The 57452-nt window shown below is 51.5% G+C and carries 57 protein-coding genes; 26 read left to right on the plus strand and 31 right to left on the minus strand.

Translation table 11 applies throughout. The annotated features are described in order from the left end of the window. Positions 1 to 205, plus strand: a 205-nt coding sequence (locus ACT3R4_RS13260) for a hypothetical protein (protein WP_496201223.1), incomplete at its 5' end; no start/stop codon positions are given. A gap of 298 nt (positions 206 to 503) precedes the next feature. Here the strand turns inward: ACT3R4_RS13260 and ACT3R4_RS13265 are convergent. The 8 genes from ACT3R4_RS13265 to ACT3R4_RS13300 form a co-directional block, all read right to left on the minus strand. Next, a complete protein-coding gene (locus ACT3R4_RS13265) occupies positions 504 to 1676 on the minus strand; it encodes a tyrosine-type recombinase/integrase (protein ID WP_193057180.1) in 1173 nt (390 codons plus the stop codon). A gap of 370 nt (positions 1677 to 2046) precedes the next feature. After that, positions 2047 to 2829 carry a 3-hydroxybutyrate dehydrogenase gene (locus ACT3R4_RS13270; RefSeq protein WP_193057179.1) on the minus strand — a complete coding sequence of 261 codons (783 nt, stop codon included), beginning with the start codon at positions 2827 to 2829 and terminating at the stop codon, positions 2047 to 2049. 141 nt (positions 2830 to 2970) lie between these two features. Continuing rightward, positions 2971 to 4133 (minus strand): IS3 family transposase gene (locus ACT3R4_RS13275; protein WP_193057450.1). Its coding sequence is split into 2 segments (ribosomal slippage): positions 2971 to 3878 and positions 3878 to 4133, totalling 1164 coding nucleotides; the frame shifts between segments, so codons are not numbered across the junction. A 176-nt stretch (positions 4134 to 4309) separates the two neighbouring features. Next, positions 4310 to 5557, minus strand: coding sequence for an MFS transporter (locus ACT3R4_RS13280; protein ID WP_193056422.1), 1248 nt, complete (start codon positions 5555 to 5557; stop codon positions 4310 to 4312). A 77-nt stretch (positions 5558 to 5634) separates the two neighbouring features. Beyond that, complete coding sequence (locus ACT3R4_RS13285) at positions 5635 to 7230, minus strand: MFS transporter (protein ID WP_441679325.1); 1596 nt, start codon at positions 7228 to 7230, stop codon at positions 5635 to 5637. A 242-nt stretch (positions 7231 to 7472) separates the two neighbouring features. Then, entirely contained in the window at positions 7473 to 8138 is a 666-nt protein-coding gene (narL, locus tag ACT3R4_RS13290) for a two-component system response regulator NarL (RefSeq protein ID WP_172116672.1), read from the minus strand. A 2-nt stretch (positions 8139 to 8140) separates the two neighbouring features. Further along, positions 8141 to 9988: a histidine kinase gene (locus ACT3R4_RS13295; RefSeq protein ID WP_441679323.1), complete on the minus strand. Its 1848-nt coding sequence runs from the start codon at positions 9986 to 9988 to the stop codon at positions 8141 to 8143. Positions 9989 to 10317: 329 nt separating this feature from the next. Further along, positions 10318 to 10929: a Yip1 family protein gene (locus ACT3R4_RS13300; protein ID WP_353744594.1), complete on the minus strand. Its 612-nt coding sequence runs from the start codon at positions 10927 to 10929 to the stop codon at positions 10318 to 10320. An 81-nt stretch (positions 10930 to 11010) separates the two neighbouring features. Between ACT3R4_RS13300 and ACT3R4_RS13305 the strand changes: the two genes are divergently transcribed. After that, complete coding sequence (locus ACT3R4_RS13305; RefSeq protein WP_441679322.1) at positions 11011 to 11433, plus strand: MarR family transcriptional regulator; 423 nt, start codon at positions 11011 to 11013, stop codon at positions 11431 to 11433. Positions 11434 to 11470: 37 nt separating this feature from the next. On the opposite strand, the gene ACT3R4_RS13310 is transcribed toward ACT3R4_RS13305, so the two are convergent. After that, positions 11471 to 11857, minus strand: a complete 387-nt coding sequence (locus ACT3R4_RS13310) for a SirB2 family protein (protein ID WP_441679321.1) — start codon at positions 11855 to 11857, stop codon at positions 11471 to 11473. 269 nt (positions 11858 to 12126) lie between these two features. Here ACT3R4_RS13310 and ACT3R4_RS13315 point away from each other — a divergent pair, with 269 nt between their 5' ends. The 6 genes from ACT3R4_RS13315 (at position 12127) to ACT3R4_RS13340 (ending at position 20089) form a co-directional block, all read left to right on the plus strand. Then, positions 12127 to 15897, plus strand: coding sequence for a nitrate reductase subunit alpha (locus ACT3R4_RS13315; RefSeq protein ID WP_441679320.1), 3771 nt, complete (start codon positions 12127 to 12129; stop codon positions 15895 to 15897). Next, positions 15894 to 17456, plus strand: a complete 1563-nt coding sequence (narH, locus tag ACT3R4_RS13320; RefSeq protein WP_193056418.1) for a nitrate reductase subunit beta — start codon at positions 15894 to 15896, stop codon at positions 17454 to 17456. The genes ACT3R4_RS13315 and narH overlap by 4 nt, the downstream gene beginning before the upstream one ends. After that, complete coding sequence (gene narJ / locus ACT3R4_RS13325; RefSeq protein ID WP_441679319.1) at positions 17449 to 18231, plus strand: nitrate reductase molybdenum cofactor assembly chaperone; 783 nt, start codon at positions 17449 to 17451, stop codon at positions 18229 to 18231. The genes narH and narJ overlap by 8 nt, the downstream gene beginning before the upstream one ends. 13 nt (positions 18232 to 18244) lie before the next feature. After that, positions 18245 to 18934, plus strand: a complete 690-nt coding sequence (narI, locus tag ACT3R4_RS13330; protein ID WP_441679318.1) for a respiratory nitrate reductase subunit gamma — start codon at positions 18245 to 18247, stop codon at positions 18932 to 18934. Positions 18935 to 18959: 25 nt separating this feature from the next. Continuing rightward, positions 18960 to 19772, plus strand: coding sequence for a peptidylprolyl isomerase (locus ACT3R4_RS13335; protein WP_193056416.1), 813 nt, complete (start codon positions 18960 to 18962; stop codon positions 19770 to 19772). A 92-nt stretch (positions 19773 to 19864) separates the two neighbouring features. Beyond that, the gene (locus ACT3R4_RS13340; RefSeq protein WP_172116663.1) at positions 19865 to 20089 is read left to right on the plus strand and encodes a hypothetical protein; all 225 of its coding nucleotides are present in this window, start codon (positions 19865 to 19867) and stop codon (positions 20087 to 20089) included. A 90-nt stretch (positions 20090 to 20179) separates the two neighbouring features. Here the strand turns inward: ACT3R4_RS13340 and ACT3R4_RS13345 are convergent, their stop codons facing one another. After that, complete coding sequence (locus ACT3R4_RS13345; RefSeq protein ID WP_441679317.1) at positions 20180 to 20374, minus strand: hypothetical protein; 195 nt, start codon at positions 20372 to 20374, stop codon at positions 20180 to 20182. An 810-nt stretch (positions 20375 to 21184) separates the two neighbouring features. Between ACT3R4_RS13345 and ACT3R4_RS13350 the strand changes: the two genes are divergently transcribed. The 4 genes from ACT3R4_RS13350 (at position 21185) to ACT3R4_RS13365 (ending at position 23924) form a co-directional block, all read left to right on the plus strand. Then, the gene (locus tag ACT3R4_RS13350) at positions 21185 to 21805 is read left to right on the plus strand and encodes a thiamine pyrophosphate-binding protein (RefSeq protein ID WP_441679316.1); all 621 of its coding nucleotides are present in this window, start codon (positions 21185 to 21187) and stop codon (positions 21803 to 21805) included. A 20-nt stretch (positions 21806 to 21825) separates the two neighbouring features. Beyond that, complete coding sequence (locus ACT3R4_RS13355) at positions 21826 to 22983, plus strand: thiamine pyrophosphate-dependent enzyme (RefSeq protein WP_441679324.1); 1158 nt, start codon at positions 21826 to 21828, stop codon at positions 22981 to 22983. A gap of 29 nt (positions 22984 to 23012) precedes the next feature. After that, positions 23013 to 23624: a flavodoxin family protein gene (locus ACT3R4_RS13360; protein ID WP_193056414.1), complete on the plus strand. Its 612-nt coding sequence runs from the start codon at positions 23013 to 23015 to the stop codon at positions 23622 to 23624. Between the two features lie 93 nt (positions 23625 to 23717). Next, positions 23718 to 23924 carry a hypothetical protein gene (locus ACT3R4_RS13365; protein ID WP_193056413.1) on the plus strand — a complete coding sequence of 69 codons (207 nt, stop codon included), beginning with the start codon at positions 23718 to 23720 and terminating at the stop codon, positions 23922 to 23924. A gap of 93 nt (positions 23925 to 24017) precedes the next feature. Here the strand turns inward: ACT3R4_RS13365 and ACT3R4_RS13370 are convergent, their stop codons facing one another. Further along, positions 24018 to 24383 carry a hypothetical protein gene (locus ACT3R4_RS13370; RefSeq protein ID WP_226912001.1) on the minus strand — a complete coding sequence of 122 codons (366 nt, stop codon included), beginning with the start codon at positions 24381 to 24383 and terminating at the stop codon, positions 24018 to 24020. 28 nt (positions 24384 to 24411) lie between these two features. On the opposite strand from ACT3R4_RS13370, the gene ACT3R4_RS13375 reads away from it, so the two are divergent. The 8 genes from ACT3R4_RS13375 (at position 24412) to ACT3R4_RS13410 (ending at position 28796) form a co-directional block, all read left to right on the plus strand. After that, positions 24412 to 24993 (plus strand): hemerythrin domain-containing protein, encoded by a 582-nt coding sequence (locus ACT3R4_RS13375; protein ID WP_441679315.1) that lies wholly within the window; start codon positions 24412 to 24414, stop codon positions 24991 to 24993. Positions 24994 to 25134: 141 nt separating this feature from the next. Then, complete coding sequence (locus ACT3R4_RS13380; RefSeq protein WP_193056411.1) at positions 25135 to 26139, plus strand: aldo/keto reductase; 1005 nt, start codon at positions 25135 to 25137, stop codon at positions 26137 to 26139. 124 nt (positions 26140 to 26263) lie between these two features. After that, positions 26264 to 26419, plus strand: coding sequence for a hypothetical protein (locus tag ACT3R4_RS13385; RefSeq protein WP_172116656.1), 156 nt, complete (start codon positions 26264 to 26266; stop codon positions 26417 to 26419). 193 nt (positions 26420 to 26612) lie between these two features. Continuing rightward, positions 26613 to 27293: a Bax inhibitor-1/YccA family protein gene (locus tag ACT3R4_RS13390; protein WP_441679314.1), complete on the plus strand. Its 681-nt coding sequence runs from the start codon at positions 26613 to 26615 to the stop codon at positions 27291 to 27293. A gap of 83 nt (positions 27294 to 27376) precedes the next feature. Next, a complete protein-coding gene (gene tusD, locus ACT3R4_RS13395) occupies positions 27377 to 27766 on the plus strand; it encodes a sulfurtransferase complex subunit TusD (protein ID WP_172116654.1) in 390 nt (129 codons plus the stop codon). Between the two features lie 11 nt (positions 27767 to 27777). Continuing rightward, positions 27778 to 28143: a sulfurtransferase complex subunit TusC gene (tusC, locus tag ACT3R4_RS13400; RefSeq protein WP_172116653.1), complete on the plus strand. Its 366-nt coding sequence runs from the start codon at positions 27778 to 27780 to the stop codon at positions 28141 to 28143. A 13-nt stretch (positions 28144 to 28156) separates the two neighbouring features. Then, positions 28157 to 28444, plus strand: coding sequence for a sulfurtransferase complex subunit TusB (tusB, locus tag ACT3R4_RS13405; protein ID WP_172116652.1), 288 nt, complete (start codon positions 28157 to 28159; stop codon positions 28442 to 28444). A gap of 1 nt (position 28445) precedes the next feature. Continuing rightward, entirely contained in the window at positions 28446 to 28796 is a 351-nt protein-coding gene (locus ACT3R4_RS13410) for a TusE/DsrC/DsvC family sulfur relay protein (RefSeq protein WP_441679313.1), read from the plus strand. Between the two features lie 28 nt (positions 28797 to 28824). Here the strand turns inward: ACT3R4_RS13410 and ACT3R4_RS13415 are convergent, their stop codons facing one another. Beyond that, entirely contained in the window at positions 28825 to 29457 is a 633-nt protein-coding gene (locus tag ACT3R4_RS13415; RefSeq protein WP_172116650.1) for a helix-turn-helix domain-containing protein, read from the minus strand. Positions 29458 to 29538: 81 nt separating this feature from the next. After that, positions 29539 to 30480: a histone deacetylase family protein gene (locus ACT3R4_RS13420; protein ID WP_172116649.1), complete on the minus strand. Its 942-nt coding sequence runs from the start codon at positions 30478 to 30480 to the stop codon at positions 29539 to 29541. A gap of 105 nt (positions 30481 to 30585) precedes the next feature. On the opposite strand from ACT3R4_RS13420, the gene ACT3R4_RS13425 reads away from it, so the two are divergent. Continuing rightward, on the plus strand, positions 30586 to 33333 hold the full coding sequence (locus ACT3R4_RS13425; RefSeq protein WP_172116648.1) for a bifunctional acetate--CoA ligase family protein/GNAT family N-acetyltransferase: 2748 nt from the start codon (positions 30586 to 30588) through the stop codon (positions 33331 to 33333). Positions 33334 to 33439: 106 nt separating this feature from the next. On the opposite strand, the gene pdxH is transcribed toward ACT3R4_RS13425, so the two are convergent. From pdxH to ACT3R4_RS13445, 4 genes are all read right to left on the minus strand, one after another. Beyond that, complete coding sequence (gene pdxH / locus ACT3R4_RS13430; protein WP_172116647.1) at positions 33440 to 34084, minus strand: pyridoxamine 5'-phosphate oxidase; 645 nt, start codon at positions 34082 to 34084, stop codon at positions 33440 to 33442. 77 nt (positions 34085 to 34161) lie between these two features. Then, positions 34162 to 34560, minus strand: coding sequence for a DUF2069 domain-containing protein (locus ACT3R4_RS13435; protein ID WP_172116646.1), 399 nt, complete (start codon positions 34558 to 34560; stop codon positions 34162 to 34164). Then, positions 34557 to 35180, minus strand: coding sequence for an NAD(P)H:quinone oxidoreductase (wrbA, locus tag ACT3R4_RS13440; RefSeq protein ID WP_172116645.1), 624 nt, complete (start codon positions 35178 to 35180; stop codon positions 34557 to 34559). Before wrbA ends, ACT3R4_RS13435 begins: the two co-directional genes overlap by 4 nt. A gap of 50 nt (positions 35181 to 35230) precedes the next feature. Beyond that, positions 35231 to 35704 (minus strand): gamma-glutamylcyclotransferase family protein, encoded by a 474-nt coding sequence (locus ACT3R4_RS13445; RefSeq protein WP_441679312.1) that lies wholly within the window; start codon positions 35702 to 35704, stop codon positions 35231 to 35233. Between the two features lie 133 nt (positions 35705 to 35837). Here ACT3R4_RS13445 and smrA point away from each other — a divergent pair, with 133 nt between their 5' ends. Continuing rightward, complete coding sequence (smrA, locus tag ACT3R4_RS13450) at positions 35838 to 36428, plus strand: DNA endonuclease SmrA (protein ID WP_172116643.1); 591 nt, start codon at positions 35838 to 35840, stop codon at positions 36426 to 36428. A 48-nt stretch (positions 36429 to 36476) separates the two neighbouring features. Here the strand turns inward: smrA and ACT3R4_RS13455 are convergent, their stop codons facing one another. The 4 genes from ACT3R4_RS13455 to metH all read right to left on the minus strand — a co-directional run bounded on the left by ACT3R4_RS13455 (position 36477) and on the right by metH (position 43846). Beyond that, positions 36477 to 37052, minus strand: coding sequence for a DUF934 domain-containing protein (locus ACT3R4_RS13455; RefSeq protein ID WP_441679311.1), 576 nt, complete (start codon positions 37050 to 37052; stop codon positions 36477 to 36479). Continuing rightward, positions 37045 to 38697, minus strand: a complete 1653-nt coding sequence (locus ACT3R4_RS13460; protein WP_172116641.1) for a nitrite/sulfite reductase — start codon at positions 38695 to 38697, stop codon at positions 37045 to 37047. Before ACT3R4_RS13460 ends, ACT3R4_RS13455 begins: the two co-directional genes overlap by 8 nt. 114 nt (positions 38698 to 38811) lie before the next feature. Continuing rightward, a complete protein-coding gene (locus ACT3R4_RS13465) occupies positions 38812 to 40149 on the minus strand; it encodes an MATE family efflux transporter (RefSeq protein ID WP_441679310.1) in 1338 nt (445 codons plus the stop codon). Between the two features lies 1 nt (position 40150). Next, on the minus strand, positions 40151 to 43846 hold the full coding sequence (metH, locus tag ACT3R4_RS13470) for a methionine synthase (RefSeq protein WP_441679309.1): 3696 nt from the start codon (positions 43844 to 43846) through the stop codon (positions 40151 to 40153). A 295-nt stretch (positions 43847 to 44141) separates the two neighbouring features. Here metH and nfuA point away from each other — a divergent pair, with 295 nt between their 5' ends. Then, a complete protein-coding gene (gene nfuA / locus ACT3R4_RS13475) occupies positions 44142 to 44747 on the plus strand; it encodes a Fe-S biogenesis protein NfuA (RefSeq protein ID WP_172116638.1) in 606 nt (201 codons plus the stop codon). Positions 44748 to 44855: 108 nt separating this feature from the next. Here nfuA and msrQ read toward each other — a convergent pair whose 3' ends face one another. The 3 genes from msrQ to ACT3R4_RS13490 form a co-directional block, all read right to left on the minus strand. Further along, a complete protein-coding gene (gene msrQ, locus ACT3R4_RS13480) occupies positions 44856 to 45476 on the minus strand; it encodes a protein-methionine-sulfoxide reductase heme-binding subunit MsrQ (RefSeq protein WP_193056409.1) in 621 nt (206 codons plus the stop codon). After that, on the minus strand, positions 45476 to 46501 hold the full coding sequence (msrP, locus tag ACT3R4_RS13485) for a protein-methionine-sulfoxide reductase catalytic subunit MsrP (RefSeq protein WP_441679308.1): 1026 nt from the start codon (positions 46499 to 46501) through the stop codon (positions 45476 to 45478). Before msrP ends, msrQ begins: the two co-directional genes overlap by 1 nt. A 73-nt stretch (positions 46502 to 46574) precedes the next feature. Beyond that, complete coding sequence (locus ACT3R4_RS13490; protein WP_193056407.1) at positions 46575 to 47606, minus strand: DNA-binding protein; 1032 nt, start codon at positions 47604 to 47606, stop codon at positions 46575 to 46577. A gap of 284 nt (positions 47607 to 47890) precedes the next feature. Between ACT3R4_RS13490 and ACT3R4_RS13495 the strand changes: the two genes are divergently transcribed. Both ACT3R4_RS13495 and ACT3R4_RS13500 read left to right on the plus strand, forming a co-directional pair. Beyond that, positions 47891 to 48991, plus strand: a complete 1101-nt coding sequence (locus ACT3R4_RS13495; RefSeq protein ID WP_226912028.1) for a tyrosine-type recombinase/integrase — start codon at positions 47891 to 47893, stop codon at positions 48989 to 48991. 91 nt (positions 48992 to 49082) lie between these two features. Then, a complete protein-coding gene (locus tag ACT3R4_RS13500) occupies positions 49083 to 49499 on the plus strand; it encodes a SufE family protein (protein ID WP_193053557.1) in 417 nt (138 codons plus the stop codon). A 5-nt stretch (positions 49500 to 49504) separates the two neighbouring features. Here ACT3R4_RS13500 and yidD read toward each other — a convergent pair whose 3' ends face one another. The 7 genes from yidD to ACT3R4_RS13535 form a co-directional block, all read right to left on the minus strand. Beyond that, a complete protein-coding gene (gene yidD / locus ACT3R4_RS13505; RefSeq protein WP_193056405.1) occupies positions 49505 to 49834 on the minus strand; it encodes a membrane protein insertion efficiency factor YidD in 330 nt (109 codons plus the stop codon). Positions 49835 to 49836: 2 nt separating this feature from the next. Continuing rightward, positions 49837 to 50304: a phosphoribosyl-AMP cyclohydrolase gene (gene hisI / locus ACT3R4_RS13510; RefSeq protein ID WP_193056404.1), complete on the minus strand. Its 468-nt coding sequence runs from the start codon at positions 50302 to 50304 to the stop codon at positions 49837 to 49839. Positions 50305 to 50309: 5 nt separating this feature from the next. Beyond that, positions 50310 to 50756, minus strand: a complete 447-nt coding sequence (locus tag ACT3R4_RS13515; protein ID WP_172116630.1) for a Fur family transcriptional regulator — start codon at positions 50754 to 50756, stop codon at positions 50310 to 50312. A 31-nt stretch (positions 50757 to 50787) separates the two neighbouring features. Next, positions 50788 to 51786 (minus strand): alpha-L-glutamate ligase-like protein, encoded by a 999-nt coding sequence (locus ACT3R4_RS13520; protein WP_193056403.1) that lies wholly within the window; start codon positions 51784 to 51786, stop codon positions 50788 to 50790. After that, positions 51783 to 53306 carry an inactive transglutaminase family protein gene (locus ACT3R4_RS13525; RefSeq protein ID WP_172116628.1) on the minus strand — a complete coding sequence of 508 codons (1524 nt, stop codon included), beginning with the start codon at positions 53304 to 53306 and terminating at the stop codon, positions 51783 to 51785. Before ACT3R4_RS13525 ends, ACT3R4_RS13520 begins: the two co-directional genes overlap by 4 nt. A 36-nt stretch (positions 53307 to 53342) precedes the next feature. Continuing rightward, entirely contained in the window at positions 53343 to 54179 is an 837-nt protein-coding gene (locus ACT3R4_RS13530; RefSeq protein WP_192526973.1) for an ATP-dependent zinc protease family protein, read from the minus strand. 310 nt (positions 54180 to 54489) lie between these two features. Continuing rightward, positions 54490 to 55194, minus strand: coding sequence for a TetR/AcrR family transcriptional regulator (locus ACT3R4_RS13535; protein WP_193056402.1), 705 nt, complete (start codon positions 55192 to 55194; stop codon positions 54490 to 54492). 143 nt (positions 55195 to 55337) lie between these two features. On the opposite strand from ACT3R4_RS13535, the gene ACT3R4_RS13540 reads away from it, so the two are divergent. Beyond that, a complete protein-coding gene (locus ACT3R4_RS13540; protein WP_441679307.1) occupies positions 55338 to 57368 on the plus strand; it encodes an oxidoreductase in 2031 nt (676 codons plus the stop codon). Positions 57369 to 57452: the final 84 nt, after the last annotated feature.

Consider the following 57452-nt stretch of genomic DNA (forward strand, 5'->3'; position numbering starts at 1 on the left):
AGCCAGAGTTGTGTCAGAAACTGAGGCTACTGTTTCAGCTTTTAACCTAGCCAATATAAGACTTAATTCTAGAAATGAAGATACTGGTCAGATTTCTTGTGGGGCATCTCTGCAAGGGCGAAACAATGAAAGCGTGAATATCGATTATACTGCTCAGCATACGGAGGATGGACAAGTTTACGTAGAAGTGTTTGGGCTAAGGTAAAATATTTTGATAGAGCGATAATCCACTGATGAAAGGTGGGGTTTCTTTCAAATAAAGCTAGAGATATTCAATCTTTGGCATAAAAGTTGACCATATACTCAAAGAGTTGAGCTTATGGTCAACTATAGTTGAGCAAATACTCAACCATGATTTTTTTTATAAAGCAAAAGTGCTTTATATATGACATAAAATCTTTGCTTCTTTCTGCTGGTCTACTCAATAGCTCAATTTTTTGTTGAAAACGACGTTAAGCCTTCGGCATTATTTTGTTTTTAATCCTATGCGGTGGCTTCGCCACCTAGGTATTGAAGGGTGGAATGTTTAACTTTTTTAGAGATTTAAACATCTGTTCAGCACTTGCTCCTTCACTGTAAATATCAAACGTCACGGTTCCGGTTTCATGACCGACTATGGAGGCTATGATAAGCGGTGGGGTATCAATGTGCTGTAAAGCTGTTATGACCGTCTTCCTGATGCTATGGAAGACATAGCGGGCATCATAGCCCATTCCCGTTTTAAGCCTCCCAAAAGCCTTACTGTGGGAGTCTGAGCGAATGCCATACTTATTACCGCCAGAACTCTTTATTAAGTAGCCGTCGCTGGATTTGGTCGCCAGCTCATCAATCAACCTTTTGATTTTAGGATGAATTGGTATTTTTCTGATGCTGGAATCATTTTTGCCTTCTTCAATGAAAAGGCACTTTATACCTTTTTCTTCGATGATATGCTCATTTTTAAGCTTGCATATTTCTTCAATACGGCATCCAGTATAGCTTGCTATCTTTATCATATCGGCAAGTGCTAGCTTTCCTTTTGCTACTGCTTCGCTGTGAAGCTTGGGCAGATCTTCAATAGGAAAGGGGAGTCGCTTTTCTTCTTTCTTCTTGCCTTTCTTGATAGATGGCAGGTCGTGACCTTCAAAGGGCGGGGACTTCTGCTTGTATTTCGTGCGATACTCACGACTATACTTATACATCCATTTGTGGAAACTATTTCCAGCATAGAGATATTGCTTCTTTGTTTTCGGGGTGACTTCCAGGGTTTCTAAGAACCTATGGACTGCTCCAAACGTCAGGTCGTCGCCATTCTCTTTAAAATAAGCATCCATTTGTTTAATTTTGGATATTTGAGTATCGATGGTCTTTGTTGATATTTCCTTGATTTCCTTCTGATATTTCTCAAACTTTTCAAGTTGTTTAGGAGTGAAAGGTAGCTTTGTGCTGTACTTCTGCTGAGCTTTCGGCCACTGGCTCCGCTCGGCTTCGGCCAAGGGCTGACCTTGGCGGGCATTTCGAATCTGCTTCCGCCATGCATGGAGAATTGGCAACTTTCTCTCGTTGGCTTCTCTCTTGCTCCCAGTTTTTAAGGTCTTCGTCAATGCTTTGCGACCACCGAAGGCTTTCCTTACATCTTCGGGTATGTCAAGCCTTACGTGATACATTCCGTTTTTCTGAACTAGATGGTCAGCCATTTCATGATTCCCTGATTGAGTCAGGATATTTTAGCTCAAAAAATAGTCAATTTCTAACCAATAGTTCTAACCAAAAGGTTAAATACCTTCTTATATTATATATAAAACAATTAGTTATGTGATTTATCAGAAAGCCCCTGTCCCTCCGCCACTTATCTCGAAAAGCCCCTGATTCTTCAGAGGCTTTTTTCGATTCTAAGCTCTGCATTTTTGTCCCAATACCTCCTCTATAGAATGCACCGGTCTTTCATTGTGTCCAGAATGTGCAAGCGCGGTGGCTTTGGCGCATTCTTGTAGCATGATTGGCACAGCTTTTTACTCTCTTACCCACCTGGCCTCAGCCACCAAGCCGCTTTCAGCAGACTAGCAGTTACTGCATAAACCAGCCGTGGCTTACTACCAACGACTGACCGGTCATCACATTGCTCTCGGCGCCCGCAAAGAACAGTACGGCATCGGCCACATCGTCAGTGGTAGTGAATTGCCCATCCACGGTGTCTTTAAGCATGACGTTCTTGATCACTTCCTCTTCAGTGATACCCAGCTCTTTTGCTTGCTCAGGGATCTGTTTGTCTACCAAGGGTGTGCGCACAAAACCTGGACATACCACGTTGGACGTCACGTTGTACTCTGCTCCTTCCTTGGCCAGCACCTTGCTAAGGCCGATCAGGCCATGCTTGGCGGTGACATAGGGCGCCTTGAGCTTAGAGGCCTCTTTGGAGTGGACCGAGCCCATATAAATTACACGGCCATAATTGGCGGCGTACATGTGCTTTAAACAGGCTCGCGTAGTAAGGAATGCGCCGTCAAGATGAATGGACAGCAGCTTTTTCCAGTCCTCAAACGGAAAGTCGACCAGCGGATGCACGGTCTGGATACCTGCGTTACTGACCAGGACGTCAATCTTGCCGTACTTGGCAATGACCTCATTGACCGCCTTTTCGACTTGCGCTTCGTCGGTGACGTTCATTGCCACCGCAAACGCATCGGCGCCCGAGGCCTTGATCTCTTCGGCAGTGGCCTTGGCGGCATCCAGGTTGAGATCAGCGATGATAGGAGTACCACCCTCGGCAGCAAAACGAATGGCAATTTCCTTGCCGATGCCGCTGGCAGACCCAGTAATAAGACCAATTCTGTTGTCAAAACGCGCCATGGTATACTCCTTTTAAGTGTTGGAAGTGCCATCAAGATAATCAAAAACAACCTGACCCAAGCCAAGGACCAGGTTGGCGATGCAGTGAGTGGCTGAAACCACGCCAAGAACCGGCAGATAAGCAGCATATAATTGTAGTGGTCAACTAATACCGGACAGTAATTTAAGATTTTCCTCAGCCACAACGGGAGGCATACCATCGTTAAATGAGTGAGGGCGCTGCTGGTTGTAGTAACCCATCAGGTAGCCACTAACGTCTTTCTTGGCCTCAGGTAGATTTCGATATCCCAAAGCCGGTATCCACTCCGATTTCAGGCTCCGGAACAACCTTTCCATCGGCGAGTTGTCCCAGCAGTTGCCACGTCGGCTCATGCTTTGTTTCATTCGATAGCGCCAAAGTCTTTGGCGGAACTTGCGGCTGGCATACTGACTACCCTGATCGGAATGGAACATGACGCTCTTTGGCTGACCACGTTGTTCCCAGGCATGATCCAGCGCTTTCACAACAAGACCTGCATCCGGACTGGACGACATGGCCCAGCCAACAACACGACGAGCATAAAGATCCAACACAACGGCCAGGTAGCTCCAACGCTGGCCACTCCAGATATAGGTGATGTCACCACACCAGACCTGATTGGGCTGGTCTGGTGTAAATTTGCGGTCAAGATGGTTCGCAATATCAGGTCGCTCAACGGGCGCCTGCTTGTAAGCATGAGGGCCCGGCTGCTTACAGATTAACCCCATTTCGCTCATCAAACGCCGAACCTTGAAACGACCAATGGTGACGCCTTCTTCGTTGAGCAAACCCTTGATCGAGCGGCTGCCAGCTGAGCTGCGACTCTTTTTGAAAAGGCGGTTTACCTGAGCCTTTAAGGCCAAACGCTCAACATTCACGCGGTCCCGCCGCTGGCGGTACTCGTAGTAACTGGAGCGGCTAATATCAAACGCGTTACAGACCATTTCAACAGGCATTTGCTCACTCAACTGGTCTATCAGCGCGTACGATTCATGTCGTCCGACATCAAGAGAGCAGTAGCCTTTTTTAGGATGGTTTTTTCCATCTCAAGGCGTTTGCAGCGAGCCTCAAGCTCCTGAATACGCTGCTGTTCTGGGGTTAACGCTTTACCCTTAGGCGTTACCCCTTGACGCTCGTCCGCAAGCTGGTGAACCCAGCGTCGCAGGGCGCTTTCTCCGACACCCAACGAGGTACAAGCTTGGGGATAGCTGTACCCTTGATCTAGTACCAGGCTGGCAGCTTCCTGCTTAAATTCAGGCGAAAAAGTACGTCGTTTCCTGGTCATCAGACACCTCGCTTATGGTGGCAATATTACCACCTACGTTGGTGTCCGGTTTTATTGAACCACTACAATTCTCGCTGATCACTGTGGTAGACAACACTCCATCATGGCAAATTACTAAAGACCGCTACTTCAAACGGTAAGCAACGGCTTTCAGAAGAGGGGGAAATATGATTTGCTTAATCTTCCGTCTCTTTTGTAAACGTTTTTACACGTCTTTCTGTCCACCACATCCAGATAATCGAAATAAGTGTTACCGCGAAGCACAGCATCCATACGGTGGTGGCGATGCCTGTCAGGTCGACGAGGGCGCCAAACATGATAGGCAGTAGAAAACCTCCCAGGCCGCCTGCAAGGCCGACAATGCCGGACACCAAACCAAGGTTTTCCTGGTAGTCATTGGCAAGATACTTAAAGACGGAGGCTTTACCAATTCCCCACGCAATGCCCACTACAAATAGCGCGGTAGTGAAAAGCCACACGGGAATGCCAAACCCAAACTCCACGCGAGCCCCATTGGCAGCGCCTTGAACGCTATAGTAGGTCTCTGGATAGGACATGATAAAGAGCGCAATTAAACTCGCCCATAAGCATGTCCAGGTTACAGTGTGGGCGCCGAAACGATCCGATAACCAACCGCCGAATGCGCGAATAATGCCGGAAGGCAACACGAAAATAGTGGCAATCACGGCAGCTAATTGAATGCCAAAGCCATATTCATTCATGTAGTAACGGGTAAGCCATAGTGAGACGCCGACATAGCCGCCGAACACTACCGAGTAGTATTGACAATACTTCCAGACTTTTGGGTCGTTGATAACGTTGAGCTGCTCACGCAAGGAGCTACGTTGTGTATTGCGATGGCTCGGGTCAGTAAACGAGAAGAACCAAAAGAAAGCGGCAGTTGCGAGCATGATAATCGCATACAGATTGGGTACCGCTTGCCAGCCAAGCATAACGATAACGGTAGGGGCTATGTATTTGGTAACCGCGGCACCCGCATTGCCCGCTCCAAATACCCCCATTGCCAAGCCTTGGCGATCTTTTTCAAACCACTTTGCCGTATAAGTGATACCAACCGAAAAAGCCCCCCCGGATAGGCCAATAAAAGCGCCTAGTATTAATAACTGCCAATAAGCGGTGGCGAACTGCACCAGCCAGATAGCGGGCACAATAACCAAAAGCACAATAAAGAAAACCGGACGCCCGCCGTAACGGTCTGTCATTGAGCCCAAGGGCAAGCGGGCGAGAGCACCGGTAAGAATGGGAATGGCCGTTAAAATGCCAAACTGCGTTCCGTTAAGTGCTAACTCCTCGGCAATAGGAACGCCAATTTCACCAAACATGGTCCAGACCATAAAGCACATGGTGAACGCAAAGGTGTTGGCAATGAGTACCGCATTCTGCTTAAAACGATGGGTAGCCATGGCGCCCCCTGAGTTTTCGCGTCAATAGGATAGATAGCATTGATATCCAGGTCCTCAATTTAATTGGCATCAAATCACTATGGATTACGCACATAGGCATTTTTGCGCAGGTAGAACCACCAGTTGATCAGTAGGCAAACCAGGTAAAAAACGGCAAAACCATACATGGCTACTTCAGGCGAGCCTGCACGAATTTGATCCCCCAGCACAACGGGAGCAATAAACGAGCCGTAACCAGCAATAGCCGCTGTCCAACCCAGTACCGGACCTTTTTTCTGCGCGTCAAAAATAAAGCCAATACTGCGAAATGTAGAGCCGTTGCCGATGCCGCTGGCGGTGAAAAGCACCATAAACAGCAGCATGAATAACCAGAAGTATTGGTTAGGATCGGTGGCGTTGTACGCCAGCATCATGACGTAACCTGCCCCGGCTGATGCAAAGACCATTACCACCGTGATGATTTGTGTGACCAGTGAGCCACCGAATTTATCGGCTACCCAGCCACCGATAGGGCGTACCAGCGCACCTATAAAAGGGCCTATCCATGACCACGTAAGCGCGCTGGGCGCATCCGGGTTGGCGATTCGATTAATGCTTCCATCGGCAGCTATTTCGGCCATATTGCCGAATATAATCGTGATTGAAAGGGGAAGAGCCGCTGAAAAGCCAATAAATGAGCCAAAGGTGACGATGTAAAGTAGCGTCATTGCCCACGTGTGTTTATCACGGAAAATCGTAAACTGCTTTTGGATATTAGGTTTAATTTGTTCGCCAGGTATAAGGCGCAGCATGATCAGAGTGACAATGACGGTGCAGGGCAGAGCCAGCCACATATTTAGCCAAGACAGCGCCACAAGGCCAAGGAACGTCGCAATAATACCTACACCATAAAGCCCCAGTATTTTGCCAAATGCCTGTAGCGGTGTGCCTGGGTCGGGGCTAATAGGGCGCAAGTTATTCATACCAAACCAGCCAGCAAAGGCCAAAGGGATGAGAAAGAGCACCCAGATAAACGCCGCATTCTGTATCCAGGTAAGGGTGCCCGCCTCAATGCGGCCAATCAAGGTTCCGCTTGTGTTTTGAAGCTCCATGGGGCCGCCCGCAAGAACACCAAAAAGGCCGACAGTCATCACCAGGGGAACAAGGATTTGCATGGTGGTGACACCAAAATTGCCAAGCCCTGCGTTCATTCCCAGTGCGTAGCCTTGCTGTTTTTTGGGATAGAAGCTCGAAATATTACTCATGGAACAGGCAAAGTTTCCTCCGCCAATACCTGATAACAGGGCCAGTGCCTGAAAAATCCAGAAAGGCGTGTTCGGATTCATAAGCGCGAACCCAGTGCCTGCTGCGGGTATGATCAGCAATGCTGTGGTGAGAAAAACCGTATTACGTCCCCCCGCTAAACTAAGCATAAATGCCGCAGGGATACGTAATGTTGCGCCCGCCAGCCCCGCAGTAGCGGTAAGGGTAAAGAGCTGGTCAGTAGTGAAAGGAAAGCCCAGGTTTTGCATCTGGGTGGCGATCATGCCCCACATCATCCATACCGCAAAGCCTACCAGAAGGCTCGGAATAGAAATCCATAAATTGCGGTTTGCAATGTGCTTTCCTTCGTTTTCCCAGAAGCCGGAGTCTTCGACATCCCAGCGTTCAATGTCAGCATTTTTTCTGGCCATCATGTACCCCCTTGTAGAAAAGTGCCGCATAGCACTGCTTATACGAAAGATACGCGCTAGCAAGCAGAGGGGGAATGAGGCAGGTCAATGGATGGGAACTCTCAAGTACCTCTTACGAGGTATGTATGCTGAGTATCTAATGTACTGTTTTTAAAAGTTTTAATGGTGCGCTAGGTGGTGTAATAAATGGCAATAAGTGGAAGTTGGATTTTAAGGGGTATCCACTCATGGCAGGCTTTCAGCTACTTATTGAGGCCTTCTTGTACGGCCCAAACAGCCGCTTCAACGCGGGAGCGCAGGCTTAGCTTTTTGAGCAGGTGCTTAACATGTACCTTGACGGTGCCTTCGGTAATATCAAGCTTGCGAGCAATGAGCTTGTTCGACATGCCTGCGGCTAATTCGGCAAGAATCTCTTTTTCGCGCTGAGTAAGCGCATTAATAGACGGTTTCGCAGGGAGTGAACGCTGGTTGCGCAATGCTTGGGCAAGTAGCGCTGTTAAATTTTCGCTAATGGCCATGCGGCCTTTGGCAGCCTGGCGCAGTTGATGAATCATATCCTCTGGCTCCATGTCCTTTAACAAGTAGCCATCGGCCCCGCCACGCAGCGCATCGACAACGTCGTCTTCCTGATCTGACACGGTATACATAATGACGCGGCCTGCATAACCTTCTTCGCGCAAATGTTTAAGTGTTTCCAAGCCATCCATCTCGGGCATATTGAGATCCAGCAGCACCATGTCTGGATCAAGCGTGATGGCTTGATGGATGCCTTCACGGGGGCTTCCTGTTTCAAATACCAATGCCAGATCATCTTCCATTTCCAGTAATTGACGTACGCCTCGTCGTAGCAATGGATGATCATCAATTACGATAAGTGTGGCGGGCTCGTCGTAAATTTCGCTAGCCATATTCAAGTACTTCCTTCCTTGATAAGACGTTCGGTCAACGGGGTAAAGCACAGATAAACGCCTGTGCCTCCTTCTGGTCGATTATTGAAATGAAGGTCGGCATTAATGTTATTGGCTCGGTCACGCATGATCACTAATCCGTAGTGCATGGGGGGGGACTGATCATCCTGTAGTCCTATACCGTCATCTTCAATCGCCAAGTGCAGTGCTGCCTGATCAAATACCAGGCTAACGTGTGCCCAGTGAGCTTTGGCATGCTTATGTGTATTGGCGAGTGCTTCACGAGTGATTTGCAGCAGGTGTATTTCTTCACTTGCGCTAAGTAAGTGAGGCGGCAGGCGGTAGGTTAGCTCGACCGGGAACCCAAGCCGCTGGCTAAACTCTTTGATGGTTTGCTGTAGTGCGGGCTGAAGGCCTGGCGTATCCAAACTAAGCCGGAACGTGCTTAATAGCTCACGGAGCTGGCGATAGGCACTATTCAGCCCTTCACGTAAATCGCTGGTTACGCCACGTTGTTGCTCAGCAGAAAACTGTTTCTCCTGCATGCGCTCCAGGCGTGTTACCTGCATTTTTAAATAAGACAGCGACTGCGCGAGTGAATCGTGAAGCTCACGGGCAATAATCGTGCGCTCGTTGACAAGAGAAAGTTGTTGCTCTTCTTCAATACGCTTCTGCAAAAAGATAGCCGTGGCCAGGTTGTCGGTAAGCGTATTGAGTAGCTGCTGCTTCGATGCGTTGATGGGCGCAGAGTAGCCCACGGTAAGGGAGCCAAGAATCTCCTCGCCAACCGCAACGGGCAGCACGATCGCTTCGGCATTGCGAGCAACTGCATTGCCTCGTTGCGGCTCCAGGCAGGCAAGGCAGTTTAAGTCTCGACAATAGAGAGGCCGCTCGGATGAGTGGGTTGCCAAAATTGCCATATCTGTATCGTCATGCTCGCTACGCAGCGAAAGCACGATAGGGCCGATATCCAGTAGGTCCTCAAGCTCGCGTAAGATAGGTGCCGTGCTGGCGCAAAGGTCATTGCCGCCCCCATAAAGCGTACGGCTTCCATTGTGAATGATCTGGAGGGCGCGATTGTGGCGTTTAAGCTCTGCCTGCTTGTGAGATACACGCGCTTCCAACGCCTGGTAACGCGTATCCAGCCTTGCTGCCATCTGATCAAAAGCGCGCCCAAGCTGGCCTAGCTCATCGTGGCTGGAAAAATTAGAGCGATATTGAAAGTTGCCATGGCCCGCTTCGCGGCTCAGAACTCTAAGCTGGCGAAGCGGCGTCACCAGATTATGCCGAATATCGTAGAGCGCAATGAAAAGCAGCACACCAATCAAAAGGAAAAAAAGCAGCTGCAGAGAACCCAGTAAATGCATCTTGGATTTAGTGCTGCTTTCAAGTGTCGAGACATACTGGTCAATATGATGAATAAGATTATTCAGCGCTACTCTGGCTTGTGCTATATCGTTGCTACTACCGTGAATAGCATCATCAAGCAGGGGGATTAAGGTGTTATGCCACAGCGCTTTTAGCCCAGCAAGCTGCTCTTGAAGCACCTCATCATGGGTGTAGTGATACCCAACGGCGAGTACTGGGCCTTCCAGTTTCCCGGTAAGCTGATCAGTCAGTCGGTTAACGTTTTGTTGAGACCCGTTTTGCGTTTGGGTCAATGGGCCTAAGGCTTCAGAAAGCTGCGCGCTGTTCAAGCGTAATGAGCCCGCGACATTAATCGCCGCTGCATCGCCTTGGCTATTTTGGGCAATCATCATGGTGAAGCCGATGCTGAGAACGGTCATCCCCGTGATGGCCAAGAGGTAAGCAGTAATACGAGCTACAAGAGAGTGGCGTAAGAGATTCATGCGACTCCCATGGATTTAAAAAAGGAGAGGTCTTAAAAGGATAAGTAAAAGCTGCTGAAGCCGACGGCATGGCTAACGATAAATGACTATATTACTTATCGAAAGATATGAGAAGCAGATACACCGTATCTTGGTGAATCATGTAATCTTCTTTGTCTCTCGTCAATATAATGGCTGGTTAAGAGGCCTATCACGTAAAACCTAAACAAATGTGAGGCCGTGTGATTTTTTAGATTCGAGTATTTCTGATGAGCGTTATTTTTAGTGCTCACAAGCGACGTCTTCGCACATTGAAAATGCGCTAGAACTACCATGGTGTTCAACGGCGTTTAGTAAGCCCAAACAACCGCGAGCAAAACACCCCATCCAAGAATACCGGCTGACATAATAGTATAAGTGGCTGATATAGTGGCAACATCCAGCTCGTTACGAGTGCAGAGCGCTTGCAAGCCGTGATAAATCAGACTGCATGAAACGCCTAGAGCCGCCAATCCGACGATCACATTGAAAAATAACGAGGGCACCCATAGCGCAAGGGCTGATATCCATAAGGGAAGAGGAGCGAGTGTGGCAAGTAAATAGGCATTTTTATAGCTAATTGAAAGCTGCTCGACACCATTGACGACTGCGTGAATAACCCAGCCCATTATAAAAAAAGTCAGTAGCTCGGCCAAAAAAAGAATTGTCGTAATAAATCGCCACTCCCTTTCAGCAAAACCGGTCATAAAGGTATCGCCATAATGCGTTCCTGCATAATAGAGCATTAAAGGGGGCAATAACGACATGGGAAGAACCACACACCACGCTAACGTCGGAATGGAAGGCGAGTTCGATTTAAGCGCTTGCCAACCAGCGCGATGACTAAAGGGCATTTTGAAAAATGTAAGTACATTCATCTCAACTACCTCTTGGTGTCTTAAAATTAAACGGCTATATATCATATAATGATATTTTGTTTTTAGAGGACGTCTTCGGTATTGTCAAGCGGGGGAAAGTCGTCACGAGCACGTTAAGGAGCATCCATGGCAGAAAAAACAGCAGTGCAAAAAGGTGAGCTTGATAAGGAAGATTTCGAGCGTCTATCTCAGTTTCGCTATCAGTTACGCTGTTTTTTACGTCGCAGCGAAGATATCTGCCGCAAGCATGGGCTCACCGCGTTGCAATACCAGCTGTTGCTGCACTTACGCGGTTTTGCTGAGCGTGATTGGGCAACGGTAGGTGAGCTTGCCGAGCGGCTGCAAGCCAAGCATCACGGCACTGTGGCATTGGTCGATCGCTGTGAGCAGCTATCACTCGTTGAGCGCCGTCAAGGACGTGAAGACCGCCGCCAAATAGAGGTGCACTTGTTGGAGGAGGGAATCGAACGCGTCACCCGAATTGCTGAAGCGCATCAGCCAGACCTCTACCAACTTCACGCCGGTATGTTATTCCCGCCTAGTGAGTAATGCGCGCTAATGGCGTCACTTCTTATAGGTAACCTCATCAGCTTAGCCATGAAAGCGGAGTCCGATGCATCGCAACGCCCAGTATATAGATAAATACAAGCACCGCTGCCACGGCGGTACCGGCCCGAATGGCTGGCGTTTTACCGCGTTTAATCGCCATTGTGCCGAGCAGAATATAAACAATCAGCGCGGTGATTTTGGCGCTGAGCCATGGCGGAAGTGGCCAGAAGCTCAGCATGATGGCCAATAGCACGCCGAAGGTCAGGAGCGCCGTATCGATGATATGAGGGAGTATCTTGACCCAGCGCGCTTTAAGAATCGGTCGCTCAGTCACTGACCAATAAGCACGTACTATAAAGAAGACGAGGCTCGCATAGGCGGCCGTCATATGAAGATGCTTAACCGCAAAATAGTGCTCAATCATAAGTTTATCTCTGGATTAAAACAGCTTCTTGTGAACAAAAATACACCTGTTTCGCTGGGGGATTATACGGAGTTTCATCGCTATCTTGTCTGATTTACTGCCATGAATGAAACGTCGTCGCCTGTGGTCTTTAGCCGCGTATCCCTTAAGAGGTAGGGTGGGGTTATATGGAGGTAACCTGGCAGATATTGCCGTTTTAATCGCTCAGAATCGATTTCCAAGACGCCTGTTTAGGCATTGCTTTCTTTTTGGCGCCAGGGAGATCGACCATGAGTCATTTCATTGACCGGCTAAATTTTTTCCGCAAAACGCGCGAGCCTTTTGCCAATGACCACGGCGAAGTTCGCCAGGAAGACCGCCAGTGGGAAGACAGTTACCGCCGCCGATGGCAACACGACAAGGTCGTCCGCTCTACCCACGGAGTTAACTGTACCGGCTCGTGTAGCTGGAAAATTTACGTCAAAAACGGCCTGGTGACATGGGAAACTCAGCAGACCGATTACCCGCGTACACGCCCCGACCTGCCTAATCATGAGCCTCGCGGCTGCCCTCGAGGGGCGAGCTACTCGTGGTACCTTTACAGTGCTAACCGTCTCAAGTATCCCCTTGTCCGTAAACCGCTGTTGGCGCTTTGGCGTGCAGCGTTAAGTGAAAAAGGCGACCCGGTAGAGGCCTGGGCCTCGATTGTTGAAGATCCGGCCAAAACCAAAGAGTACAAACGCGCCCGCGGCATGGGCGGCTTTGTTCGTGGCAACTGGGATGAGCTTAATGAGTTAATCGCGGCTTCCAACGTTTATACCGCCAAACAGTACGGGCCTGACCGCATCATTGGCTTTTCACCTATCCCTGCCATGTCGATGGTCAGTTACGCCGCCGGTAGCCGCTACCTGTCGTTAATCGGCGGCGTATGCATGAGCTTTTACGACTGGTACTGCGATTTGCCACCCGCCTCGCCGATGACGTGGGGCGAACAAACCGATGTTCCCGAATCTGCCGACTGGTACAACTCAGGCTATATCATTGCCTGGGGGTCGAATGTGCCTCAGACCCGCACGCCAGACGCCCACTTCTTCACCGAGGTTCGCTATAAGGGCACCAAAACCGTTTCCATTACCCCCGATTACGCCGAGGTTTCCAAACTCACAGATGAGTGGCTCTCTGCCAAACAGGGCACCGACGCAGCGCTCGCCATGGCCATGGGCCACGTCATTCTCAAAGAGTTTCACCTTGAAAATCCCAGCGCCTACTTTACCGATTACGTGCGCCGGTATACCGATATGCCCTGCCTGGTCGAGCTGGAGCCACGCGATGATGGCTCTCTTGTGCCCGGGCGCCAACTGCGCGCCAGTGATATTGCTGATCACTTGGGGCAGGACAATAATCCTGAGTGGAAAACACTGGTTTGGGATGACGCACGTGATCAGCTGGTAGTCCCGCAGGGCTCTATTGGTTTCCGATGGGGGGAAGAAGAAGCTCACCAGGGTAAATGGAACCTGGAGCCTTTGGATGCCGACGGCGTTGAGATTTCACCTCTCTTGAGCCTTGCCGAGCGCCATGACGACGTCGCGCGCGTGGCTTTTCCCTATTTCGGCGGTATCGAGCATAAGCACTTTGCGCATGTAGAAGGCGAAAGTGGCGACCGCTTGTTCCACAGCCTGCCCGCTAAACGGCTGCAAAAAGCCGATGGCAGCAGCGTGCTGGTGGTGACGGTCTTTGACCTGATGTGTGCCAACTACGGTATTGACCGTGGGTTTGGTCAAGCGGATGAGGACGATGGCGCTACCGACTATGCCCAGATAAAACCTTACACCCCCGCTTGGCAGGAAAAAATTACCGGCGTCTCGGCAGAGCAGTGTACTCGTATCGCGCGGGAATTTGCCGATAATGCCCACAAGACACGTGGGCGCTCCATGATTATCGTGGGTGCCGGTATGAACCACTGGTACCACATGGACATGAACTATCGCGGCTTGATCAATATGCTGATCATGTGCGGGTGTATTGGCCAGAGCGGCGGCGGCTGGGCACACTATGTCGGCCAGGAAAAATTGCGCCCCCAAACGGGCTGGCTGCCCTTGGCATTTGGGCTTGACTGGACACGCCCACCGCGTCATATGAACTCTACGTCATTCTTCTATAACCACTCTTCGCAGTGGCGCTATGAGAAGCTTGAGATCAAAGAGATTCTTTCGCCACTGGCTGACCCTCGCCGTCACACCGGCAGCCTGATCGACTACAACGTACGCGCTGAGCGTATGGGCTGGCTGCCGTCTGCCCCTCAGCTAACCACGAATCCGCTGCATTTGGCAGGCAAGGCCAAAGACGCCGGCATGGCCACCAAGGATTATGTCGTTCAGCAATTAAAAGCCGGTGAGCTTTCCTTTGCTGCCGAAGACCCGGATAACCCCCAGAACTTCCCGCGTAACATGTTTATCTGGCGTTCTAACCTGCTGGGTAGCTCCGGTAAAGGGCATGAATACATGCTCAAGTACCTGCTGGGGACTCGGCATGGCATTCAGGGTAAAGACCTGGGCGATTTTGGCGGGCAGAAGCCAGAAGAGGTCAAATGGCACGACGAGGCGCCTGAAGGCAAGCTTGACCTATTAGTCACGCTTGATTTTCGTATGTCGACGACCTGCCTCTATTCGGACATCGTGCTACCCACGGCGACCTGGTATGAAAAGAACGACCTTAATACCTCCGACATGCACCCGTTTATCCATCCGCTAACGGCTGCCACCGATCCTGCCTGGGAGTCGCGCAGCGATTGGGACATTTATAAAGGCATCGCCAAGGCGTTCTCGAAAGCGTGTGTGGGCCACTTGGGCGAAGAGACGGATTTAGTCACGCTCCCCATGCAGCACGACTCCCCGGGCGAGCTTGCGCAGATAGATGTAAAGGATTGGAAAAAGGGCGAGTGCGCGCCCATCCCCGGCAAAACCATGCCTGCATTGATAGAAGTACAGCGCGATTACCCCGCCACGTACGAGCGTTTTACCTCACTTGGCCCGGCGCTTGAAAAGCTCGGTAATGGTGGCAAAGGCATCAGTTGGAACACGGATAGCGAAATAGAACTGATCGGCAAACTGAATCACGTTAAGCATGAAGGCCCGGCAAAAGGGCGCCCGAACATCGAAAGCGCTATTGACGCGGCAGAAACCGTACTGACGCTGGCGCCAGAAACCAATGGCCAGGTAGCACTCAAGGCGTGGGAGGCACTCTCCAAAATTACCGGGCGCGACCACTCGCATCTGGCACGACCTAAAGAGGATGAAAAAATCCGCTTTAGCGATATCGTGGCGCAACCGCGCAAGATTATTTCCAGCCCCACTTGGTCGGGCCTGGAGGATGAACACGTCTCCTATACCGCCGGGTATACCAACGTTCATGAGCTGATTCCATGGCGCACGGTCAGTGGACGTCAGCAGTTTTATCAGGATCATGCCTGGATGCGTGATTTCGGCGAAAGCCTGTTGGTGTATCGCCCACCGATCAACACCCGCGCCGCGGAAAATTTCAAGCTGCCCGAGGATAACGGTTTCAAAAGCAAGGCGCTGAATTTCCTGACACCGCACCAAAAGTGGGGGATTCACTCCACCTACTCCGACAACCTGCTGATGTTGACGCTGAATCGCGGTGGCCCCGTGGTGTGGCTTTCCGAAGGTGATGCTGCCGATATCGATATTCAAGACAACGACTGGATAGAGGTTTATAACGCCAACGGGTCGATTGCTGCCCGCGCCGTGGTCAGTCAGCGCGTTAAGGATGGCATGGTGATGATGTACCACGCCCAAGAGCGTCAGGTGAACGTCCCCGGTTCGGAAATTACCGGCACGCGTGGTGGTATTCATAACTCTGTGACGCGTGTTTGCCCTAAACCCACTCATATGATCGGCGGCTACGCCCAGCTCGCTTACAGCTTCAACTACTACGGAACCGTAGGCTCGAACCGCGATGAGTTCGTGCTGGTACGCAAGATGAAGCATATCGAATGGCTGGATGGTGAAGGCCAGGATGACGTTCAGGAGGCGGTGAAATGAAAATTCGCTCTCAGGTAGGCATGGTCCTTAACCTTGATAAGTGCATTGGTTGTCACACCTGCTCGGTAACGTGCAAAAACGTCTGGACTAGCCGCGAAGGTGTCGAGTATGCCTGGTTCAACAACGTTGAAACCAAGCCGGGTATCGGCTATCCCAAAGAGTGGGAAAACCAGGCCAAGTGGAAGGGCGGCTGGATGCGCAGCCGTGATGGCAAGATAGAGCCACGCATTGGCGGTAAATGGCGTGTATTGGCCAATATCTTCGCCAACCCCGACTTGCCCGCTATTGATGACTACTACGAACCTTACACCTTTGATTACCAGCACCTGCACACTGCCAAGCCCGGACAGCACCAGCCGGTAGCCCGCCCGCGTTCACTGATCTCTGGCGAGCGTATGAAGAAAATTGAATGGGGCCCTAACTGGGAGGAAATTCTAGGCACCGAGTTTGCCAAGCGCCGCAAGGACATCAACTTCGAGCAGGTGCAGGCAGATATCTACGGCCAGTTCGAAAACACCTTCATGATGTATCTGCCACGCCTGTGTGAGCACTGCCTTAACCCTACCTGCGTGGCAAGCTGCCCCAGTGGCGCCATTTACAAACGTGAAGAAGACGGCATCGTACTGATTGACCAGGATAAATGCCGCGGCTGGCGGATGTGTATTTCCGGTTGCCCCTACAAGAAGATCTACTACAACTGGAAAAGCGGCAAATCCGAGAAGTGTATTTTCTGTTACCCGCGTATTGAGTCGGGCCAGCCAACCATCTGCTCAGAAACCTGCGTGGGGCGTATTCGCTATTTAGGTGTTCTGCTTTATGACGCCGACCGCATTGAGGAAGTCGCAAGCTCCGCCGACGAGCAGGACTTGTACCACCGCCAGCGCGACATCTTCCTGGACCCTCATGATCCCGAGGTCATTGCCCAAGCCAAGAAAGATGGTATTCCCGACAACGTCATTCAGGCCGCTCAGGCATCGCCCGTCTACAAGCTGGCCATTGATTGGGAGCTGGCGCTTCCGCTGCACCCAGAATACCGCACGCTGCCCATGGTCTGGTACGTACCGCCGCTGTCGCCCATTCAGTCTGCGGCCGAAGCGGGTAAGGTCGAGTTCGATGGCGTGATGCCAAAAATTGAGTCGCTGCGTATCCCGGTGAAGTACTTGGCCAATATGCTGACCGCCGGGGAAGAAGCCCCCGTTGTGCTCGCGCTTAAGCGTTTGATGGCGATGCGCCTTTATATGCGCGGTAAGCATGTTGAAGGAGAAGCGGATATCAGCGTGCTGGAAGATGTGGGTCTAAGCGTTGCTCAGGTGGAGGACATGTACCGGTATCTGGCAATCGCCAACTATGAAGATCGGTTCGTGATTCCAACCAGCCACCGCGAGATGGCGCGCGACGCCTTCCCGGAACGGGGTGGGTGCGGATTCACCTTTGGTGACGGGTGCAACGGCGAGAGCACAGCGAACCTGTTCAACGGTCGGCCTGTTGAAAGCACGATGGTGAAACCGGTCAATGTTTTTGATCCGCAGGCGCAATCCGAGGAGGCGCGTCATGAGTAATCTGGCAGAACCGCTCTTGACCCCAGAGCAACAGACCATGCGCAGCCTGCGCGTATTGTCGCGGTTGCTTGACTACCCAACAGCTGAATTGCAGCAGGCCGTAGGGGAGCTTGTCGAGATCGTGGCCGCGGAGAATCGCTGGCCCGCTTCGTTACGCCAACGTTTGATGAGTTGGTGTCAGCAAATTGCCGATAGCGAGCTTTTAAGCCTTCAAGCCGAGTATGTCGCGCTTTTCGAACAGGGCCGGGCTACATCGATGCTGCTGTTTGAACACGTACACGGAGAATCACGAGAGCGTGGCCAGGCTATGGTGGATCTCATGGATGAGTACCGAAAGGCGGGTTTTGAGCTAGACGCCCGGGAGCTGCCTGACTATTTACCGCTGTTCTTGGAGTATCTCTCCACGCGAAGCGATGTGGAAATGGCCCGCTGGATTGGCAATATTCGCCATATTCTGGCGCTACTTGCCGCTCGCCTGGAAGAGCGTGATAGCGACTATGCCTTGGTGACCCATGCGCTGCTGGCGCTCATTGGCGCCGAAGCGGACATAAACGCGCATCGCTCCGTTGTGAAGGCGGAAAAGCCTGACAATACCCCCGAAGCGCTGGATGCCGTATGGGAAGAGGAAGCCGTACGTTTTTCTGCGGCATCCGACGAGGACTGTGCGTTGCAATCTGCCGAAGGGCGTCGCTTGGCTGAACGCAAGCAGGGCGTTCAACACGATGCCGTTCGTATTCTCTCTCCCGGAGCCCAGCCTCCGGGAATGGGTCGTTAACAGGAGAATCTCAATGTCCGCTATTACGACTTACCTCGAGCATTTTATCTACGGCTACTATCCCTATCTCGCCGGTACCGTATTTCTGTTTGGGAGCCTGGTGCGTTTTGACTACGGGCAGTACACTTGGAAGACCGGCTCCAGCCAGATGCTGTCGACCAAAAACATGCGCCTGGCCAGCAATCTCTTCCATATCGGCATCATTACCATCTTTTTTGGCCACTTGGTTGGTCTGCTTACCCCACACTGGATGTATGAGCACTTTCTTCTCCCTAGCACCAAGCAACTGCTTGCCGTGGTGATTGGTGGTATTGCCGGCGTGTTGTGTGTGATCGGCGGGGCGATGCTGCTTTATCGGCGGATGTTCAATCCACGTGTGCGCGCCTCATCGAGTAAAATGGATACGCTGATTCTGGCTATTTTGCTTATTCAGGCATGCCTTGGACTGACGACCATTTTCTTCACGCTGGGCCATATGGATGGCGAAATGATGCTGACATTGGCAAGCTGGGCACAGGCCATTGTGTTCTTTAACGGCGGCGCAGCGAACTATCTGCAAGATGTTTCCTGGATATTCAAGCTGCATATCTTTTTGGGGCTAACCATTATCCTGTTGTTCCCTTTCACTCGGCTAGTGCATGTATGGAGCGCGCCTTTCGGTTATCTGACCCGGCGCTATCAATTAGTGCGTAAACGCGGCTAAGCGCTAATTTATCAGGAGAGTTGTTATGCAAATGATTGATATCGAAGCGCTGCCAAGTGAAGCCACGCTACCATTGATACAGGTGGGCAGCCGCGCTATTGAAGAAAGCGACATTGCCCATGAAATGCAGTATCACCCGTCAGACAGTGCGGGGAGTGCCCAGCTTAAGGCTGCGCGGGCGTTGGTTGTCCGTGAGCTGCTGTGTCAGCAGGCCCAAGCGCAAGGGTTATTGGCTGATAATGAAACAGCCGATGACAAGGTGATTGCACAGCTTCTAGAGCAGGCGCTGAACGTGCCGGAACCCAGCACCGAGGATTGCCAACGCTTTTATGCGCACCACCCCGAGCGTTTTAGTGAGCCCACACGCTTAAAGGTGCGTCATATTTTGCTGGCTGCGGCGCCTGAAGATGCTGTGGCTCGGGATGCACACTATCAGCAAGGCGTAACACTGCTGGAAACATTGAAGGACGATCCTGCGCGCTTTACGGAGTTTGCCCAGCGCCACTCAGCGTGTCCTTCCAACACCCAAGGTGGGGAACTCGGCTGGTTGGCCCAAGGGCAAACGGTTGCTGAACTTGACCGAGTGCTACACCACTTACCCAACGGCCTTCATGAGCGGCCCATTGCCTCCCGCTATGGTTGGCACTTGGTGGTGGTTGATGCCCGCGAGGAAGGGCAGTTGCTGCCTTACGAAGCCGTTACCGAACGTGTTCGCCATCACCTGGAGGAACAGGCAACGCGGCGCGCATTGCGCCACTACCTGTTGTCATTAGAGGCGGAGATAGGCGTCCAGGGAGTCGCGCTTGACGACGACGCGGGCGGTAGTCTGATGCAATAGGACCGCTCTACGTGGTTATCGGCTTGCCCGGACTTTATGGAACCATTTCTTTCTTCTAAGGTTGAAGTGATATAGGAAAAAGGAGAACGGCCATGGAACATGTCGATAAGTGTCAGAAATGTGGTAAGGAATATATCGCCGACGCAAACGATACGGAAAATGCCCTCCCAACGTGTGGCACTTGTGGTGCAGAAATATACAGCGGGGGGGCGAACTCAGAGTTTAGCGTGACAGGTGATAATGATGATGAGCATCCGATTGAAAGGGGATTGCGAAAAGTCACCGATGAAATTACCGGAGATAAAAAGAAAGTTTGATTGAACCGCTTGTGGCTGAAAACTCTCATAGACTCCGCCACCCTTGGCCTAGACGTCGTTACGGCTAGCCAAGGGTCGCAGAACTAAATATCACGCTACATCGTTATGTTGCTTTGCTAATGCCCTGCGTAGCTTGGCGTTTTCAGTAGCCAATATCTTGTTTTCGGCGATAAGCCCATATTTTTCAGATTCAAGGCTGTCGACACGGTTAATAAGCTGGTTGATAACCAAACGCCGGTAAATAGCTGAAAACGCAATTTTGGTACCCTGATGAACAGCGATCATCACTTTCTCCTCCATGAGTTATGTATCAACCCGAATACGGGTGATGAAAGACTATAGGCCTTTTTTCATCTAATGTTACATACTATTTTTAAATCAAAAGAACGTTTCTTATTGTTAATTTGTATTAGAGTGCATGGCGTCCTCAATAAGTATGATAAATAAGATTATAGTTATAACTACTTATGGCTAAGTTTCTACTACTTAACCCGAAGTGGATTAGCAGGTGGCCTCATTGTTTGGCTAGTTGGCTAACTAACAGAGTTACTGCAGGTTAATAAATAAGTGCGTTTTTACTATCAATTATACTATGTTACTTACAGGCCATTTTTAGTGTGGCAATCTCAACCCACTGGACAAGGATGTTCAGCAAGGAGTAGTGAGTCAGGAAGACTCCCTAAGGATGGGCAGGCAGGAAGCTTGCGGAGTGTACAAGGATGCAACGTTAAAGCCCGGCCTCTGGTCGGGCTTCTTGCTTTAAGCGTAAAAGTAAATAACGTATATCTAGATTATATCGTCGGTTACGCTGGGTTCGCCTTGCCCAAGTGTAAAATAGTTGGCATCGAAATCACTAAATTCTTCTCAGGTGCGAGGCATACATTTCGTTATGGTGGGTAATCCATGAGAATTAAAAAAATGAACATGACCGTTTAGCAACCAAACTAGCCTACTCTACAGGTTGTTGTTTAATAATAATTAACAAGAAGCCCTGCCAAGTTGACCTTTGCTGATACCCGTATCTATACCTATAGGCCTAGTGAACATTTATATGAAAGTGACGAGCTAAGGCGTAGCTTTGCCATGGAGGCTTAAATGAGTAAGCAGCTGGTAGGTGATTTTCTGGTTCAACGTTTGGGTGAGTGGGGTGTTAAACGTATTTTCGGGTATTCGGGGGATGGCAGCAACGGCATCATGGGGGCATTACAACGAGCGGGTGACCAGTTCGAGTTCGTGCAAGCCCGTCATGAGGAGATGGCGGCATTCATGGCGTGTGCTCATGCCAAGTTTACGGGGGAAGTGGGTGTGTGTACCGCGACTTCCGGGCCTGGTGCCATTCATCTGCTTAATGGCTTGTACGATGCCAAAAAAGATCATCAGCCAGTCGTCGCCATTGTTGGCCAGCAAGCACGTGCGGCCTTGGGCGGTGAATATCAGCAAGAAGTCGACCTGGTGTCGCTTTTCAAAGACGTCGCCCATGAATTCGTGCATATGGCGACCAGCCCAGCTCAGATACGCCACCTTATTGACCGCGCTATCCGTATAGCCCTCGCCGAGCGGACCGTGACGGTTATCATCGTTCCCAATGACCTTCAGTCCCAGCCTGCGGTTGAAACACCTGCGCATGCTCACGGTACTGTGCATTCGGGCGTGGGCTACTCAAGCCCCATTACCGTGCCTCATGACAATGATTTGCGCCAAGCCGCCAAGTGTTAAATGAAGGAAAGAGAGTGGCGATGCTAGTGGGTGCTGGGGCTCTGAATGCGACCGATGAGATTATTCAGGTGGCTGACAGGCTAGGCGCTGGTGTCGCTAAGGCGCTACTGGGGCGTGCAGTGCTTCCTGACGACTTGCCTTTCGTTACCGGATCTATCGGGTTACTGGGTACTAACCCAAGCTGGGAGTTAATGGCCAACTGCGACACGCTATTGATGATTGGCTCAAGCTTCCCCTATTCGGAATTCTTACCGGAGGAGGGGCAGGCCCGGGGTGTACAAATCGATATTGATGGGCGCCAGGTGAGTATGCGTTACCCAATGGAGGTGAACCTTGTGGGTGATAGCGCGACTACCTTACAAGCGCTGTTGCCCTATTTAGAGCAGAAAACAGATCGTGGTTGGCGTCAAGATATTGAGAAAAGTGTTGCCCAATGGTGGGAAGTGCTTGAAGAGCGTGCCATGGCGGAGGCTGACCCGGTTAATCCGCAGCGTGTTTTTTGGGAGCTGTCGCCGCGCCTGCCTGATAACTGCATTCTGACCAGCGATTCCGGTTCCGCTGCTAACTGGTACGCACGTGATCTCAAATTACGCCGTGGCATGATGGCATCGGTTTCTGGTGGACTTGCCACGATGGGAAATGGCGTTCCCTATGCGATAGCCGCCAAGTTCGCTTATCCCGAACGGGTGGCCATTGCATTGGTTGGAGACGGGGCCATGCAGATGAACGGTAATTCGGAGTTAATTACCATTGCCAAGTATTGGCAGCAGTGGGCGGACCCACGCTTGATCGTTATGGTGCTTAATAACCAGGACCTTAATCAAGTCACGTGGGAAATGCGGGTAATAGAAGGCGACCCGAAGTATGAAGCCTCGCAGGATCTCCCTGACTTTCCCTATGCCGAATATGCCGAGCTTATTGGGCTCAAGGGCATTAAGGTCAGCGATCCTGAGATGCTTGCCACTGCCTGGGAGCAGGCCTTAAGTGCTGACCGCCCTGTTGTGCTGGAAGTTATAACTGACCCTGATGTTCCGCCGATCCCGCCGCATATAAAGCCCGAGCAGGCGAAAGCCTATATGTCAGCGCTTTTGCATGGCGATCCGGACGCGCTGGGTACGGTTAAAGCCTCGTTTCGGCAGTTCGCCCGGCAGATAACCCCCAAGCTTCGCAAGCACTGACACCCCAAGCCGCGTAAAAGGAGAGACCCATGTCGTTAAAAGCCTTGGCTATCAACTGTACGCTTAAAGCGTCACCCGCAGCGTCTTCTTGTGATCGACTTATATCCGAAACCTTGGCAGCGCTTGAGCGCCATGGCGTCACTGGCGAGAAAATCCGTGCTGTGGATTTTAATATTAAGCCCGGTGTGACATCGGATGAAGGTGAGGGTGATGATTGGCCGCAAATACGAAAGCAGATTCTGGATGCCGATATCTTCATCCTGGGTAGCCCTATCTGGTTAGGCCATCACTCCAGTATCTGTCAACGTGTATTAGAGCGACTGGATGCGTTTCTTGGCGAAACCGATGAGCAGGGACGAATGGTCTCGTATGGTCGGGTCGCTGGTGTCGTGGTGGTAGGTAATGAAGATGGCGCTCATCATATTGTTGCCGAGCTGTTTCAGGGGCTAAACGACGTTGGTTTTACCCTTCCTGCCAACGCATGCACCTATTGGGTAGGTGAAGCCATGCAGGGAGTCGACCTCAAGGATTTTGAGAAGACACCAGAAGCGACTCAGAGCGCTACGGCAGGCCTGGCGCTTAATTGTGTTCACTTGGCCACGTTATTAAAGCAGAACCCGTATCCACCACAAGAGAGCTAGGCGCTGAATGTGCTATAGGTGCACATACGCAGTTAATTCACTTTCGGCTAAGCTGTAAAGGTATGTCGCACACAACACAAGGAGTAAGTTTAAATGGCATTTCCGAAACGATGTGCCCAATGTGGCAGCGAAGACTACCGTTTCCCTGAAAACACAGACGAAGATGACAATATCTACTGCAGTGCCTGCAATGCCGTCGTGGGAAATAAAAAAGAGCTGGCGAAAGAGGAGTTGGATAATGAAGGCGAGGGCGACCACCAGGTTGAGACGCTGCTTAGATCGTTAACGGGTAAAAAATAGCGGCCTCCTTCTGCTTGCTACATTATTATCGTCCACCAGCCTGTCAGCTGTCAGGCTGGTGGATGTTCAGCCGTCGTACTGTTATCGATACTACTAAGTCGTTGCATATTTTTTGTTAAGTTCATTAACGGCTTCATCTGCTTCAGGCTTGGTCGCACAACGTTTGCGCACCAAATCGCCATCTCTTTCTTCCTCCTCACGCAAGTCTACGACCCACCACTCAGGCTGGGCATCAATTTCAGCGCCTTCCTGAACCGCTCGATACACCATAAACGTCGTCATCATCCGCTCCCTGGTTTGAAATCCTTTTATAACGTAGCTGATGGCGTGCGGCTTGAATATGACGTCAGCCACCTGCCAATCAGTTTTAAAAACCTTCTTAACATGTATTAGGTCACGGGCTGTGAGCTTGGAAATACCGATCAGGCGAGCTAGCTTGAAATGGAGCTGGCGGCTCATGGATTCTGAATAAGAGGGAGAGAAGGGTATGGATAACCACACGCAAGGCCAGACAGGAAACGGGTTGGACGTCATCAATATTTTAACGACTGACCACCAGGAAATGCTGGAGCTACTCGCCCAAGTAGAAAGCAGTAACGACCCCGAGCAGCGTCGAGACTTGATAGACGCCGCTATTGCCGAAGTGATGCGCCATGCCGTTGCTGAGGAAATGTATGTTTACCCTGCTATGGAGAAATATATTCCTAATGGGCGTGATGAAGTTGAGCACGATAAGAGAGAGCATGATGAATTGGTCAAGGTGATGAAGAAGCTAGAGGATGTCGACGCCTCAGCCCCCTCGTTTATCCCGTTGACTAAAGAGATGGAAAAGCAGCTTCGCCATCACATTGATGATGAAGAGTCCGACCAATTTCCCAAACTACGTAATCATATACCCGTTGATGAACTTATCGACTTGGGGAATAAAGTCGACGCTGCCAAAAAGCTATCACCGACACGGCCGGACCCTAGCGCACCTCATTCTGAGCTATTTCATAAGAGCGTCGGGCCGGGCGTCGGCATGGTTGATCGGCTACTGGATAAGCTTCAAGGCCGTCATACTGGTTAATAGGCTTTTTAAAACCTGCCGTCTGAAATTTATGGTTCGTTGCCGAAAGCCCCATGGTATGCCGTGGGGCTTTCGTTCGTTGAGTTGTTAACTATTATACGGCATAACGGTACTGCAGAAATTTTCTTTCAGGGAATGCCTATGTCGATGTTTTTCCAGCGTCTTAAAGAAGTGTCTTCGCCTGCTGTTGGCCTTGGTTGTATGAACTTGTCTCATGGTTATGGTCAGCAGATGTCTGAAAAAGACGCCCTGCGAGCATTGCATGAAGCGTTTGAAATGGGGTATCGGCACTTTGACACCGCGACACTGTATGGGGCCACGGCGAATGAGCGCTTGCTGGGCAATGCCTTAAAAGACAAGCGCCAAGCGCTGTTGTTGGCCAGTAAATGCGGTATGGCGATTGATGCTGAGACGGGAAAGCGGGTTATCAATGGTCGACCAGACATACTACGCCAACAGTGTGAGGCAAGCCTGACACGTTTAAAGACTGATCATATCGATATCTATTACCTGCACCGGCTTGATCCCGGCGTACCCGTCGAGGAGAGTGTCGGCGAACTGGGTAAGTTGGTCGATGAAGGCAAGATAGGCGGTGTGGGGCTGTCGGAGGTTTCAGCGAAAACGCTTTCCAAAGCGCATAAGGAGTATCCCATAGCAGCAGTGCAGTCAGAGTATTCCCTCTGGACACGCAACCCCGAAATTGCGCTCATCAAAGCCTGCCAAACACTTGATGTGGCGATGGTTGCATTTAGCCCCTTGGGTCGTGGGTTTTTGGCAGGTGCGATTCAGGTCGATACAGTGTTTGGTGAGGGTGATATGCGGGCTAACATGCCACGTTTTAACGCTGACAATCTGCCTAAAAATCTAGCGGTGCTTTCACGCTTTCAGGCGCTAGCCCAAGCGCTTGACGTGACTACCGCCCAATTGGCACTGGCCTGGGTAAAAGCACAAGGTAGCCATATAGTGCCCATTCCTGGGACTTGCTCAATCGCTCATATGCGTGAAAACCTGGCAGCCGATAGTTGGGTGCTCGATAAAAACTATCTCAGTGACCTCAACTCAATGATGACACCTGATCAGGTAGCCGGTGAACGGTATAGTCCAGCGCAGCAAGCGGACATTGATACGGAAGAGTTTACTCAGTAGACAAGGGATAGGGCGCTATTATTCATGGCAGGTTTTTATCGAATGCCGCTATTGCTTTCAGCCTGCTTTAAGCTAGCATTCAGCAAAAGGTTGGCTATCGCCAGCCTGGTTCAGGAAAGCCGCCATGATCAAAGCTTTAATCATCTGTTTTGCAGTGCTTTTCGTACAACTTGCAGTGCTGCATGTGGTTGATGCCCGGTTATATGCCTCGCAGGATATTCGCCAAACCGCCAGCAGCGCGGTGACTCCGCCGAAAAAAGATGAAGAAATAGAGCGTTAAAAACCACGACTGGCGATGACAATATCGTCAGTCGTGGTTTTTTCTGCAAGATGCTGCTATTCAAATCCGTCAATTCTTTCGTTAGAAAAAAGTTGAGTACTTTACATGAACGAAGCGATAAGGACTTGCGTCTGGAACTTGGTAACGGCATGCTGGTCTATTGTTAGCACTATTATTTGGGGAGCATACGTAGATGGCTTATAACGATCTAAACACGGCACAAACACGATCCAGTGGTGTTGCCAACAGCGTGAGCACCAATAAGGTACTGCGCAATACCTACGCATTATTGGCAATGACGCTGCTTTTCTCAGCAGTGGCCGCTGGCGCATTAGTGGCTATGGGTATCCAACAAATGAACATCTTTGTGTTCTTTATTGGGGCCTACGGCTTGATGTTCTTGGTACATAAAACGGCAAATTCTGCGGCTGGTTTGCTGGCCACCTTCGCTTTTACCGGTTTTATGGGATTCACACTGGGACCCATCATTTCAGCCTATTTAACGCTCCCTAACGGTGGCGCGCTGATTATGAATGCGCTGGCAATGACGGGCCTTACCTTCTTTGGCCTTTCAGCGGTTGCGTTAACGACCAAGAAGGATTTCAGCTTCTTAAGCAACTTCCTGCTGGCTGGCGCTATTGTGCTAGTGCTTGCGATGGTTGCTGGCTTGATCTTCAACATTCCTGCCCTGTCACTGATGGTATCAGCAGGCTTTGTTCTGTTCGCCTCAGCGGCCATCCTGTATCAAACCAGTGAGATCATTCATCGCGCTGGTGAAACGAACTATATTCTGGCAACCGTTACGCTGTATGTTTCTATCTACAATCTGTTTATCAGCCTGCTTTCAATTTTAGGTATCATGAGCAACGACTAACCGATAGCGTTGTCAGCTGGTAACCGGACAGACCCTACTTGTAGGGTCTGTCTTTTTTTGGCTATCCGATTCGAGAGACGATAATGGAGTATGGTTTATTGGTGATGGGTGCGCCGTATACCAGCCCCGCACCACACTCTGCTTTAAGGTTTGCTCGTACGCTGTTGGCACAGGGGCACCACTTGTCAGGCGTATTCTTTTATCATGAAGGGGTGCACAACGCGTCTTCACTCATGGCCCCGCCCCAGGATGAACTTAACCTGCACGATGCCTGGGTCGAATTACACCGCGCGCATAACGTTCCCCTGGACGTATGCATAGCGGCGGCACTAAGGCGTGGCTTGGCAAGTGAAGCGGAAGCGCTGCGTCATGGTAAAGCATCGTTTAATATAGATGCGCCCTTTGAGTTAACCGGGCTAGGGCAGTTGTTAACCTTACAGCAGCGCTGTGATCGTTTTATTACGTTTGCCTAACAGGAGAGCTAATGGCTGAGTCAAACAGCTTGCTGGTTATCATTCGTCATGCTCCTTACGGCTCCAACCTGCTGCGAGAAGGGCTGGATACAGCGCTGGTAGCGGCCGCATTTGGACAGCCTGTAGACCTGCTGTTCCTTGGGCAGGGCGCTATGGCGTTATTAAAAGAGCAGGGCAGCGGGGCGCCAGGGCAGAAAGCCAGCCTCCCCACCATCGATATGCTGGAGATGTACGATGTCGAGCAGCTTTGGACCACCGAAGAGACCTTGGCCACTCTAGGAGTGCCCGCATCCACGTTGCGAGACGATGTACAGTTTTTGAAAGCTAAAACAATGCCTGGATTTCTTCAGCAGTACGCGCAAATACTTAATTTTTAGTGGGATGCTCAGTATGTTGCATATTTTAACCAAGGCGCTAAATAGCGATGCTGCGCAACAGATGCAGCAAGCCATTGGTGAAGAGGATGTTGTAGTACTGACGGAAGAAGGTGTACAAGCGGCGCTGAAAACGCACTGGGAAGGTTGGCAGGCGTATCAGTCACGCATCTTTCTGTTAGCCGAAGATGTCGCGGCGTGGGGCCTAAATGCTGCCGTTACAGCGAATGGCTTACCTATGGTTGATATGAACGGATTCGTTACGTTAACTGAGCACCACCCTCAAATCGTTACGTGGTACTAATATGTCGGATTCAAAAATATACCGTTATCTTGATTCGAATAAAGAGATTGGATTAGACCCTGAGGGATACTTGGTAGAGCAGTCGAAATGGTCAAAAACTGTAGCTGAAATGCTGGCCAACGATGAAGGGCTCGTATTAACTGAAGCACATTGGGAATTAATTGGTGTAATGCGTGATTTTTATAACCGCTATGAAACGGCGCCGGCTATGCGTCCCTTGGTAAAAGCCACGAAGAATGCGCTGGGAGAAGAGAAGGGCAAGTCGATGTATTTAATGTCGCTTTTCCCCGGCAGCCCTGCGAAACGTATAGCGCGACTTGCCGGGCTGCCTAAACCAACCAACTGTCTGTAGAAGCGGTAAGTTGAAGATAGGCTGGATGTTAAGCCAAATCGCCTCGGGTACAAACGGACAGAACAACCGCATCATCAGCACTGGTAGACACCAGTGCATGCCCCATATCACTATCAAAATAGATGCTGTCGCCTTCAACAAGCAGTAGCGGAGCATAAAACTCGCTGTACAGCATGATATCGCCATGAAGCACCATCAAAAACTCTTCGCCATCATGACGCACCCATTGGTGGTATTCGTCAAAGTTGCGTGCGCGCACAATGGTCTTAAAGGGAATCATGCGCTTTTGAGCCAGCTGGTGCCCCAGTAATTCATGCTCGTAAGTAGGCGTTGGATGTAGCTGCCCTTTGTCTTTACGCGTTAAGTCGCGTCGTCCCATGGTATAGCGTTCACGTTTGGGCGGCGTAAAGAGCTGGGGTAGATCGATATTAAGCCCAGTGGTGAGCTTTTGAACGACGCTAAACGTAGGCGAGACTTGATCATTTTCAATCTTTGAAAGGGTAGAGCGCGCTAGCCCGGTACGCTGGCTGACATCTTCCAGCGTCCATTGGTTAGCCAAGCGAATCTGCTTGAGCCGCGCACCCAAGAGAAGCGGTTCTACAAACGGTTTGCTGCCGGAGGCAATACGCAGTGCGGCATGTTCTTCAGAAGTGGCGGTCATAATGGTCACATAAGAGACAGCAATAGGGACCATAGTAACATAGCGTTAGCGTCTGCCAGGGTATTCGCGAGTACAGAATATTTAACCTTCTTCTGAAAAAGGTAGCCCCAGCAAGGCTCTAATATGCGCCTCCACACCTCTTCCTAATGATTTAGGGTCGTAGCCACCTTCCAGTACAGAGACAACGCGGTTATCCGCATAAAGCGCCGCGATCTCCATTGCCAAATGCGTTATCCAATAATAGTCTTCATCATCCAGGCAGATATCGGCCATCGTATCGTCGCGATGAGCATCAAACCCTGCCGATATCATCACCAGGTCCGGTTTAAACGCATGAAGGGCGGGTAGCCACTGATGCTCAATGAGGCGTCGAAATTCAGTGCTGTCAGTGCCTGATTCTAGCGGCGTATTAACAACGTTGTGCCACTCACTACGCAGATAACGCCACGGGTAAAACGGGTACTGAAAGCTTGTACAGATCAGGACATCTGATCTGCCCTTAAAAATATCGATAGTTCCATTACACTGGTGGACATCAAAATCGAGGATAGCGATACGCTTGGCACCATATACGTCACGTGCATGGGCGGCACCTACGGCGATATTGTTATAAAAGCAAAAGCCCATCGCCTCGCTTGCTTCGGCATGATGACCGGGAGGCCTAACAGCACAAAAAACATTATCAGCGTGGCCCTTAAACACCTGATCGACTGCTTTTATAGTGGCCCCGGCAGCAACCCGGGCAGCTTTTAAGCTATCCGGATTCATGAGTGTTTCGCTGTCCAGGGCGACAATGTCTTCAGTAGGCACACATTTCTCTAAAGCATTAAGGTGCCGGGGCGGGTGTACTTTTGCCAACGCCTCAAAACTGGCTTCTTTGGCATCAGACTGCATGGTCTGCTGTAATAAACCGGCAAGTGAAAGGCGAGCGCGAATTGCTTCCAGACGCTGTGGACTTTCAGGATGTTCTGGTCCCATATGATGCAATGAGCAGTCTGGATGGGTAAGGTAAGAGGTGATCATTCAAGCGCTCCATTGTATTGAGGCCACCTTAATCGCCTCTGGGGCTTGCGCGACAGTGTCAATAAGTCGTACACCGTCGTTATTTACTTCAGGGGAGGCTCAATTTTGAGTACGCGCTTTTTGCATCATTTTTTTGAACCTCGCACGCTAGCCGTGTTTGGCGCCTCTGAAAAACCGGCCTCGCTGGGTGGGTTAGTGCTGAATAACCTGCAAGAGGGGGGCTTTAAAGGCACCCTGTGGGCGGTCAATCCAAAAGGTTATGACCAGGTATTCGGCGTGCCTTGTTTCAGCAGTGTAGCGGACTTGCCCGAAGCGCCGGACCTGGCGGTTGTTTGCTCGCCGATTAAAGGCGTTCCCAAATTAATTAAACGCTTGGGTGAGTTTGGTGTGAAAGCCGCGTTGGTGCTTTCCGGAGGCGCCTACCTGGACCGCGATAGCGACAATACCGGCTCTATTCGTGAGCGGATGTTAAAAGCCGCCATCGCCTCAGGTATTCGAGTGTTGGGCCCAGAGTGCATGGGTGTCATCGTCCCAAGCAAGCGTTTGAATGCCTCTTACGCCAGCCAGCCTGTCAAAGCGGGCCGTGTTGCGTACTTGGGCCAATCGGGCATGCTTGCCAACGCCATGATTGATTGGGCCGCTGGACGCGATGTGGGGTTCTCTCACTTGATTACGGTGGGGGATAGTGTCGATGTTTTGCTGCCGGATTTAATCGACTACGTGAACCAGTTTTCACCCGCTCAGGCCATCTTATTACACCTGGAAAGGGTGAATGACGCACAACATTTTATGACCTCTGTGCGCGATGCTTCGCGTAACCGCTTGGTACTTGCCATTAAAAGCGGCCGTACGCCGCAATCCGATATTTCGGGGATGGCACCTACGCCGGGTATTGCTAACCGTGATGTCGTTTTCGATGCGGCGTTTGCACGCGCGGGGGTGGTAAGGGTCGATGATTCTGATGAGCTATTGGATGCTCTGGAAACGCTCTCGCGCATGAAGCCGCTACGCGGTGATCGGTTAGCCATTGTTTCTAATGGCTTGGGTCCAGCCATGCTGGCGATTGATAAGCTGGTTAGTGCAGGTGGTAAGCTTGCCGTGTTTAGCGAGGAAACCCAAGCGGCGCTACATAAAAGCCAAGTCGATATAAGTAAGCCCGGCGAAAACCCGGTTGACTTGGGTGGCAACGCAACCCCCGCGCGTTTTGTTGAGGCGCTGGAAATTGTGGCCGCCGATGCCAATGTCGATGCGGTGCTGGTGGTCCATGCCCCAACACGGTTGGCACCTTCAGCGGTGACAGCTCAAGCACTAATTGATAATCGCAAAAAATTTCGGCGTAACTTGCTGACCAGTTGGATGGGCCTGAAGGAAGCCCTTAATGCCCGTCATCTCTGCAATATCGCGGGTATACCGACCTATATTTCTCCGGAAAAAGCCGTTAAGGCTTTCATGCACATGGTAATTTACCAGCGTGTTCAAGCCTTGCTGCATGAAATTCCACCTAGCCTGCCATTTTCAACCAGCTCGGAAATACGTGCCCAGTGTCGGTCGCTGATCATCCAGGCAAAAGAGCAGGGGAGAAAGACACTCAGTCATTCAGAAACAGCCCAGGTACTTAAAGCGTATGGTATTCCTACGGCGCCAAGTGTGTATCTGAGCAACCCTGAAGAGGCCGAATCTGCAGCCCAAAAAATCCAAGGGCCGATGGCTCTGAAAGTGGTTCATGAAGGTAATTGTCGGCCTTACCGATACCGTAAACACCCCCATAAAATGTCTGCCGGGCTGCTACAAGACTTGGAAACGCCTGCTGAAGTGGCGCAAGGGGTACGTCAGCTGGGTGATAAAGTACATGAGAAATTTCCCCAGTACACTATTCGCGAGTTCTGCTTACAGCCTATGCAGCGGGGTAAGCACTCCATGCAGATTTGTGCCGGTATTACCCGCGACCCGGTTTTCGGCCCGCTGATTGTGTTTGGTATTGGCGGTTATAAAGTCAATATTTTGGCAGACCGCCAGGTCGCTCTGCCGCCGTTGAACATGAGCCTGGCGGCCGACGTCGTCGGCAGGACGCACGCAGCCTCTTTAATTCGTGAGCACTCCGCTGAACCTGAGCGCGACATTCAGCGGCTATGTCAGCTGTTAGTCAAGCTTTCGCAAATGGCATCTGATTTGGGGGACCTGCGAGGGTTGGAGATCAACCCGTTACTGCTTAATCGTGATGGCATGCTGGCGGTGGATTTTGCGATGGATTTAGGCACGCCTGCGCGCTTTGCCATCATGCCATACCCGGAAGAGTTGCGAGAGTGGGTAACACTGAAAAACGGCTGGCAGGTAGAGGTACGCCCTATCAGGGCCGAAGATGCGCCTTTAATCACCGCCTTTCACCGTCAGCTATCGGAAGAGAGTATTCGTTTCCGATACTTCCACAATAAGTCCAACCTCACTCAGCGCGATTTATCGGTTTTGTCACATATTAATTATGATCGACAAATGGCATTTATCGCCGAGCACCAGCACGCAGATGGGCGTAAAGAGATGTTAGGCGTTGTGCGTGTGTGGAACGACCCTGACAATATACGCACCGAGTTTTCGGTGATCATCCGCGATGATTTACAAGGGCTTGGGATTGGCAGTCTGCTAATGAAGAAGATGGTCAATTACTGCACGCATATCGGCACGCTCGAAATGATAGGCAAAATCATGGTCGATAACCACCCTATGCGGGCGTTAATGAAACACTTGGGATTCACGTGCCGCTATAACATGGAAGAACAGGTGATTGATGCTGTCCTACGCTTAAATGAACCCGAAAGCGAGTGGCAACGCCTTCGCCTGGAAAGCCTGCCCGATTAACTCGGCCAAGTGCACCACCTTTACATCACCACTACAGCAGGCCTGCCTAATTAACGTATCACCGAAACAGACCTGCGCTGAACAATAATGAGCGATCTTTATAGGGTTATGGGGCCAAGCGGAACTGGCTCCACTCTCCACCATCGCGACGCTCGAAACGTATACGGTCATGTAGTCGGCTGGGCTGGCCCTGCCAAAATTCAATCATGTCAGGTTGCAGGCGGTAGCCGCCCCAATGGATGGGCCGCGGGATTTCTTGCCCCTCATAGGCCTGTTCAAAGCGTTTCTGACGCTCCTCAATCCAGTTACGATCAGGAATGACAACGCTTTGCGTTGCAATCCAGGCGCCTAACTGGCTACCGCGAGGGCGGCTGGCAAAGTACTCATCCGATTCATCCGGCGCAACCTGTTCGACGGAACCTTCAATACGCACTTGGCGAGCAAGTGATGGCCACCAAAACGTCATTGCCGCAAACGGCACATTGCTCAGCTCACTACCTTTATGGCTATGATAATTGGTGTAAAACACCATACCTTGCTCATCAAATCCTTTCAGCAATACAACGCGTGCATGCGGCCGCCCTTGGCTATCCACTGTTGCAAGCGTCATGGCATTGGCGTCTTTGTCCTCCTTCTCCATGGCCAGGCTAAACCACTCATCAAACAGCACGAAAGGCCCTTGAGTGACATGGGTTTCATCAAGCCTGCCACCTTCGTAATCACGCCGAATGTCGGCTATGTTGCGAGTCATTAGCGGAACTCCCTAAGTTTTAATAGTACCCTGAATTTTAATAACGTTCGTCACTCTTTAGATAACGCCCAAAACGTTCACTTACCTGTTTGGCGCTGTTGTTGGCTACGAAAACGTGCGTACCCCATGCAACCTACAAAAAGCGCCAGCGATACGAGCGCTTCCACAATGCCATGCACCGTTTGCCCGGGTACAGCGGCTAGCATGACACCTTGTGTAACGTAGAGAAGGCTGACAAAGGCGAGCCAGGCATGGCCACGTGCACGCTGGCCAAGAATGGAAGGTAAAAAAAGCACCAGCGGTAAAATAAAGGCCACTATAGGCCGCCAATCAAACGTATCGCTTTGCAATGTAAAGCCACGATAAATAACCAGCAGCAAGAGCAGCGTAAAACTGATCAATACACACTGCCGAGCACGCAGTGTTAACGTATTTATGCCGTGGCGCTGCTCCAGGCTAGTTAGCCACTGCTTCATGATGTCCCCTGGCGCATGACATTAAGCGCTACTGCTAGTTTAGCCAGTCGTTTGCCTTGTGCCACGCATAGTGCTCGTTCATGTTCATCCACCGAACGGTCGCTACGCGGGCCTGCCAAATGGCTGGCACCGTAAGGCGTGCCTCCGCCTTGGGTGCTTAACAGGGCCGTTTCACTATAGGGAATACCTGCATAGACCATTCCGTGGTGCAACAAGGGCACTAACATGGTCAGCAGCGTACTTTCCTGGCCGCCGTGTAGGCTGGAGGTCGATGTAAATGCACAAGCTGGTTTATCGACCAAAGCACCGTTCATCCATAAGCTGCTTGTGCTATCCAGGAAATACTTTAAGGGAGCGGCCATATTGCCAAAGCGCGTGGGGCTACCCAAGGCAAGCGCGCTGCAGTTACGCAGATCATCAAGTTCAACATACACCGCTCCCTCCTCAGGGATTTCCGGCGCGACGGCCTCGCAAGTTGTTGAAACTGGAGGCACCGTGCGTAAACGCGCTTCAATACCCGCAATGCTTTCAATACCTGCAGCCAATTGACGGGCCATGTCGGCCGTCGCCCCTGAGCGAGAGTAATAAAGAACCAATACGTAAGGGGTGGTGTTACTCATAAATTTTCCTTGGTCCTGGAAGAACGCCGATAAAAGCCCTGCCTGATGCCTTATGGTATCAGAGCTATGTACTTGGCAGGAGATGGCTTTAAAAGATGGTAGCTGGTTTCGGGTAACCTGACGTAAACCCAGACGTCGCTTCCATCGGCTAACCGTTTTTTAACGCGCTCGTACCGAACGCCCAAGCGTTCATAGCGATCAAGCCGCCTTAACGCTTCCGGCGTCACGGTTAATTTTAGGCCTTCGACGTGGCTACCTGGCTGGGGAGCGACGTCCAGATCGTGACGCTGATACCCTGGAAGGACCGCCGGTTCTGGACTGCCTAAACTGCCAGCGACTAACCAGCGAATCAGTGGATAACGTAGCGTTCCATACACAAACAGCTGATGTGTGCGTTGCTCTACCGTTTGTACCTCATCAGGCGGGGAATAGAGCCAGGGACTTAACAGGGTTAGCCATAGCCATGTGGCCGCTGACAGCAGTAATAAACCTGCCAGAGCGACTGTTTTTTTAACCCAGCCCATCCGTTGCCCTTTTAAAAACGTGAGTGGGATAGCCTGGCGTGCCGTTCTCCCTTAAGCAAGTGTTGAGCAATCTGCTTAAGCAATACGATATGGTTTGCTAGGATAGAGGTAGACCTTATCGGAGGAGCCTGCAATGAACCAGCCACTTCGTGATGATATGGATTTCCGAGCCTCTGTGGGTGATGTAACGCCGTTGGCACGTAGTAATCAGGCCGACGCAGGTAATCACCGGAGGAAGCCTTCTGCTGCACAGCTTGCACGCAGAGAAAGCGCTCAAGAAGAGCTTAGTGAACGTAATTTTCTATCCGATGACTTTGTTGATTTACTGCCCCCTTTTGATCCTATCGAATACCGTCGAGAAGGCATTCAGCAGGGCGTTGTCGATAAATTAAGGCATGGAGGATATAGCGTACAGGCACAACTTCATTTATTGCGTCGGCCGTTGGCTGAATGTCGCCGCATGCTGTTTCCGTTTATTCAGGAAGCCTATGCGCATGACCTGCGTTCGGTCATGATTGTGCATGGAAGAGGGCGCGAACTGGACAGCCCAGCCAACGTGCTGCGCTCTTACCTGGCCAAGTGGCTTGGCCAGTTTGAAGAGGTCCAGGCGTATGTCTCTGCCCAGCCTTCCGAAGGCGGGCTTGGCGCTACGTGGGTGATGCTGCGCAAAAGCCAACGGGCGAAAGCCAATAACCGTGAGCGCCAGCAAAAAAGGAAAGGATAACAACAAAAATGCCCCTGAAAGCAGGGGCATTCACTGTGTGCTTCGCTATCAAGCGTAAGAAGCTACCTTATTGGTTGCCTGTTGGCGCAAGTGAAACAGCGGCTCGGGTTGATCGGTCGCAGGCTGATAAGCGCGACTAAAAATATGCAGATTTCGCAGAGCATCTTCGACCCACTGGTCTTCTCGAAGCGAAAGTCCGTCAAATCCACAGCGGGTCATAAAAAACAGCTGGTCAACCAGCACATCGCCAATGGCACGCACTTCACCCTGGTAGGCATAGCGCTCCCTTAGTAGGCGCGCCAGGCTATAGCCACGGCCGTCAGTGAATTTTGGAAAATCGATTGCAATTAATGGCGCGCTTGAAAGGCGTTCAGACAACTCTGGTGTCAGCTCGGTATCCGCAGGCAACCAGGGAGCTGTCAGCTTGCCCTCTGAAGTGCTATCAAGCCAGATTGAGAGCGGCACGATGGTATGCGCGTCAGATACTGTTGCGTTTGTTTCAGTATCGCGTACTAACGTCCAGCTATCCTGCGTTTCTTGGCCGCGAAACAGGTAAGGACGTTGGCGTTCTACCAGATCTGTCTCGAATGGCAGGTTCTCTTCAGAAGAAGGCTGGTTAAGCATAAACGCGCTCCTTAAAAGGCTTCAGGCCGATACGACGGTAAGTGTCCAGGAAAGTCTCGCCACTATGACGCTCACCCACGTAAACGTTTAGCAGCTTATCAATCACATCAGGCACATTTTCACGGCTAAAGGATGGGCCAAGAATCTTGCCCAAAGCGGCACTGTTGCCTTGATCACCACCCAGCGAAATCTGGTACCACTCTTCACCTTTCTTATCGACGCCTAGTATGCCGATGTGGCCTACATGGTGATGTCCGCAGGCATTCATGCAGCCTGAAATATTAAGATCCAGCGGGCCGAGATCATACAGGAAGTCCAGGTCTTCAAAGCGTTCTTGAATTGACTGTGCCACAGGGATTGACTTCGCATTAGCAAGCGCGCAGTAGTCCCCCCCCGGACAGCAGATAAGATCTGCCAGTGTACCGACCGTGGGGTTTGCCAAGCCTAGTGCTTCCAGATCGTGCCATAGTGCTTCCAGTTGATCGGCAGGTACATCACCAAGCACCAGGTTTTGTTCGTGAGTTACACGAAGCTCGCCGAAGCTATATTTGTCTGCCAGGTCCGCTATCTGGTGCATTTGTTCCCAGGTAACGTCACCCGGTGAATGGCCGCTGCGTTTTAGTGACAGCGTCACCGCTTTATAGCCTTTAACTTTATGCCCCTGAACATTGTTGGTCATAAAACGGCCAAAAGCACGATTTTCCTGGCGCAGTGCATCAATAGCCGCTATAGCGTCGTCACTTACCGGGCGGCGGTCAGGATCAACAAAGTATCCTGCAACCCGCTCAATACTTTCAGGCGTTAAGGTTTGAGGGCCATCTTTAAGATGCGCCCACTCCTCGGCTACTCGGCGGCTAAACTCTTCGACACCTAGCGCTTTGACCAGTATCTTGATCCGTGCTTTGAACTTGTTGTCCCGGCGGCCAAACTGGTTATAAACGCGAACCAGAGCCTCCAGATACGTAAGCAAGTGCTGCCAAGGCAAGTCTTCACAAACAACTTCACCGATTAGCGGTGTGCGGCCCAGACCGCCGCCCGCGAGAACTTTTACGCGCACTTCACCCGCATCATCACGCCATAGGCGTAACCCTACATCGTGAACCTGAATGGCTGCACGGTCTTGCTCAGCGCCGGTCACGGCAATTTTAAATTTGCGCGGCAGATAAGCGAATTCAGGATGAAATGTCGACCATTGGCGTATCAGCTCACACCAGGGGCGAGGATCTACTTCTTCGTCTTCCGCAATACCTGCAAATTGATCAGTCGTGGTATTACGAATGTCATTACCACTTGTCTGAATTGCATGCATTTGGACAGTTGCCAACTCCGCCAGCATATCCGGCACCGTCTCAAGCTTAGGCCAGTTCAACTGCAGGTTGGTACGCGTTGTAAAGTGACCGTACCCGCGGTCAAAGTCACGCGCTAGGTCCCCCAACTTACGCAACTGATAGGAAGCCAGCATGCCGTAGGGAATGGCGATCCGCAGCATGGGAGCATAGCGCTGAACGTATAAACCGTTCTGTACCCGCAAAGGAAGAAACTCTTCTTCGCTGAGTCGACCCGCCAGATAGCGGTTCATCTGATCGCGAAATTGAGCAACGCGCTCATCAACAAGCGTTTGGTCGTGAATATCGTAACGGTACATGTGGCACGATCCTGCTAAAAAGCGAAATGGTCACGTCAAGGCGGACATTAATGTAGTGTTACCTTAACGCGTGTTTCATATTCTACAAAAGAATATATAATTATCTTTTTATCGCTAAACGATATTTAAAACATTGGGAGCTAGCCAGCGCTTACGCTGCCAAATCCATAAAAAACCCGCCGAGTTGGCAAGCCGATAAACTATCTGTACCAGCCAAACCCCAAGCAGGCCTTGTTGTAAACCAATCCCAACCCACCAGGCAAGGGGCAGAAACAAAAGCCACTGCATGCTTAAGGTCAGCAGCATCACCGTACGCTGCGCGCCAGCGCCCATCAATGCCTGAGCCAGCACCAGCGCCGCCGCATCCAGCACAATCATTGCACCGGTAATTTGTAAGGGCAGCGTGCCCAGGGCGATAAGCTCGGGGCTGGAAAAGAAAATGCTGAGTACCTGCATCGGGAATACGAGCATTGGCAGTGCCAAGAGGGTGAGCAGCACACCGGCAACGCCCAGCGCATCCAGCCCCCACCGATGGGCCGCCCTTTGATCATCCTGGCCTAATGCTTCGCCTACCAGGCTCATGGCAGCAACGCCCACACCCACACCCGGCAGGATTAGCAATAATGACAAGTTAACCAACACATGCCCAACCGCAACACTTGCGGTCCCCATACGACTTAACAACCAAAAAAGCACCACATAGCCCGCCGCAAAACATATCTGCTGTAGGGAATGAGGCAGAGCAAGTGCTAGCGTTGTGCGCAGCGTATCGAACGTCGGTAGGCTGAACAAAAAGCCATTCTGGTCGTGCTGTCTTACAGTGACCCAAAGCCAGATAAAAAGGCCTAAAAACATCGAGAGAGTTGTACCTACGCCTGCGCCGCTTGCCCCCATACGAGGTAGCCCAAACAGGCCATAGATCAGCCCGCTACTGGCCGCTACGTTAAACAGCTGAACGACAATAATAATGCGCAGATAAAGGTGTGTCTGTTGGCGGCCATTCCAATAACCACGAAAACATAGCGTTAATGCAATAGCGGTAAGCGCAACAACGCGCCAGCGAAAGTAATCAACCGCCACGTGCTGAATCTCAGGCACCTGCGTTATCAAATGCAGCAGGGCAGGCGCTTGCCACCAGGCCAGCAGCGATAGCGGCAGCCCAACTACCAAGCCAACCGCAACGCCTGCCTGTAAAGGCTGAGCCGAATACTCACAGCCCGCTCCAAGGCGCTGGGACGTTTGCGATTGAACGCTTGAAGAGAGACCAAACACCAGGGCGGTGAGCATAAACATGGCGTAACCACCCACACCCACACCCGCCAGCGCGACCTGGCCTAAATGCCCCACCAGTGCGGCATCAATGATGTTGAGCATGCTCTGAGAAAGCATGCCCAACATGATCGGTAGCGCCAAGCGAACGACCTTGCCGTGGCGTCGAGTTGCTAACGCCATATCAACTGGGGTCGTAAGAGAGTACCGGCGATAGCCAGCGCTCCATTTCCTCAAGCGGCATCTGTTTACGCTCAGCGATTGCTTCTACCTGGTCACGAGTGATTTTGCCCGTCGAGAAATACTTTGACTGCGGATGAGCAAAATACCAACCCGCAACGGCAGCGGCTGGCCACATGGCGTAGCTTTCGGTTAGCGCAAGGCCGGTATTTTCTGTGGCGTTAAGCAGCTTGAACAAGGTGCCTTTCTCGGTGTGGTCCGGGCAGGCAGGATAGCCGGGGGCGGGGCGAATACCCTGGTATTTTTCTGCTATCAGCGCGTCGTTATCCAGAGTTTCTTCTGGCACGTAACCCCAGAACTCTTTACGTACCCGCTCGTGAATGCGCTCTGCAAAGGCCTCTGCCAAACGGTCGGTAAGTGCTTGAACCAAAATCGCATTGTAGTCATCGCCTGCAGCTTCATACGCTTTGGTAAGTTCGTCAACGCCATGGCCGGCGGTGACCGCAAAGCCGCCGATCCAGTCGGCTTTACCGCTCTCTTTAGGCGCAATAAAGTCCGCCAGGCTGTAGCAGATACCGTCACGACCCTTGGTGGTTTGCTGGCGAATATGGTGAAGGCGCTCGATGACCTCACTGCGTGATTCATCGGCATACACTTCAACGACGTCATCATCCACGCTGTTGGCCGGCCACAGGCCGATAACGCCCCGAGCCTGAACGCGCTTTTCATCGACAAGCTTGCGCAACATGACTTGCGCATCGGCAAACAGGTTGCGCGCCGCTTCGCCCACAACCTCATCGTTAAGAATTTTTGGGTACTTACCCGCTAACTGCCAGCTCATGAAGAAGGGCGTCCAATCGATACGCTCGATCAGCTCTTCAAGGTCATAGTTATCGAACGTTTTGAGGCCCAGGAACTTGGGTTCAACCGGCGTCTGGGTGCTCCAGTCGGTGCGGAAACGACGTTTGCGCGCCTGAGTGTAATCCAGGTCCGCCGCTTTAGGGCGGCGCTTGGCGTTACGTTCGCGCACCTTGACATACTCTTCACGAATTTCCGCGACATACGCCGTTTTTAGATTGGGGGCGAGTAATCGGCCGGCGACACCTACCGCGCGAGAAGCATCGGTCACATAAATGACCGGTTGCTCGTACTGTGGCTCAATTTTAACGGCCGTATGCGCTTTGGAGGTCGTCGCGCCACCAATCAGCAGCGGCAGGTTCATGCCTCGGCGCTGCATTTCCTTGGCTACATGTACCATTTCATCGAGCGACGGCGTAATCAGCCCCGAAAGGCCAATAATATCGGCGTTGTGGTCAATCGCGGCTTGAAGAATTTTCTCGGCAGGTACCATTACGCCAAGATCAATAACTTCGTAGTTATTACACTGCAGCACCACGCCGACAATATTTTTGCCGATATCGTGAACGTCGCCTTTAACCGTGGCCATGACAATTTTGCCCTTGGCCTGAGTGCCTTCGTTTTTTTCCGCTTCGATATACGGGATCAAATAGGCAACCGCCTGCTTCATGACCCGCGCGGACTTCACTACCTGGGGCAGGAACATTTTACCGGCGCCAAACAGGTCGCCGACCACGTTCATGCCATCCATCAGTGGCCCTTCAATGACCTCGATAGGGCGCTCGGCCTGAACGCGAGCTTCTTCGGTGTCGTCTTCGATATAGGCCGTAATGCCTTTCACCAGCGCATGTTCGATGCGCTTATTAACGGGCCAATCACGCCACTCAAGGTCCTCTTTCTTGGCCGGGCCGCTACCGTCACCCTTGTACTTGTCTGCCAGCTCCAGCAAGCGCTCGGTGCCGTCGCTGCGCTTATTCAGCACAACGTCTTCTACGGCATCGCGAAGCTCGGCGGGTAAGTCGTCGTATAGCGCAAGTTGCCCGGCGTTAACGATCCCCATGCTCAACCCCGCACGGATAGCGTGATACAGGAACACCGAGTGGATCGCTTCACGTACCGGGTTATTGCCCCGGAACGAGAAGGAGACGTTGGAAACGCCGCCTGAAATCATCGCATGGGGCAGGTTTTCGCGAATCCACTGAGACGCCTCGATAAAGTCGACGGCGTAGTTGTTGTGCTCTTCGATGCCTGTGGCAATGGCGAAGATGTTGGGGTCGAAAATGATATCTTCGGCCGGAAAGCCGATGTCATCGACCAGTAGGCGGTAGGCGCGCTCACAGATTTCCGTCTTGCGTGCGAACGTATCGGCCTGACCATCCTCGTCGAAGGCCATGACCACAATCGCCGCGCCAAAGCGACGACATTTGGTGGCCTGCTCACGAAACGCCGCTTCGCCTTCTTTTAAAGAGATCGAGTTAACAATGGCCTTGCCCTGAACGCATTTTAGGCCAGCTTCGATAATGTCCCATTTGGACGAGTCGATCATGATCGGCACACGGGCAATATCCGGCTCGCCAGCAATCAGATTCAGAAAGCGCACCATGGCTTCCTGCGACTCCAGCATGCCCTCGTCCATATTGATATCGATGATTTGCGCGCCGTTCTCGACTTGCTCAAGCGCTACTTCCAGGGCAGTGGTGAAATCTTCTTCAACGATAAGCCGTTTGAAACGCGCCGAACCCGTTACGTTAGTACGCTCACCCACGTTGACGAATAACGACTCTGCATCAATGTTGAAAGGCTCAAGCCCGGACAAACGGCAAGCGGAGCTACGCTCAGGAATCTGACGCGGTGCCATGGGGCGCACCGCATCTGCAATTGCACGAATATGTTCAGGCGTCGAGCCACAGCAGCCACCAATGATATTAACCAGACCGCTCTCGGCAAACTCGCTAACAATCGCCGCCATCTCCTCCGGCGTTTGGTCATACTCACCAAATTCGTTAGGCAAGCCAGCGTTAGGGTGTGCGGAGACAAACGTATCGGCTTTGGTGGATAGCTCTTCAAGGTAAGGACGTAGCTCTTCAGCCCCTAGCGCACAGTTAAGGCCTACTGACAGCGGCTGGGCATGGCGAACAGAGTTCCAAAACGCCTCGGTGGTTTGCCCGGAAAGCGTCCGGCCCGAGGCATCGGTGATCGTGCCTGAAATCATGACCGGCAGACGCTTGCCAAGGTCTTCAAACAGCACTTCAAGTGCATAGATCGCGGCTTTGGCGTTAAGCGTATCGAAAATAGTTTCGATCATGATCAGGTCAGCGCCGCCCTCGATCAGCGCCTGAGCAGCTTCATAATAGTTTTCACGCAGCTCATCGAAGGTCACGTTACGCTTGGATGGGTCGTTCACATCCGGCGATAACGAAGCAGTGCGTGAAGTGGGTCCCAATACGCCTGCAACGAAACGTGGCACGCCGGTTTCAGCCGCGACCGCATCGCACACTTCCCGAGCCAGGCGCGCAGACTCACGGTTAAGCTCGACAACAATGTCTTCCATGCCGTAGTCGGCTTGAGAAAGGCGCGTACTGTTAAAGGTATTGGTTTCAATAATGTCCGCACCCGCTTCCAGGTAGCCACGGTGAATACGCGACACTACGTCGGGGCAGGTGAGCGCCAGCAAGTCATTATTGCCTTTTAAATCTGACGGCCAATCGCTGAAGCGTTCGCTACGAAAGTCTTCCTCGCTCAGCTGGGCATTTTGCAGCATGGTCCCCATACCGCCATCCAGAATTAGAATGCGTTGGGTAAGGCGTTGGGTAAGCGAGGCGTTCAAATCACTAGCGGCCATAACAGGGAATCTTCTCCAGCGTCTTGATCGAAAATATTTTATCAAAATACGTTTTCGAAAAGGGGTATGAGCGGCGTTTTACAACATATCAATAAACAAACGGACATTATGATACCAAAGGCCGCCAAGCAGGGCAGCTATACAATGCAGCTGTTAAAAAATCATTAGCCCGTTAGCCATTTAAATAGCCTACTAAAACAGTCGGGATTGTGTCGACGCGCTGTTTTGCTTACCATAGCAATAAAATGACATGTGAAGTGGTATTGCCACTGTTCACGGGAGGGAAAATAGCCTCATGACCACGACTACCGAAGCACCAGGTATCGACATTACCGATAGCGCCCAAGAGTACCTTGCGGAATTGCTTGAAAAGCAAAACGTTGAAGGTATCGCTGTGCGTATTTTCATTACCCAACCGGGCACGCCGTATGCAGAGACATGCCTTGCATACTGCCGTCCGGGCGAAGAAGAACCCGCTGACGTTACGCTTGAACTTGAAAAGATCAACGTATTTCTTGATAAAAACAGCTTGGCGTTTTTAGAAGAAGCCGTGGTCGATTTCAATGCTGATCGTATGGGGGGGCAGCTGACCATCAAGGCACCCAACGCCAAGATGCCCAAGGTAAATGCTGACAGCCCGCTTGAGGACCGTATTAATTACGTGCTGTATAGCGAGATTAACCCTGGCTTGGCAGCGCATGGCGGTGAGATCAAGCTGATTGAGTTAACCGAGCAAAAAATGGCTATTCTGGCGTTTGGCGGCGGTTGCCAAGGGTGTGCAGCGGTAGATTTAACGCTTAAAGACGGCGTCGAAAAAACGCTGATGGAGCGCATTCCTGAACTTGCCGGTATTCGTGATGTGACAGACCATACCGATAACACCAACGCTTATTACCGCTAGGTAAAGCCGTGTTTTGATTCGAGCCCAGCCTTATGGCTGGGTTTTTGCGTTTTATCCAAACGTATACGGGACACGTGTTGTACAAGGATAAGGAGTCTTTAAGATTCGTTACGCGGAATGCTTTATTCGTTGGCGTACCTTGGGCAACATGCGCGATATGGCCGGAATGCGCAGGCACATCAGCAGTGCGCCTGCCATCGCGTATAAAAACCACTCCTGCATGTCGGCGCGTACTATCCACAAGAAATGCAGCAACACCAGCACCAAAATAACGTAGCTAAACTTATGGAGCGTTTTCCAGCGCTTGCCCAGTTTACGCATGGCCCAACGGTTAGACGTAGCGCCTAACGTTACCAAACCCAGCAGGGCAAGCATGCCCACAATAATATACGGCCGTTTAACGATCTCACTGCCTAGCTGAGTCCAATTAAGTCCCAGAATAAATAACGCGTAACAAACGAAATGCAAAAATGCATAGGCCAGCGTCCACAGGCCCAACTGGCGACGAATAACGCTAAAACCTTTCCAGCGTGTCAGCCGGGTCAGAGGCGTAAGACTTAAGGTAAGCAACAATAGCCATAGTGCGCCTTGGCCAATATTTAACAGCAAATAGCGCCCAGGCTCTGGGCCCGCCAGGTTGTTAGCTACTTGCAAACTCCACCAGCCCAAGGGCGCCAAGGCGAAAATGAAAACGCCTATACGCCATAGCGTCATAAAATAAGCCGGCATCAGTAGTGAACCCGAAGATCCATGCCTGCATATAAGTCAGCGACTTCATCGGCATAACCATTAAACATACGCGTGTCGATGATATTGGTATTGAAGAGGCTGTTCGGTAAACGGCGTTCGGTGGCCTGGCTCCAACGAGGATGATCGACTTCAGGGTTCACGTTGGCGTAAAAGCCATATTCATTGGCGGCGATTTGCTGCCAGGAATTGAGCGGCTCTTCTTCAACCAGTGAAATGCGCACAATCGATTTAATGCTTTTAAAGCCATACTTCCATGGCACCACTAGGCGAAGCGGTGCGCCGTTTTGATTAGGTAGCTCTCGTCCATACATGCCCATCGCTAGAAAGCTTAGCGGATGCATTGCCTCATCAAGGCGTAGCCCTTCTACATAGGGCCAGTCGATTAGGGCAAAAGCGGAGCCTTGCCCAGGCATTTGCTCAGGATCTACTAGCGTTTCAAAGCGCACGTAATTGGCTTTTGATGTTGGCTCTGCACGTTGAATAACCTCGGCAAGCGAAATGCCTAGCCAAGGAATAACCATCGACCAGGCTTCAACACAGCGTAGCCGGTAAATGCGTTCTTCAAACTGGGAAGGGTTGACGAGATCTTCAAGGGCGAAGCGCCCACCCTTATTGACCTCGCCATCAATCACTACGCTCCAAGGCTTAGTCACCAGCGAGCCCGCTTTGCGTGAGGGGTCGCTTTTACCGGTACCAAATTCAAAAAAATTGTTGTAGCTGCTGGCATCCGCATAAGGGGTCATTTTGTCCTGGCTCGGGTCAGTAGGCACAACTGCCCGCCACTCGGCCGTATCGCGTTTGGCCTTAAACCATTCAGGCGCATCGCCTTCGGGAACATCGTTGTAGTCAGGCATTTGCTCACTGGCTGAGGCGTGGGCTGCTAATGCCAGCCCTGCTCCGAGGCCCGCGAGTCCGCCCATAAAACGTCGGCGTGATAAGTAAATCGACTCAGGGGTGATCTCTGATTCATGTAAGTCGCCAGGTTTGGCAATTTTAATCAGCATGGTGATGCTCCTGCCGGTCAACAACCATCGGCTGGTTAAATGATGTCGGCAGACTAGCCGGTGTCGACGTCATTCAATCATTCTCGTTCAACTGCCTTTCTCTGACGTTTATCGAAGCAGGTAGTTCAGAAAGTTGCTGCTGTAACGCCGTCATTTGTTGACCCATTGTGGTTTGCCATTCGCGCTCACGTTTCATCTGCTCTCGCTGCTGTTTGTTGTTTTCCTGAGCATCTTCCAATTGCTGAGTGAGCGATGCAATGCGCTCTTCCTGGGTGGCGATGTGCTGCTCCTGTTCTTTTGCCTGCTGGGCATGTTGGTTTGCCTGAGTCTGCTGTTTTAGTAGATCGCCGCGATTTTGCTTTAGCTCCTCCGTTAACGCCTCGATGCGTTGCTGCTTCTGCTGGAGCCGCTTTTGCGAGGCTTTTTCTTCCTGAGCACGCTCCTGGCGAGCCTCATCCAGCATCGCCATCAATCTTCCCTCGGCATTTTCATTGCGCTGCTCTTCTTGGGCCAGGCGTTTTTCCCATGCGCTCTGCTGCTCTTTTAACGCAGCGGTATGTTGCTGGCCAAGGGCCTCATTATGCTGGTGTAAGGCTTCATTCGCTTTTTTTAACTGCTGGTTTTCCTCATGCGCCTCAGTGGCAGCCTGCTGCCAATACTGCTCTTTGGCCTGGCTTGCGGCCAGCTCACGGTTAAGCGCTTCAAGACGCTGCTCGGTATGGCGGAAGTGTTCCGCTAGGGCGCTTTCTCGCTGTTCGGCGTTCGCGGCTAACTGTTCGGCATTCTCAGCCAGCTGTTGGGCTTCTTCGACTTGTCGATTCGCCTCTTCGCGGTAGTGCAGCAGCGCCTGATTGGCGACTTCTTGCGCTTCACGCCATAGCTCACTGGCGACATTAACAACTACCTCAGGGACACCTTTAGGTGGAGGAACGTCGCGATTCTGTTCGCGCTCGGTGCGCCAATAGCGGAAGTGCTCGCTAATCGTCGTAAAGCTGCCGGTACCCAACACCTCGCGGATTCGTTGCACGCTGGGTGTATCGCCACGGGCAAGAAGCGTATCGATTGCGTGCTGTACGTCACTGTACTGAATGCCACTGCGCGCCATGCTGTCTCTTCCTGATATTGCCTATTGAATCGTTCTATTTTCCGCGTAATGGCTTATAAATACAATAATTACGTTATATGTATTACGTAATTTTATTTATTATTAAGCATATAAATTCAAGATTACTCTTATAATCTTGAATTTATATACGCTTGGCATCATACTTATCCCTTAGCAAACAGCGGCATAGCGATGCAGGCTAAAACAGAGCCAGGTAGCGTTATCGAGATAGGTTTCAGTATGTTTATGATCAAATGGACGTAATTGCCGGACAGAAGGGCGGCATGCAGGCGTCAAGCGCTGTAGTGGAGCTGCCGTTTCAGTCATCGCGCATTAATGCGCATACAGACGCTCAGGCCGTTGCTGCATGGCTTGCCGAGTATCAGGACAGCCCGCAAACCTGGAAAAGCTACCGGCGTGAAACCGAGCGGTTGTTGCTTTGGCTTGACCACCAGCACTTAACGCTGGAAGCGATGAACCGGGAAACGCTGCGCCAATTTGAAGCATTCCTGGCAGACCCGCAGCCCGCCCAGCACTGGGTTGGGCCTTCAAAACCTCGTTACCACCCGGAGTGGAGGCCATTTCGTGGGGCGTTATCACCCGCCAGCCGCCGACAAAGTTTGATTATTTTGCAGGGGCTGTTTAGCTGGCTGGTAGAAGCAGGGTGGGTCAGCCATAATCCGTTTCGGTTGATGCGCGATAAATCTCGCCGCCTAAACAATCAGACACCTCGCATTGAGCGCTATCTGGAACGTGAGCTATGGGAGTGGTTTTGGTGCTGGCTTAATCAGCCAATGAGTGACGGGAAGGGAAGTCGTGCCGAGTATGAACAGGCCCGACGCCGGTTTATTTTCGGCTTTGCCTACTTATTGGCACCGCGTATTAGCGAAATGGCGGGCACCCGCATGGGTGATTTTTCCCAATCAGAAGGGCGCTGGTGGTGGTCCGTGGTGGGCAAAGGCAGCAAGCTTGCTCGCGTCCCAGTGCCTGATGATATGCAGGCATGTTTGACTGGTTGGCGACAAGCGCTTGGGCTTGATGGATTGCCCATGCAGTTTGACGAGACGCCTGCTATCCGAGCGCTGGATGGAAAGCGGGGTATTGGTGACAATCAGCTTTACCGGCTGATCCGTGAAACCTTTGCAGAAGCGGCCGACGTGCTTGAAGCTGAAGAGGGGGCGCCCGCCTATGTGGCTGCGCTGCGCAAGGCAACACCGCACTGGCTGCGACACACCTCGATCACCCACCAGGCTCAAGCGGGCATTAGCTTGCGTCACTTGGCAGAAAGCGCCCGCCATGCGCGGTTGGACACCACATCGCGCTACCTGCACACCGAAGATAATGAGTGGCACAGTGAACAGCAACGTCACCGGCTTACGCCATAAGGCACGTCAGGCTGAAAAGCTATCCACGCAAGCCACCTTGAACCCGTATAATGGTCTGACGCTTTTAAATCGAATATGAAAAGGAACGAGTATGAGCACTTCCGGCGCCGAGCAGGCCCAGCAAGAGCTAATCGAAGAGTTTGAAATGTTTGATAACTGGATGGACCGATATCAATACATTATCGATATGGGCAAGCAGCTTCCTGATTTTCCAGAGGCGTGCAAAACTGCGGAGTATAAAATTCAGGGCTGCCAATCCAATGTATGGATGCGCCATGAACAGCAGGGCGACACGCTGGTTTTTAGCGCTACCTCTGATGCGGCAATTGTTTCTGGGCTGATTGCAGTGCTGCTACGCATCTATAGCGAGCGCACAGCGGCTGAAATTCGCACTACCGAACCGCACTTTTTAGCGGATCTTGGGCTGGATAAACATCTTTCCCCCACGCGCAGCAATGGCCTCCACGCCATGCTTGAGCGTATTTACCAAGTGGCGCAGCAAGCCTAATGGCATTAACGTTGATGTTGATGACAGCATGAAGGAGAGGGCGGCGACTCGTCGTCCTCTTTACAAAGTTGCTCACTACGCCCACCGGGAACAGGGTCCATGCCACCAGAGTTGCCAGGATGGCATTTTAGGATTCGCTTGATAGCCATCCAGCCACCTTTGGCAGGGCCATGCACCTGAAGGGCTTCAATGGTGTAGGAGGAGCAACTTGGCCAAAATCGGCAGCGTGGCCCGAGCAGGGGGCTAATAAGGTATTGATAGGCACGCACCGTGCCAACCATTACTAAAACCGCCAGCTTGCGTAAAGCACGTAATATGTAATGCACCCAGCGCATGACTAACGGTTACCGTAAAGCTCATCCGGGTGAATAAGCGGTTCACTATTAATGGTGGCATCGGCGCTGGTTAGCGAAAGATAAAAGCAGCTTCGGCGACCGGTATGGCAAGCAGGACCTGCCTGGTCTACCTGTAGCAGCAATGTATCGCCATCACAATCCAGAGCCGCCGACTTAAGATGCTGCTGTTGTCCGGATGACTCGCCTTTACGCCAGAGCTTGTTGCGTGAACGCGAATAGTAGCAAACGCGATGCGTGCTCAGCGTTTCCTCTAGTGCTTCACGCGTCATCCAGGCCATCATTAACACTTCTTTGGTGTCATACTGTTGAGCGATAGCAGGCAATAAACCTTCCGCGTTAAATCTAACAGCATCCAATAACGTCGTGGTGGCGGGTAATGTATCTTGTGGCGTTGCCGCCTCAAGTGCCTTGAATAACGTATCAGCCGGTAGTTGATCAAAACGAGACATATCTATTATTCACTCTTGGCTCGACAGTTTTGACAAAGGCCTTGCAGCTCAATCGTCTGTCGTTCAACACTAAAGCCTTGCCGGCTGGCAAAGGCTGACAGCTGATCGCTAACTTCATCCAAATGCAATTCTTCGACGTAACCACATTGACGGCAAATCAGCAGTTGGAACCCATGAATATGTTCAGGACAGGCGCATGCCACATAGGCGTTTAGCGACTCGATACGATGCACCAATCCTTGGTCAATCAAGAATTCCAGCGCTCGATAAACCGTAGGAGGGCGGGCAGCCGCATGCTCGGTTGAAAGTTTATCCAACAGGTCATAGGCTTTTAAACCACCGCCATTGTGAGCAATCAATTCAAGCACGCGGCGTCGAATGGGGGTAAATCGAACGCCGCGGCTGTGACACTGTGATTCCGCTTGTTGAAGTAGCGTATTCGCTTCAGTCATTGGTGCACTCAGTAAACGTCATCAGCTTAGTCTACGCGCTTGCGATAGTTGTGTCAGGGCTTTCTGTTAGCTCACTCTTGCGAGCAAAGTGGTGCTGAGCAAACGCTACACGCTCGGCAACTGGCACCCCTTCTGGTTGACGCTCGATGAGATCAAGCCGGCGACGCAAACCCTCTCCGTTGGTCATTTGAATAGCAAGGCCCGGGCGTGCATTCAGCTCAAGCAGCATGGGCCCATGTTGCCTGTCCAACACCATATCGGTTCCCAAATAGCCTAATCCGGTCATTTCATAGCAACCCGCCGCCAGATTTAGCAGGGTGTCCCACTGGGGGACCGCCAGGCTTGCCAGGTCATGCCCGGTATCCGGGTGGTTGAAGCAAGGGCGGTCAAACTGCACGCCGCGAAGCGCTTCTCCGGTGGCAATATTCAATCCAACACCGACCGCTCCCTGGTGCAGGTTGGCTTTGCCATCGGAAGCCGCCGTTGATAAGCGCATCATCGCCATGACGGGGTAGCCCTTGAAAACGATGACCCGAATATCCGGCACACCTTCGTAGGTATATGCCATCAGGCTTTCTTCAAAATTAATCAGCGTTTCAATGACAGCTACATCCGGAGAGCCGCCCAGGGAGTAAAGCCCTGAAAGAATATTAGAGACATGACGCTCTACAGCCTCAAGCGTTAAATGCGCTCCGCTGGGTTTAACAAACTGATTATCAACTACCTTTTCGATAACCAGAATACCCTTGCCGCCACTGCCTTTGGCAGGTTTGATAACAAAACCATCATGACCTGTCAGCATATCGCCAATATGCTGAACGCCAAACTGCGTGGTTACCGTACCAATAAGCTCTGGTGTGGTAATGCCATACTCTTGCGCCAAAAGTTTAGTCTTGAGCTTGTCATCCACCAACGGGTAAAGGCGCCGTGAATTATACCGGCCAATATAGCGAATATTGCGCCGGTTCATGCCGATAATGCCTTTGTCGCGCAGGCGGCTAGGCCATGTCCAGTTGTTGAGCCAACTCATGACGGCTTCTCGTCATCAGTAATCGGCTTGAAGCGGCGTAACTCAAGCAAACGATAGCCGGTGTAGTTACCCAAAATCAGAATGAGCGCCATCAAAATCAGCTGAACACCCAGGAAGTTGAAGGTGATGTGACGCACCCAAGGGTTGTTCATGGCAAGGTATGCGAGCACGGCTGTCAACAAGCTGCCGCCCCCCTGAATAATGACCTGTTTTGGGCCTTCTTCTTCCCAGAGGATCGACATCCGCTCAATCGTCCAGGCCAGGATAATCATGGGGAAGAAGGTGACAGTGAGCCCCGCGCTTAGACCCATACGGTAAGCCAATACGGTAAAGATCGAGATAATCGCGATGACCGTTATGATGACCGCCGATACTCTCGCCACCAACAATAAGTTCAAATAAGACAGATAGTTACGAATAACCAAGCCAACAGCCACGATCAGCAGGAAGCCAATCAAACCCGTCAGCAGGGTGGTTTGTATAAAGGCGAGGGCGATCAGAACAGGCATAAAGGTGCCTGATGTTTTCACCCCGACCAATACACGCAAAAACACAACGACCAAAGCGCCAATGGGAATCAGCAGAATCGTTTGGAAAAGAGCTTGTTCTTCAAGTGGTAAGCTATGGATTGAGAAATTCAGCAGAGTATCATCAGAAAAGTGGTTGCGCACAGCAGCAGACGCTGGCTGATGGTGCGTTAGCATAGAGAAGCTAACCCGCGAGTTTGTACCGCCTTGAACTTCAAGCACCGCCCGACCACTTGTTTCCCAGAGCAGCAGGTTCTCGGGCTGGCCTTCCTCGCCCGTTGCGGGGTCGAATATATTCCAGCTTTCTGCAGGCTCATCAAATACCTGAATCCAACTGCTTAATAGTTGACGCCGGCGCCCATCTTCCAGTAGTAGTCCGCTGACTTCTCGTGCTTGTACACCCGCTTGATTTAGCAAGCGCACGATGAGAGCTGACGGCGTTTCCTGGGTAAGCAGTAAGCGGGCATTTTCGCCCTGACGCTCGCCATTTACATCAAGAATTAGCTCACGCGCAAAGGTCGCATTATTTGCACTTCTGGCCCACGCTCTATCAATTAGCTGGGTAGCTGCTGAATCATAAGGACTTTCCCAGGGCGTGCTCGACACCAGCCCTGGCGGTGCTTGTACCGGCGGGCGGGAACCAGGTGATACCAGCATTTGCACCGAATAATAGAGCTGCTGGCTGCCAGCAGCATTCCGAATGGTCCATTCGGCTTGGCGCCCGAAATCATCCGTCTGGTAGGCTAAACCATAGCCAGAAGAAGCGGTATTTTCGGTCAGTACACGAAAGCCTGCCTGCTGGGTGGGCAGCGCTAAGTCCACTTTTACGGGGCCATTCTGGGCATTGAAATTGATAACGGCCTCAATTTCCCATACCTGACGCTGCTCGCCTGGTACCCAAGGAATTTCAAAATGAAGATGTCTATGCACACTGGTGGCAATACCTGCCACAAGAAGTAGACCTACAATGATATAAAACGGAAGGCGTGACATTAAAATTCCTTTCAGCGAAAAGCGGCAGGGGAGCTTTTACTCTTCGATATCGTCTTGGTCGACCGCTTCATCTTCAGCGGCTTGTTCAGCAGGGTCACCGCCGGGGAATTCTGGACGCTCATGTAAGTAGGTTTGCGCCACATCAACAATAGCAATATCCATTAAGAAACGGCGGCCTAGCAATACGGGAAAATCGAGGTGGGTACGATCATTCAGCGTAAATTCGACGTTTTCACGAATAGGACCGAGCGTCATTAATAGAGAGACAACGGGGCGAGACTCTTCACCAGACGCTTGAACAATGCGTACACGCCGTTGAACAGGTGCCTCGATCCACTCGTTACGCAATGACTCCACGACACTATCATCCTCAGTCAGTGCCAGCTTGAAGCGCACCCAATCTTCGCCATCGCGCTCAAAGCGCGTAATGTCGGAGGCCGATAATGATGACGTCTCTGCACCGGAGTCCACGCGTGCTTTTAAATAGGTACCTACACTCGGCAGGCCAACCCATTCGCTACGTCCCAGCATGGTTTTCATATCTAGCGTGGTGTCCACTTCACACTCTTCGCGGATAATGATGGGCTCGTCACCCCGAGCTTCAAGCTCCTTTATATCACCGCGTAAAAGGCGTAGCAGGCTACCCACTTCACGAACATCAGCGGTAAGCACCTGCTGCTGGCTGAGTTGTTGCGCCTGATGCTGAGCATTGGCACTGCATTGTTGCCCTAATGCATCCTGTAGCTCGAGCATTCGAGTATTGAATGATACCTCGTTCAATAACGGTGGCTCATTAGAATCTGGTTGCTGAAGGGCGCAGCCAGAAAATAGAAGTGATAAACCAGCCATCAGCCACAAAACACCTGGGCGCATAACGAGAGACATCCTTGAAAATTAAAAAGGAATAATAAGGAGAAGCTAGACCGGTTGTCCAACGCCGTATTAACTTTTTAGAAGCTACCTAATCTACCATTTAACATAATATATGTTATGCGAACATCTAAATTGTTAATTTCCACATAAAACACTTAAGGTGGCATATATCCGTCTAACATTTTGATTTTTGGACCCCAATGGCTTTAACGTGCACATTCTTACATAACCAGATGCCGATTGCTTCCTCCTGGACCGGTTCCGACCGCGAAGATGACATTTATGCTGCTGACAAGCCCAGATTATCGTTTCAGCTTTTTAACGTGGTCCCCCCCCGATAATGCCGAGCGTTAATGTCGGTTTCATCTGTCATCTCCTGTTGAGCCGCCATCTCTTCGGGCGTAAACCGCGCTCTATGCCGCGCAGCAAACCGCTCAAGATCAGCATGGGTGCACATCTGCCCAGTAAAAATATTGATGTACTGAGCCACTCGGGCGATCCGCGTATCTTGGGTCTCCTGGGTATGCATCGAGATATAGCCGATCTGAATCAAATACACCGTGCGTGCACGGGTATCAGCTTCCAGTACGTCATAGCCATAGCGAATAAACATGTCTTGCAGCGCTTGTAGCCGCACGCTATCGGCTTGGCTAACGCGCTCAGCAACCGCTTGATCTTGCAGGCTCCAGCTTCTAACGGCGTACTCAAATTCAGAATCAAATACCGCTGGGTCAAACCAACAGTCAAAGATATTGAGCGTGGCTTCCACGATGGAAGACGCATATTTCTCCGATTGCTCAATTAAGGCCTGGGTATTTTGTCGCTCCCACCGCTCCAGTAGTGCAGCAAGCACTTCTTCACGGTCTTTAAATAGCCAGTAAAAACTGGTGCGTGATGTTTTTAACTTCTTTGCTAACGGTACGATTTTGACGGCACTGACTCCCGAGGCTGTCAGTAGCTCGTAAGCAGCATCAATCCAAGCAGTTTGGTTAATCGTGGCGCGTCCGTTTTTCACGTATTGCTCTCTTTGCCATGGCGATGTAATCGATCATACAGCAAGCTTGTTACCCTTATGTACACCAATGTCATATATATTGACAACTATGAACAGAGAAGACTAGCTTGTGATAATCATCAAAACAACAAGAGAAGACGACCGTGAAAAATGACCCTTTGCTACAGCCGCTACAACTAAAACATTTAACGCTGAAAAATCGGGTAATGCTGACTTCTCACGAACCCGCCTACCCCGAAGATGGCATGCCTAAAGAGCTATACCGGGCCTATCATGTTGAACGTGCCAAGGCAGGTATTGCCCTGACCATGACTGCTGGGTCAGCAGCGGTTTCCCGAGACAGCCCGCCGGTGTTTAACAATATTTTGGCTTATAAAGATGAGGTGGTGCCGTGGATGCGCGACCTCACCGAGGCGTGCCACGAACACGGTACGGCGGTAATGATTCAGCTAACACACTTGGGTCGCCGCACCCGGTGGGACAAAGGGGATTGGCTACCGGCGGTATCAGCCTCCAATCATCGAGAAGCATCTCACCGTGCTTATCCAAAAAAAGCCGAGCTTTGGGATATTGAGCGATTAGTCAAGGATTACACCGACGCCGCCGAACGCATGTACGCAGCAGGCCTGGACGGCATGGAGATTCAGGCGTACGGCCACCTGATGGATCAGTTCTGGTCGCCGTTAACCAACGAGCTTGATGCGCCTTATGGCGGCAGCCTGGATAACCGGCTACGGTTTACCTTTGAAGTGCTCCAAAGCATCCGTGAGCGTGTTGGTGAGAGGTTCTTACTTGGTGTGCGTTATACCGGTGACGAGTGCTTACCCGGGGGCTTCGATGCCCGTGATGGCATGACCATTTCGCACCGTTTGAAAGACAGCGGCTTGGTAGATTTTCTTAATGTCGTTAAAGGGCATATTGATACCGATCCGGGTCTGACGGACGTGATTCCTATCCAAGGCATGCCCAGCGCGCCACATCTGGATTTTGCGGGCGATATTAGGCGTGAAGTCGACTTCCCCACTTTCCATGGGGCTAAAATTCAGGATGTTGCGACGGCTCGTCATGCGATTGCCACCGGCAAGGTCGATATGATCGGCATGACTCGTGCTCATATGGCCGACCCACACCTAATGAAAAAAGTCATCGAAGGCCGTGAAGAAGAGATCCGTCCCTGCGTGGGCGCTAATTACTGTCTGGACCGCATTTACCAGGGCGGCGCGGCATACTGTATTCACAATGCCGCGACTGGACGTGAAACCACCATGCCCCATACCATCCCTCTCGCCGATACCAAACGTAAGGTGGTGGTCGTTGGCACAGGCCCCGGCGGGCTGGAAGCCGCCCGTGTGGCTGCCGAACGCGGTCACGAAGTCGTCGTATTTGAAGCGGCAGATGCCCCCGGCGGGCAAATTCGTTTAACGGCACAGAGCGAGCGTCGTCGAGAAATGATGGGCATCATCGATTGGCGCTTTGAGCGCTGTCAGGCCATGGGTGTCACGTTTCACTTCAATGTCTTTGCCGAACAGGATGAAGTGCTCGCCGAAGCGCCGGATGTGGTCATTGTGGCAACGGGCGGGCAGCCTAACGAAGAGGCGCTTCACGAGGGCAACGAGCTGGCCGTCACCGGTTGGGATCTGCTCTCAGGCCATGTGGTGCCAGGCAGCAACGTGCTGGTGTACGACGATGCAGGCGACCATACCGCCCTACAAGCGGCTGAGATTATTGCCAAAGCAGGCGGTAAGGTCGAATATATGACAGCCGACCGCGCCTTGGCGCCGGAGGTCATGGCCATGAACCTGGTGCCTTACATGCGTACGTTACAAATGCTGGATACCACGTTCACCCCCACCTTCCGCCTGACTGGTATTAAGCGCGACGGCAGTGAGCTGGTTGCCTCGGTCAGCAGCGATTACACAAACGTTGCTAAAGAGCGGCGCGTAGACCAAGTCGTCGTCAATTTCGGCACCTTGCCTATGGCCGATCTATATGAAGAGCTGAAGCCGCTGTCGAGCAACCAGGGGGCCGTCAACTATGACAACCTCATTGTAGGCACACCGCAGCCTATCGCTACCGAAGGCAAGTTCCAGCTGTTCAGGATTGGGGATGCCATTTCGCACCGCAATACCCATGCCGCGATTTATGATGCCCTGCGCATCGTCAAAGACTTATAAGGTCCTGGCGCTTAAGTGAGCCGGTTTTCGGCCCGGCTCACTATTTTTAGTTTAGTGCTTTTCTTGGTCGTCTAATCTCGCAGG

Source organism: Halomonas sp. AOP7-E1-9 (genome assembly GCF_052376035.1).
In the GTDB taxonomy this organism is placed as follows: domain Bacteria; phylum Pseudomonadota; class Gammaproteobacteria; order Pseudomonadales; family Halomonadaceae; genus Vreelandella; species Vreelandella citrativorans.

Coding starts and splice junctions, on each gene's coding strand:
- ACT3R4_RS13415 (WP_172116650.1), bottom strand. CDS start 29,457: ATGACCGCCACTTCTGAAGAACATGCCGCACTGCGTATTGCCTCCGGC.
- ACT3R4_RS13410 (WP_441679313.1), top strand. CDS start 28,446: ATGTCGGATTCAAAAATATACCGTTATCTTGATTCGAATAAAGAGATT.
- ACT3R4_RS13350 (WP_441679316.1), top strand. CDS start 21,185: ATGAGTAAGCAGCTGGTAGGTGATTTTCTGGTTCAACGTTTGGGTGAG.
- wrbA (WP_172116645.1), bottom strand. CDS start 35,180: ATGAGTAACACCACCCCTTACGTATTGGTTCTTTATTACTCTCGCTCA.
- ACT3R4_RS13305 (WP_441679322.1), top strand. CDS start 11,011: ATGGCAGAAAAAACAGCAGTGCAAAAAGGTGAGCTTGATAAGGAAGAT.
- ACT3R4_RS13380 (WP_193056411.1), top strand. CDS start 25,135: ATGTCGATGTTTTTCCAGCGTCTTAAAGAAGTGTCTTCGCCTGCTGTT.
- ACT3R4_RS13280 (WP_193056422.1), bottom strand. CDS start 5,557: ATGGCTACCCATCGTTTTAAGCAGAATGCGGTACTCATTGCCAACACC.
- ACT3R4_RS13355 (WP_441679324.1), top strand. CDS start 21,826: ATGCTAGTGGGTGCTGGGGCTCTGAATGCGACCGATGAGATTATTCAG.
- hisI (WP_193056404.1), bottom strand. CDS start 50,304: ATGTCTCGTTTTGATCAACTACCGGCTGATACGTTATTCAAGGCACTT.
- ACT3R4_RS13420 (WP_172116649.1), bottom strand. CDS start 30,480: ATGATCACCTCTTACCTTACCCATCCAGACTGCTCATTGCATCATATG.
- ACT3R4_RS13515 (WP_172116630.1), bottom strand. CDS start 50,756: ATGACTGAAGCGAATACGCTACTTCAACAAGCGGAATCACAGTGTCAC.
- ACT3R4_RS13360 (WP_193056414.1), top strand. CDS start 23,013: ATGTCGTTAAAAGCCTTGGCTATCAACTGTACGCTTAAAGCGTCACCC.
- ACT3R4_RS13270 (WP_193057179.1), bottom strand. CDS start 2,829: ATGGCGCGTTTTGACAACAGAATTGGTCTTATTACTGGGTCTGCCAGC.
- ACT3R4_RS13345 (WP_441679317.1), bottom strand. CDS start 20,374: ATGATCGCTGTTCATCAGGGTACCAAAATTGCGTTTTCAGCTATTTAC.
- tusC (WP_172116653.1), top strand. CDS start 27,778: ATGGCTGAGTCAAACAGCTTGCTGGTTATCATTCGTCATGCTCCTTAC.
- ACT3R4_RS13295 (WP_441679323.1), bottom strand. CDS start 9,988: ATGAATCTCTTACGCCACTCTCTTGTAGCTCGTATTACTGCTTACCTC.
- metH (WP_441679309.1), bottom strand. CDS start 43,846: ATGGCCGCTAGTGATTTGAACGCCTCGCTTACCCAACGCCTTACCCAA.
- ACT3R4_RS13315 (WP_441679320.1), top strand. CDS start 12,127: ATGAGTCATTTCATTGACCGGCTAAATTTTTTCCGCAAAACGCGCGAG.
- msrP (WP_441679308.1), bottom strand. CDS start 46,501: ATGCTGATTAAAATTGCCAAACCTGGCGACTTACATGAATCAGAGATC.
- ACT3R4_RS13390 (WP_441679314.1), top strand. CDS start 26,613: ATGGCTTATAACGATCTAAACACGGCACAAACACGATCCAGTGGTGTT.
- ACT3R4_RS13445 (WP_441679312.1), bottom strand. CDS start 35,704: ATGGGCTGGGTTAAAAAAACAGTCGCTCTGGCAGGTTTATTACTGCTG.
- ACT3R4_RS13495 (WP_226912028.1), top strand. CDS start 47,891: ATGCAGGCGTCAAGCGCTGTAGTGGAGCTGCCGTTTCAGTCATCGCGC.
- ACT3R4_RS13520 (WP_193056403.1), bottom strand. CDS start 51,786: ATGAGTTGGCTCAACAACTGGACATGGCCTAGCCGCCTGCGCGACAAA.
- tusD (WP_172116654.1), top strand. CDS start 27,377: ATGGAGTATGGTTTATTGGTGATGGGTGCGCCGTATACCAGCCCCGCA.
- ACT3R4_RS13370 (WP_226912001.1), bottom strand. CDS start 24,383: ATGAGCCGCCAGCTCCATTTCAAGCTAGCTCGCCTGATCGGTATTTCC.
- ACT3R4_RS13285 (WP_441679325.1), bottom strand. CDS start 7,230: ATGGCCAGAAAAAATGCTGACATTGAACGCTGGGATGTCGAAGACTCC.
- ACT3R4_RS13490 (WP_193056407.1), bottom strand. CDS start 47,606: ATGGCGCGCAGTGGCATTCAGTACAGTGACGTACAGCACGCAATCGAT.
- ACT3R4_RS13530 (WP_192526973.1), bottom strand. CDS start 54,179: ATGCGCCCAGGTGTTTTGTGGCTGATGGCTGGTTTATCACTTCTATTT.
- ACT3R4_RS13455 (WP_441679311.1), bottom strand. CDS start 37,052: ATGCTTAACCAGCCTTCTTCTGAAGAGAACCTGCCATTCGAGACAGAT.
- ACT3R4_RS13335 (WP_193056416.1), top strand. CDS start 18,960: ATGCAAATGATTGATATCGAAGCGCTGCCAAGTGAAGCCACGCTACCA.
- smrA (WP_172116643.1), top strand. CDS start 35,838: ATGAACCAGCCACTTCGTGATGATATGGATTTCCGAGCCTCTGTGGGT.
- ACT3R4_RS13300 (WP_353744594.1), bottom strand. CDS start 10,929: ATGATATATAGCCGTTTAATTTTAAGACACCAAGAGGTAGTTGAGATG.
- ACT3R4_RS13310 (WP_441679321.1), bottom strand. CDS start 11,857: ATGATTGAGCACTATTTTGCGGTTAAGCATCTTCATATGACGGCCGCC.
- narH (WP_193056418.1), top strand. CDS start 15,894: ATGAAAATTCGCTCTCAGGTAGGCATGGTCCTTAACCTTGATAAGTGC.
- ACT3R4_RS13340 (WP_172116663.1), top strand. CDS start 19,865: ATGGAACATGTCGATAAGTGTCAGAAATGTGGTAAGGAATATATCGCC.
- tusB (WP_172116652.1), top strand. CDS start 28,157: ATGTTGCATATTTTAACCAAGGCGCTAAATAGCGATGCTGCGCAACAG.
- ACT3R4_RS13365 (WP_193056413.1), top strand. CDS start 23,718: ATGGCATTTCCGAAACGATGTGCCCAATGTGGCAGCGAAGACTACCGT.
- ACT3R4_RS13525 (WP_172116628.1), bottom strand. CDS start 53,306: ATGTCACGCCTTCCGTTTTATATCATTGTAGGTCTACTTCTTGTGGCA.
- nfuA (WP_172116638.1), top strand. CDS start 44,142: ATGACCACGACTACCGAAGCACCAGGTATCGACATTACCGATAGCGCC.
- ACT3R4_RS13385 (WP_172116656.1), top strand. CDS start 26,264: ATGATCAAAGCTTTAATCATCTGTTTTGCAGTGCTTTTCGTACAACTT.
- yidD (WP_193056405.1), bottom strand. CDS start 49,834: ATGCGCTGGGTGCATTACATATTACGTGCTTTACGCAAGCTGGCGGTT.
- ACT3R4_RS13500 (WP_193053557.1), top strand. CDS start 49,083: ATGAGCACTTCCGGCGCCGAGCAGGCCCAGCAAGAGCTAATCGAAGAG.
- narJ (WP_441679319.1), top strand. CDS start 17,449: ATGAGTAATCTGGCAGAACCGCTCTTGACCCCAGAGCAACAGACCATG.
- narI (WP_441679318.1), top strand. CDS start 18,245: ATGTCCGCTATTACGACTTACCTCGAGCATTTTATCTACGGCTACTAT.
- ACT3R4_RS13265 (WP_193057180.1), bottom strand. CDS start 1,676: ATGGCTGACCATCTAGTTCAGAAAAACGGAATGTATCACGTAAGGCTT.
- ACT3R4_RS13465 (WP_441679310.1), bottom strand. CDS start 40,149: ATGGCGTTAGCAACTCGACGCCACGGCAAGGTCGTTCGCTTGGCGCTA.
- pdxH (WP_172116647.1), bottom strand. CDS start 34,084: ATGACTCGCAACATAGCCGACATTCGGCGTGATTACGAAGGTGGCAGG.
- ACT3R4_RS13460 (WP_172116641.1), bottom strand. CDS start 38,697: ATGTACCGTTACGATATTCACGACCAAACGCTTGTTGATGAGCGCGTT.
- narL (WP_172116672.1), bottom strand. CDS start 8,138: ATGGCTAGCGAAATTTACGACGAGCCCGCCACACTTATCGTAATTGAT.
- msrQ (WP_193056409.1), bottom strand. CDS start 45,476: ATGCCGGCTTATTTTATGACGCTATGGCGTATAGGCGTTTTCATTTTC.
- ACT3R4_RS13375 (WP_441679315.1), top strand. CDS start 24,412: ATGGATAACCACACGCAAGGCCAGACAGGAAACGGGTTGGACGTCATC.
- ACT3R4_RS13435 (WP_172116646.1), bottom strand. CDS start 34,560: ATGAAGCAGTGGCTAACTAGCCTGGAGCAGCGCCACGGCATAAATACG.